48 protein-coding genes, 4 tRNA genes and 1 pseudogene (2 of these 53 only partly in view) are annotated in these 57,671 nt (G+C 63.8%); 14 read left to right on the top strand and 39 right to left on the bottom strand.

The window, feature by feature from the left end; all coding sequences use genetic code 11:
- Nucleotides 1-572, top strand: the final stretch of a protein-coding gene (ppk1, locus tag ACYVNQ_RS29050) for a polyphosphate kinase 1 (RefSeq protein WP_460907405.1). The gene continues 1,492 nt to the left of window position 1, outside the view; the window shows 572 of its 2,064 coding nt (coding positions 1,493-2,064); its start codon lies off the left edge, out of view; it ends in the stop codon at nt 570-572.
- Between the two features lie 83 nt (nt 573-655).
- Here the strand turns inward: ppk1 and phoR are convergent, their stop codons facing one another.
- The 11 genes from phoR to ACYVNQ_RS28995 all read right to left on the bottom strand — a co-directional run bounded on the left by phoR (nt 656) and on the right by ACYVNQ_RS28995 (nt 13,273).
- Entirely contained in the window at nt 656-1,969 is a 1,314-nt protein-coding gene (gene phoR / locus ACYVNQ_RS29045; protein ID WP_460907403.1) for a phosphate regulon sensor histidine kinase PhoR, read from the bottom strand.
- A gap of 178 nt (nt 1,970-2,147) precedes the next feature.
- The gene (gene phoB, locus ACYVNQ_RS29040) at nt 2,148-2,849 is read right to left on the bottom strand and encodes a phosphate regulon transcriptional regulator PhoB (RefSeq protein WP_460907401.1); all 702 of its coding nucleotides are present in this window, start codon (nt 2,847-2,849) and stop codon (nt 2,148-2,150) included.
- Nucleotides 2,850-2,903: 54 nt separating this feature from the next.
- On the bottom strand, nt 2,904-3,608 hold the full coding sequence (gene phoU / locus ACYVNQ_RS29035; protein ID WP_460907399.1) for a phosphate signaling complex protein PhoU: 705 nt from the start codon (nt 3,606-3,608) through the stop codon (nt 2,904-2,906).
- 49 nt (nt 3,609-3,657) lie between these two features.
- Nucleotides 3,658-4,506: a phosphate ABC transporter ATP-binding protein PstB gene (gene pstB, locus ACYVNQ_RS29030; RefSeq protein ID WP_460907397.1), complete on the bottom strand. Its 849-nt coding sequence runs from the start codon at nt 4,504-4,506 to the stop codon at nt 3,658-3,660.
- A 15-nt stretch (nt 4,507-4,521) separates the two neighbouring features.
- The gene (gene pstA, locus ACYVNQ_RS29025; protein WP_460907395.1) at nt 4,522-5,415 is read right to left on the bottom strand and encodes a phosphate ABC transporter permease PstA; all 894 of its coding nucleotides are present in this window, start codon (nt 5,413-5,415) and stop codon (nt 4,522-4,524) included.
- A complete protein-coding gene (pstC, locus tag ACYVNQ_RS29020; protein WP_460907393.1) occupies nt 5,412-6,401 on the bottom strand; it encodes a phosphate ABC transporter permease PstC in 990 nt (329 codons plus the stop codon). The genes pstA and pstC overlap by 4 nt, the downstream gene beginning before the upstream one ends.
- Nucleotides 6,402-6,627: 226 nt before the next feature.
- A complete protein-coding gene (gene pstS, locus ACYVNQ_RS29015; protein ID WP_460907391.1) occupies nt 6,628-7,665 on the bottom strand; it encodes a phosphate ABC transporter substrate-binding protein PstS in 1,038 nt (345 codons plus the stop codon).
- A gap of 432 nt (nt 7,666-8,097) precedes the next feature.
- A complete protein-coding gene (gene glmM, locus ACYVNQ_RS29010) occupies nt 8,098-9,456 on the bottom strand; it encodes a phosphoglucosamine mutase (RefSeq protein WP_460907389.1) in 1,359 nt (452 codons plus the stop codon).
- A gap of 30 nt (nt 9,457-9,486) precedes the next feature.
- Complete coding sequence (folP, locus tag ACYVNQ_RS29005) at nt 9,487-10,401, bottom strand: dihydropteroate synthase (RefSeq protein ID WP_460907387.1); 915 nt, start codon at nt 10,399-10,401, stop codon at nt 9,487-9,489.
- Nucleotides 10,402-10,536: 135 nt separating this feature from the next.
- A complete protein-coding gene (gene ftsH, locus ACYVNQ_RS29000; RefSeq protein WP_460907385.1) occupies nt 10,537-12,426 on the bottom strand; it encodes an ATP-dependent zinc metalloprotease FtsH in 1,890 nt (629 codons plus the stop codon).
- A gap of 169 nt (nt 12,427-12,595) precedes the next feature.
- The gene (locus ACYVNQ_RS28995; protein ID WP_460907383.1) at nt 12,596-13,273 is read right to left on the bottom strand and encodes an RlmE family RNA methyltransferase; all 678 of its coding nucleotides are present in this window, start codon (nt 13,271-13,273) and stop codon (nt 12,596-12,598) included.
- A 347-nt stretch (nt 13,274-13,620) separates the two neighbouring features.
- Between ACYVNQ_RS28995 and ACYVNQ_RS28990 the strand changes: the two genes are divergently transcribed.
- A complete protein-coding gene (locus ACYVNQ_RS28990) occupies nt 13,621-14,148 on the top strand; it encodes a YhbY family RNA-binding protein (RefSeq protein WP_460907381.1) in 528 nt (175 codons plus the stop codon).
- A 205-nt stretch (nt 14,149-14,353) separates the two neighbouring features.
- Here the strand turns inward: ACYVNQ_RS28990 and ACYVNQ_RS28985 are convergent, their stop codons facing one another.
- The 7 genes from ACYVNQ_RS28985 to gloB all read right to left on the bottom strand — a co-directional run bounded on the left by ACYVNQ_RS28985 (nt 14,354) and on the right by gloB (nt 24,693).
- Nucleotides 14,354-14,872, bottom strand: coding sequence for a DUF4149 domain-containing protein (locus ACYVNQ_RS28985; protein ID WP_460907379.1), 519 nt, complete (start codon nt 14,870-14,872; stop codon nt 14,354-14,356).
- Between the two features lie 19 nt (nt 14,873-14,891).
- A complete protein-coding gene (gene greA, locus ACYVNQ_RS28980) occupies nt 14,892-15,368 on the bottom strand; it encodes a transcription elongation factor GreA (RefSeq protein ID WP_460907377.1) in 477 nt (158 codons plus the stop codon).
- A gap of 164 nt (nt 15,369-15,532) precedes the next feature.
- Nucleotides 15,533-18,787: a carbamoyl-phosphate synthase large subunit gene (carB, locus tag ACYVNQ_RS28975; protein WP_460907375.1), complete on the bottom strand. Its 3,255-nt coding sequence runs from the start codon at nt 18,785-18,787 to the stop codon at nt 15,533-15,535.
- 129 nt (nt 18,788-18,916) lie between these two features.
- Nucleotides 18,917-20,083, bottom strand: a complete 1,167-nt coding sequence (carA, locus tag ACYVNQ_RS28970; protein ID WP_460907373.1) for a glutamine-hydrolyzing carbamoyl-phosphate synthase small subunit — start codon at nt 20,081-20,083, stop codon at nt 18,917-18,919.
- 408 nt (nt 20,084-20,491) lie between these two features.
- On the bottom strand, nt 20,492-21,733 hold the full coding sequence (locus ACYVNQ_RS28965; RefSeq protein ID WP_460907371.1) for an MFS transporter: 1,242 nt from the start codon (nt 21,731-21,733) through the stop codon (nt 20,492-20,494).
- A 219-nt stretch (nt 21,734-21,952) separates the two neighbouring features.
- On the bottom strand, nt 21,953-23,608 hold the full coding sequence (locus tag ACYVNQ_RS28960; protein ID WP_460907369.1) for a transglycosylase SLT domain-containing protein: 1,656 nt from the start codon (nt 23,606-23,608) through the stop codon (nt 21,953-21,955).
- Between the two features lie 272 nt (nt 23,609-23,880).
- Nucleotides 23,881-24,693 carry a hydroxyacylglutathione hydrolase gene (gloB, locus tag ACYVNQ_RS28955; RefSeq protein WP_460907367.1) on the bottom strand — a complete coding sequence of 271 codons (813 nt, stop codon included), beginning with the start codon at nt 24,691-24,693 and terminating at the stop codon, nt 23,881-23,883.
- A gap of 19 nt (nt 24,694-24,712) precedes the next feature.
- Between gloB and ACYVNQ_RS28950 the strand changes: the two genes are divergently transcribed.
- From ACYVNQ_RS28950 to ACYVNQ_RS28935, 4 genes are all read left to right on the top strand, one after another.
- A complete protein-coding gene (locus ACYVNQ_RS28950; protein WP_460907365.1) occupies nt 24,713-25,528 on the top strand; it encodes a class I SAM-dependent methyltransferase in 816 nt (271 codons plus the stop codon).
- Nucleotides 25,525-25,971: a ribonuclease HI gene (rnhA, locus tag ACYVNQ_RS28945; protein WP_460907363.1), complete on the top strand. Its 447-nt coding sequence runs from the start codon at nt 25,525-25,527 to the stop codon at nt 25,969-25,971. The genes ACYVNQ_RS28950 and rnhA overlap by 4 nt, the downstream gene beginning before the upstream one ends.
- A gap of 84 nt (nt 25,972-26,055) precedes the next feature.
- Nucleotides 26,056-26,814 carry a DNA polymerase III subunit epsilon gene (dnaQ, locus tag ACYVNQ_RS28940; protein ID WP_460907361.1) on the top strand — a complete coding sequence of 253 codons (759 nt, stop codon included), beginning with the start codon at nt 26,056-26,058 and terminating at the stop codon, nt 26,812-26,814.
- A 48-nt stretch (nt 26,815-26,862) separates the two neighbouring features.
- A tRNA-Val gene (locus tag ACYVNQ_RS28935) sits at nt 26,863-26,937 on the top strand.
- Between the two features lie 205 nt (nt 26,938-27,142).
- Here ACYVNQ_RS28935 and ACYVNQ_RS28930 read toward each other — a convergent pair.
- The 5 genes from ACYVNQ_RS28930 to ACYVNQ_RS28910 form a co-directional block, all read right to left on the bottom strand.
- The gene (locus tag ACYVNQ_RS28930) at nt 27,143-27,991 is read right to left on the bottom strand and encodes an oxidoreductase (RefSeq protein ID WP_460907359.1); all 849 of its coding nucleotides are present in this window, start codon (nt 27,989-27,991) and stop codon (nt 27,143-27,145) included.
- Nucleotides 27,992-28,258: 267 nt separating this feature from the next.
- Entirely contained in the window at nt 28,259-30,763 is a 2,505-nt protein-coding gene (locus ACYVNQ_RS28925; RefSeq protein WP_460907357.1) for a penicillin acylase family protein, read from the bottom strand.
- Nucleotides 30,764-31,149: 386 nt separating this feature from the next.
- Complete coding sequence (locus ACYVNQ_RS28920) at nt 31,150-31,614, bottom strand: DUF2214 family protein (RefSeq protein WP_460907355.1); 465 nt, start codon at nt 31,612-31,614, stop codon at nt 31,150-31,152.
- Nucleotides 31,615-31,703: 89 nt separating this feature from the next.
- On the bottom strand, nt 31,704-32,585 hold the full coding sequence (locus ACYVNQ_RS28915; protein ID WP_460907353.1) for a hypothetical protein: 882 nt from the start codon (nt 32,583-32,585) through the stop codon (nt 31,704-31,706).
- A gap of 274 nt (nt 32,586-32,859) precedes the next feature.
- The gene (locus ACYVNQ_RS28910; RefSeq protein ID WP_460907351.1) at nt 32,860-33,924 is read right to left on the bottom strand and encodes a glycosyltransferase family 4 protein; all 1,065 of its coding nucleotides are present in this window, start codon (nt 33,922-33,924) and stop codon (nt 32,860-32,862) included.
- Nucleotides 33,925-34,729: 805 nt separating this feature from the next.
- Here ACYVNQ_RS28910 and ACYVNQ_RS28905 point away from each other — a divergent pair.
- Entirely contained in the window at nt 34,730-36,568 is a 1,839-nt protein-coding gene (locus tag ACYVNQ_RS28905) for an ABC transporter ATP-binding protein (protein ID WP_460907349.1), read from the top strand.
- A 172-nt stretch (nt 36,569-36,740) separates the two neighbouring features.
- Here the strand turns inward: ACYVNQ_RS28905 and otsA are convergent, their stop codons facing one another.
- Both otsA and otsB read right to left on the bottom strand, forming a co-directional pair.
- Nucleotides 36,741-38,195, bottom strand: a complete 1,455-nt coding sequence (otsA, locus tag ACYVNQ_RS28900; protein WP_460907347.1) for an alpha,alpha-trehalose-phosphate synthase (UDP-forming) — start codon at nt 38,193-38,195, stop codon at nt 36,741-36,743.
- Nucleotides 38,196-38,427: 232 nt separating this feature from the next.
- Nucleotides 38,428-39,177 (bottom strand): trehalose-phosphatase, encoded by a 750-nt coding sequence (otsB, locus tag ACYVNQ_RS28895; protein WP_460907345.1) that lies wholly within the window; start codon nt 39,175-39,177, stop codon nt 38,428-38,430.
- A gap of 382 nt (nt 39,178-39,559) precedes the next feature.
- Between otsB and ACYVNQ_RS28890 the strand changes: the two genes are divergently transcribed.
- Both ACYVNQ_RS28890 and ACYVNQ_RS28885 read left to right on the top strand, forming a co-directional pair.
- Nucleotides 39,560-40,210 carry an SCO family protein gene (locus tag ACYVNQ_RS28890; RefSeq protein ID WP_460907747.1) on the top strand — a complete coding sequence of 217 codons (651 nt, stop codon included), beginning with the start codon at nt 39,560-39,562 and terminating at the stop codon, nt 40,208-40,210.
- Between the two features lie 18 nt (nt 40,211-40,228).
- Nucleotides 40,229-40,714, top strand: coding sequence for a copper chaperone PCu(A)C (locus tag ACYVNQ_RS28885; protein WP_460907343.1), 486 nt, complete (start codon nt 40,229-40,231; stop codon nt 40,712-40,714).
- A 188-nt stretch (nt 40,715-40,902) separates the two neighbouring features.
- On the opposite strand, the gene ACYVNQ_RS28880 is transcribed toward ACYVNQ_RS28885, so the two are convergent.
- The 6 genes from ACYVNQ_RS28880 to uvrC all read right to left on the bottom strand — a co-directional run bounded on the left by ACYVNQ_RS28880 (nt 40,903) and on the right by uvrC (nt 45,538).
- A complete protein-coding gene (locus ACYVNQ_RS28880; protein ID WP_460907341.1) occupies nt 40,903-41,397 on the bottom strand; it encodes a GNAT family N-acetyltransferase in 495 nt (164 codons plus the stop codon).
- 179 nt (nt 41,398-41,576) lie between these two features.
- Nucleotides 41,577-41,650: transfer RNA gene (locus ACYVNQ_RS28875), tRNA-Cys, on the bottom strand.
- Nucleotides 41,651-41,800: 150 nt separating this feature from the next.
- A tRNA-Gly gene (locus ACYVNQ_RS28870) sits at nt 41,801-41,876 on the bottom strand.
- Between the two features lie 78 nt (nt 41,877-41,954).
- Nucleotides 41,955-42,030, bottom strand: a tRNA-Gly gene (locus ACYVNQ_RS28865).
- 219 nt (nt 42,031-42,249) lie between these two features.
- The gene (pgsA, locus tag ACYVNQ_RS28860) at nt 42,250-42,843 is read right to left on the bottom strand and encodes a CDP-diacylglycerol--glycerol-3-phosphate 3-phosphatidyltransferase (RefSeq protein ID WP_460907339.1); all 594 of its coding nucleotides are present in this window, start codon (nt 42,841-42,843) and stop codon (nt 42,250-42,252) included.
- 295 nt (nt 42,844-43,138) lie between these two features.
- Nucleotides 43,139-45,538 (bottom strand): excinuclease ABC subunit UvrC, encoded by a 2,400-nt coding sequence (gene uvrC / locus ACYVNQ_RS28855; RefSeq protein ID WP_460907337.1) that lies wholly within the window; start codon nt 45,536-45,538, stop codon nt 43,139-43,141.
- A 111-nt stretch (nt 45,539-45,649) separates the two neighbouring features.
- Here uvrC and ACYVNQ_RS28850 point away from each other — a divergent pair, with 111 nt between their 5' ends.
- From ACYVNQ_RS28850 to ACYVNQ_RS28830, 5 genes are all read left to right on the top strand, one after another.
- On the top strand, nt 45,650-46,918 hold the full coding sequence (locus tag ACYVNQ_RS28850; protein WP_460907335.1) for an elongation factor P maturation arginine rhamnosyltransferase EarP: 1,269 nt from the start codon (nt 45,650-45,652) through the stop codon (nt 46,916-46,918).
- Between the two features lie 347 nt (nt 46,919-47,265).
- Nucleotides 47,266-47,823, top strand: a complete 558-nt coding sequence (efp, locus tag ACYVNQ_RS28845; protein WP_460907745.1) for an elongation factor P — start codon at nt 47,266-47,268, stop codon at nt 47,821-47,823.
- 425 nt (nt 47,824-48,248) lie between these two features.
- The gene (locus ACYVNQ_RS28840) at nt 48,249-48,455 is read left to right on the top strand and encodes a CsbD family protein (protein WP_460907333.1); all 207 of its coding nucleotides are present in this window, start codon (nt 48,249-48,251) and stop codon (nt 48,453-48,455) included.
- 156 nt (nt 48,456-48,611) lie between these two features.
- The gene (locus tag ACYVNQ_RS28835; protein WP_460907331.1) at nt 48,612-48,938 is read left to right on the top strand and encodes a hypothetical protein; all 327 of its coding nucleotides are present in this window, start codon (nt 48,612-48,614) and stop codon (nt 48,936-48,938) included.
- Nucleotides 48,923-50,308: a sigma-54-dependent transcriptional regulator gene (locus ACYVNQ_RS28830; protein WP_460907329.1), complete on the top strand. Its 1,386-nt coding sequence runs from the start codon at nt 48,923-48,925 to the stop codon at nt 50,306-50,308. The genes ACYVNQ_RS28835 and ACYVNQ_RS28830 overlap by 16 nt, the downstream gene beginning before the upstream one ends.
- Nucleotides 50,309-50,443: 135 nt before the next feature.
- Here the strand turns inward: ACYVNQ_RS28830 and nagZ are convergent, their stop codons facing one another.
- The 8 genes and pseudogenes from nagZ to lepA form a co-directional block, all read right to left on the bottom strand.
- A complete protein-coding gene (nagZ, locus tag ACYVNQ_RS28825) occupies nt 50,444-51,472 on the bottom strand; it encodes a beta-N-acetylhexosaminidase (RefSeq protein ID WP_460907327.1) in 1,029 nt (342 codons plus the stop codon).
- A 74-nt stretch (nt 51,473-51,546) separates the two neighbouring features.
- Complete coding sequence (gene acpS, locus ACYVNQ_RS28820) at nt 51,547-51,957, bottom strand: holo-ACP synthase (RefSeq protein ID WP_460907325.1); 411 nt, start codon at nt 51,955-51,957, stop codon at nt 51,547-51,549.
- Nucleotides 51,958-51,972: 15 nt separating this feature from the next.
- The gene (pdxJ, locus tag ACYVNQ_RS28815; protein WP_460907324.1) at nt 51,973-52,737 is read right to left on the bottom strand and encodes a pyridoxine 5'-phosphate synthase; all 765 of its coding nucleotides are present in this window, start codon (nt 52,735-52,737) and stop codon (nt 51,973-51,975) included.
- Complete coding sequence (gene recO / locus ACYVNQ_RS28810; protein WP_460907321.1) at nt 52,734-53,801, bottom strand: DNA repair protein RecO; 1,068 nt, start codon at nt 53,799-53,801, stop codon at nt 52,734-52,736. The genes pdxJ and recO overlap by 4 nt, the downstream gene beginning before the upstream one ends.
- Nucleotides 53,788-54,687, bottom strand: coding sequence for a GTPase Era (era, locus tag ACYVNQ_RS28805; protein ID WP_460907318.1), 900 nt, complete (start codon nt 54,685-54,687; stop codon nt 53,788-53,790). The genes recO and era overlap by 14 nt, the downstream gene beginning before the upstream one ends.
- 408 nt (nt 54,688-55,095) lie before the next feature.
- Nucleotides 55,096-56,406 (bottom strand): annotated as a pseudogene (gene rnc, locus ACYVNQ_RS28800) (ribonuclease III); the annotation flags it as partial.
- Nucleotides 56,407-56,589: 183 nt separating this feature from the next.
- Nucleotides 56,590-57,483, bottom strand: coding sequence for a signal peptidase I (gene lepB / locus ACYVNQ_RS28795; protein WP_460907315.1), 894 nt, complete (start codon nt 57,481-57,483; stop codon nt 56,590-56,592).
- Between the two features lie 21 nt (nt 57,484-57,504).
- Nucleotides 57,505-57,671, bottom strand: the end of a protein-coding gene (lepA, locus tag ACYVNQ_RS28790) for a translation elongation factor 4 (protein ID WP_460907310.1). The gene runs 1,627 nt beyond the window's last position; only the last 167 of its 1,794 coding nucleotides appear in the window; the start codon falls outside the window, past its right edge; its stop codon occupies nt 57,505-57,507.

Genomic DNA, 57,671 nt, shown 5'->3' with positions numbered 1-57,671 from the left:
TCGGCGGCGAACTGACGTTGCATGAATTGTGGCAATCGCCGTTCACGCTGCATCCGCGCCTCGTCGAGTCGATTCGCGCCGAAGCCGAGCATGCGCGCGCCGGCAAGCGCGCGCGCATTGTCGCGAAGATGAATGCGCTGCTCGAACCGACCGTGATTGCCGAGCTTTATGAAGCGTCGCAAGCGGGTGTGAAGATCGATCTGATCGTGCGCGGCGTGTGTGCGCTGCAGCCGGGTGTGCAGGGGCTATCGGAGAACATCACGGTGCGCTCGATCGTTGGGCGCTTCCTCGAGCATCACCGCATTTTCTATTTCTACGACAACGGCAACGAGCAGGTGTATCTGTCGAGCGCCGACTGGATGGATCGCAACTTCTTCCGGCGCGTCGAAGTGGCGTTTCCGATCAATAACCGCCGGCTGAAGCGGCGCGTGATCGCCGAGGGGCTGTCGGCCTTTCTCGGCGACAACCAGGCCGCGTGGCTGATGCAAAGCGATGGACACTATCGGCGCAGGCGGCCGGGGAAATCGTCGCGTAACGCGCAGATGAGCCTGTTGACGAAGTTCTGCTCGTAGTTCGCAGTTGAGGCCGATGGCGGGCGCGTGGCGCTGCAGCAGATGCGGCGCGCGCCACGCCAGCCATCACTGGCGCACTGCCATCAAGCCGGCGCCGGCTGCCGCCGCGCCGTGCGATACGCCGGGAAGCGCGCAGTGAAGGTACTGCCGCGCCCTTCTTCGCTCTTCACCTCGAGTTGCGCATCGTGCCGTTGCAGCACGTGCTTGACGATCGCGAGACCCAACCCCGTGCCGCCCGTATCGCGCGAACGGCTGCGGTCGACGCGATAGAAGCGTTCGGTGAGCCGCGGAATATCCGCTGCAGGAATGCCAAGACCGCTGTCGGTCACCGAGAAGGTGGCCTGCGCGCCATGCGTATGCCATCTCACGTGAATCGTGCCGCCATCCGGCGTGTAGCGCACCGCGTTCGTGACGAGGTTGCCGAGCGCGCTCAGAATCTCCGTCTCGACACCCGTCACCGTCAGGCCTTCGTCGAGATCATGCGTGATGCGGTGACGGCCGCCCGACAGCGTTTCCGCGTCATCGCACAGGTGACGCAACACCGCGCGCATATCGACCATCTGCTCGCTCGGCAACTTGCCGTCGCCTTCGAGCGTCGCCAGCACCAGCAGGTCGCGCACGATGTGCTGCATGCGCGCCGCCTGCTGCTCCATCAGTTCAAGATAACGCGCGCGCTCAGCATCGTTGAGCGGCAATTCGCGCATCGTCTCGAGAAAACCGGCCAGCACCGTCAGCGGCGTTTTCAGTTCATGCGACACGTTCGCGACGAAGTCGCGGCGCATCGAATCGGTTCGCTCGAGTTCGGTGATGTCCTGCGACAGCATCAGCTTGCGGTTCTCGCCGTACGGAAACACCTGCACCGACAGCACGTTCAGGCGCCGCTCGCCCATGCCGCGCATGATCAGCATTTCGTCGTACTGGTGTGAATTCAGATAGCGGATGAAATCCGGCTGCCGCACGAGGTGCGTGATGTGCTGGCGCAGATCGCGTTTCGCGTCGAGGCCGAAATGCAGCTCGGTGATCGCGTTGCACCACTCGATCTGATCGTGATCGTCGAGCATCGCGACGCCGTTCGGCGATGCCTGGATTGCCTGGATAAAGCGCGAATGCTGCTGCTCGACCTGGCGCACCTGCGCGTGCCAGCGCTTCGCGAGCTTGTGCAACCGGTAATAGATTTCGCCCCAGATGCCCGGTGCGCTGGGGACTTCGCCGTACACCGGCGCATCGAGCAAACGCCACAGATGCTGCTTGTGATACGTGCTGAAGATGCCCTGCACGAGCAGGACCAGAACCGCGAGGGCCAGTGCTACCTTGACGTTCACGATTGCGCCGACTACCACGCACAGAACAGCCAGCAGCACGACCGAGACGATGGAGCGCGCCCAGATGATGTTCATGTTTCAGTGAGCGAAGTGAGAGCCACGGGGCCGCGCTTGCCGGCTACTCGAGCCGTCCATGCGTGCCGCCTTTGCGCATTGCCGCGCGCATGACCGTGCGCGCGTTGCGATTGCTGTTGCCGTTGATGCCGGTTGTTACCCGTTATTGCCGTTGCTGTCGCCGACCAGCTGCGCGCAGTTATGCGCTTTTCGCGAGCCGGTAGCCGCTGCCCCGAACGGTTTCGATCATAGCATCGCAACCTGCCGGTTTCAGTGCTGCACGCAGACGTTTGATATGCACGTCCACGGTCCGCTCTTCGACGAACACGTGATCGCCCCACACCTGGTCGAGCAACTGGGTGCGGCTATGCACGCGCTCCGGATGCGTCATGAAGAAATGCAGCAGACGGAATTCGGTCGGGCCGAGATCGAGTTTGACCTCGCTGCCCTGCGCATGCGCGGCTACCCGGTGCGTCGACGGATCGAGCTTCAGACCGTTGATCGCGACCACGTCCTCGGTGAGCTGCGGCGCGCGGCGGCGCAACACCGCCTTGATACGCGCCATCAGCTCTTTCGGCGAGAACGGCTTGGTGACGTAGTCGTCGGCGCCGATCTCGAGGCCGAGCACCTTGTCCTGCTCATCGCCACGTGCGGTCAGCATGATGATCGGAATGTGCCTGGTGCGTTCGTTGTTACGCAGATCGCGCGCGAACGCAATGCCCGACTTGCCCGGCAGCATCCAGTCGAGCAGAACCAGATCAGGCAGTACATCGCTGATCAGGTTTTGCGCCTGTTCCGCGTTATACGCGCGGATCGGGCAATGTCCGGCATGCTGCAGGTTCACCGATATCAGTTCGGAGATAGCGGGTTCGTCTTCGATGATAAGAATACTGCTGGGCATCAGGGCCTCTTGAGCTCTTAACAGAAATCAGGTTCAGTGAGGCAAAACGGGCGTCTAGCCCAACGCCTCACGCTCGAGCGCGTCGCGCGACTTATGCCGCACGTCGGTGCCTTTGACGATGTAGATGATGAATTCCGCGATGTTCTTCGAGTGGTCGCCGATCCGTTCGATCGCCTTGGCGATGAACAGGAAGTCGAGGCCCACCGAGATCGTGCGCGGATCTTCGGTCATGTACGAAATCAGCTTGCGCACGAAGGCGCGGAATTCTTCGTCGATCGCCTTGTCGTCGCGCACGATCTGCGCGGCGGCAACCGTGTCCAGACGCGCGAACGCGTCGAGCGCGCGGCGCAGGATCGACACGGCCATTTCGCCGGACAGCTTGATCTCGGCGATGTTGATGGTGCGCGATGCGCCGTCTTCCATCAGGCGCTTGGTGCGCTTGGCGATCTTCTCGGCCTCGTCGCCGGCGCGCTCGAGATTGGTGATCGTCTTCGAGATCGCGAGCAGCAGGCGCAGATCGCGTGCGGCCGGCTGGCGGCGCGCGATGATGTTGCTGCATTCCTCGTCGATTTCGACTTCCATCGCGTTCAGGCGGTCTTCGGCCGTGATCACCTGTTCGGCGATATCGAGGTCGAAGTTGTTGAGCGCGTTCATTGCCGCAACGATCTGCGCTTCGACGAGGCCGCCCATTTCGAGCACTTTCGACGACAGCAGGTTCAGATCGGCGTCGAACTGGCTGGACAGGTGTTTATCGGTCATGTTTGACTCCCTTCCCTGGCGTTGCGTGCATGCGTGCGTGCACCTGGCATCAACCGAAGCGGCCGGTGATGTAGTCTTCGGTTTCTTTACGTACCGGCTTGATGAAGATCTTTTCGGTGTCGCCGAATTCGATCAGTTCGCCGAGGTACATGTACGCAGTGTAGTCCGAGCAGCGCGCCGCCTGCTGCATGTTGTGCGTGACGATCACCACCGTGTAGTCGCTCTTCAACTCGGCGATCAGTTCTTCGATGCGGCCGGTCGAAATCGGGTCGAGTGCCGAGCACGGTTCGTCGAGCAGCAGCACTTCCGGACGGATCGCAATGCCGCGCGCAATACACAGACGCTGCTGCTGGCCGCCCGACAGGCCGTAGCCGCTCTGGCCCAGCTTGTCCTTCACTTCGTTCCACAGCGCCGCCTTGGTCAGCGCCCATTCGACGCGGTCGTCCATTTCGGAGCGCGACAGCGATTCGAACATCTTCACGCCGAATGCGATGTTGTCGTAGATCGACATCGGGAACGGCGTCGGCTTCTGGAACACCATGCCGATGCGCGCGCGCAGCAGCGAGATGTCGCGCTTGGTGGTGAGCAGGTTTTCGCCGTCCATCAGGATTTCGCCTTCGGCGCGCTGCTCCGGATAAAGCGCGTACATCTTGTTGAAGGTGCGCAACAAGGTCGACTTGCCGCAGCCCGACGGACCGATAAACGCGGTCACCTTGCCTTCGGGGATCTGCAGGTTGATGTTCTTCAGCGCGTGATACTTGCCGTAGAAGAAGTTCAGGTTGTTGACTTCGATCTTCGAGCGCGACACAGCCTGCTCGCGACCATGCTGGGCCGGATCGAAACCGGCCGGCGCGGCCGGACGTTCGATGGGATTCAGGTGAGTTTCTGCCATATTCATCGGATCGCTCCGCCCTTACTTGTTCGAAAAGATCGTACGCGCGAGGATATTCAATCCCAGCACACCGAGCGTGATCAGGAATACGCCCGCCCAGGCAAGCGACTGCCATTGGGCAAACGGGCTCATCGCGAACTTGAAGATCGTCACCGGCAGGTTCGCTATCGGCTGATTCATATCCCACGTGAAGAACTGGTTCGACAGCGCGGTGAACAGCAGCGGCGCGGTTTCGCCGGCAATCCGCGCGATCGCGAGCAGCACGCCGGTGACGATGCCGGCCACCGAGGCCTTCAGCGTGATCGACGTGACCATCTTCCACTTCGGCGTGCCGAGTGCGAAGGCGGCTTCACGCAGCGCGCCGGGCACCAGCTTCAGCATGTTTTCGGTGGTGCGGATCACGATCGGAATCTGCAGCAGCGCGAGCGCGACGACCCCGGCCCAACCGCTGAAGTGGCCCATCTTCGCGACGAACAGCGCGTACACGAACAGACCGACGACGATCGACGGCGCCGACAACAGGATGTCGTTGATGAAACGCGTGACGCCCGCGAGCATGCCCTTCTGGCCGTACTCGGCGAGATACACGCCTGCCATGATGCCGATCGGCGTGCCCACCACGGTGGACAGCAACACCAGCATCAGGCTGCCGACGATCGCATTGGCGAGACCGCCGCCATCGGTGTTCGGCGGCGGCGTCGACTGCGTGAACAGTTCGATCGACAGACCGCCGACGCCCAGACGCAGCGTCGTATAGAGAATCCACACCAGCCACAGCAGACCGAACGCCATCGCTGCCAGCGACATCGTCAGCGCGACTGCGTTAGTAAACCGGCGGCGCTTTTGCAGCCGGGTGCGCATCTGTTCGAGCAACGCCAGATCGGTCGTGCCCGGCATATTCAGAGGTTGGCTCATCGCTTGGCACCCTCCCCTTTCTCGAGACGCAGCAGCATCAGTTTGGAAATCGCCAGCACGATGAACGTGATGACGAACAGGATCAGGCCGAGCTCCATCAGCGCGGCCGTGTGCAGGCCGGGCGAGGCTTCCGCGAATTCGTTCGCGAGTGCCGACGTAATGCTGTTGCCGGGCGAAAACAGCGACACGTTGTCGAGCAGGTTGGTGTTGCCGATCACGAAGGTCACCGCCATCGTTTCGCCGAGTGCGCGGCCGAGGCCGAGCATCACGCCGCCGATCACGCCGTGCTTGGTGAAGGGCAGCACGATCTTCCACATCACTTCCCACGTCGTGCAGCCGATGCCGTATGCCGATTCCTTCAGCAACACCGGCGTGACTTCGAACACGTCGCGCATCACCGAGGCGATGTACGGGATGATCATGATCGCGAGGATCACGCCGGCACACAGGATGCCGATGCCGATCGGCGCGCCCTTGAACAGCGCACCCACGACCGGAAGGCCGGACAGCAGCGTGCCGAGCGGCTTTTCGAACCACTCGGCGAAGATCGGCGCGAATACCAGCAGGCCCCACATGCCGTACACGATCGACGGAATCGCGGCGAGCAGCTCGATCGCGATGCCGAGCGGCCGGCGCAGCCACGCGGGGGACAATTCAGTCAGGAACAGCGCAATGCCGAAGCTGACCGGCACCGCAATGATGAGGGCGATGATCGACGTCGCAATCGTGCCGTAAATCGGTACCAGCGCGCCGAAGTGCTCGGACGGTGGATCCCACTCGGCGGTCCACAGGAAGCTCAGACCGAACTTCTCGATGGTGGGCAGCGACGCGACGATCAGCGACACGATAATGCCACCGAGCAACAATAAGGTGACGATGGCGGCCAGCCGCGCAAGGCCGCCGAAAATAACGTCGCCGGTGCGGCTGGGCGCCTTCTGCTGCGCTGCGCTACCGGACGGGTTCGACACGATTGGGATGTCGGACATGGGAGCCTGTCGAAACTGTTTCCAGATGCCGTGCGCAGGATGCGCAGCGGCCGGTACTACGGCCACGCGGCCTGATCGAGGCCGCTCAGTTTGCTACGTGTGTGCTGCGAGTTTGCTACGTGTTTGCTGCGCATGTGCCGCGGGCATGGCGCCGCGGTGAAGACTGCGCGGCGGGCACCGCGAGGCGCCCGCCGCTGCTTCAAAGCTTATGCTACTTGCCTACTGCTTACTGGGCTGCTGCAACTGCCTTGCCCGATGCATCCTTCACCTTGGTCGACCACTGAGCGCGGATCGTCTTCACCACTGCGTCCGGCAGCGAGATGTAGTCGAGGTCCGACGCAGCGCCGGCGCCGTTCTTGAACGCCCAGTCGAAGAACTTCAGCGTTTCTGCGCCTTCAGCCGGCTTGTCCTGCGTGGTGTGCACCAGCACGAAAGTCGCGCCGACCACCGGCCATGCGTCCTTGCCCGGCTCGTTCGTCAGGATCTGGTAGAACGACTTCGACCAGTCTGCGCCGCCTGCGGCTGCCTTGAAGGTGTCCGTCTTCGGCTCGACCACTTCACCGGCGGCGTTCTTCATGCCCGTGTACGTCATGTGGTTCTGCTTCGCGTACGCCCATTCCACGTAGCCGATCGCGCCCGGCAGACGTTGCACGAATGCTGCCACGCCGTCGTTACCCTTGCCGCCCGTACCCGTCGGCCAGTTGACCGTCGTGCCTTCGCCGATCTTCGTCTTCCACTCGTCGTTCACTTTCGACAGGTAGTTCGACCAGATGAACGTCGTGCCCGAACCGTCGGCGCGGCGCACCACGGCGATGTCCGTATCCGGCAGCTTGACCTTCGGGTTCAGCGCGGCGATGGCCGGGTCGTTCCACTTCTTGATCTTGCCCAGGTAGATGTCGCCGAGCACCGGGCCCGACAGCGTGATTTCGCCAGCCTTCACGCCCGGCAGGTTGACCACCGGCACCACGCCACCGACGACCGTCGGGAACTGGAACAGGCCTTCCTTCGTGAGGTCTTCGTCCTTCAGCGGAGCGTCCGAACCTGCGAAATCAACCGTCTTGGCGATGATCTGCTTGATGCCGCCCGACGAACCGATGCCCTGGTAGTTGACCTTGCCGCCGCCCGACTTCTGGTAGGCGTCAGCCCACTTCGTGTAGATCGGTGCTGCGAAGGTGCTGCCCGCGCCAGTAATGTCGGCGGCTTGCGCTGCGATCGCGAAGAGCGCGCCAGCCATGCCAGCGAACGCGGTTTGCATCAATTTCATGAGACCTCCAGTGGTGTGAGCGGATGACACGACACCGCGAAGAATAGGGTCTCTTTGTGACAGTCATGTGACTATTTGTGAAGCTGACGTGACAGCGAGGTTACTAAGGTGTAAGGCGGTGCGCAGGCGAACGTTTGCGCAATCCGGTTGTTTCTACACATGTTTGCACGGCAAATGCCGTTATATTTGCCGCAACGCGTTGATTTCATGCGGCTTGCGTAGCGGCTGACAGGTGCTTGCAATCACCAGGATGGGGAGCCGCCCGCGGTGGTTTGCGCCGGCCGCGGGTGGATATATTTCAGACGATAGCGCGCTCATTTGACGCGCGGCGCGGTGGAATCGCGCCGCGTGCCAGTTATTTCATGCTGTGGCGCATGCAGTGCCTCACGCGCTGGTTCGTTCAGTGGTTCGTGTGGCGCTTCACACCACGGTTCACGCCGTGGCGCGGCGGACCACTTCGGCGATCGCCTCCGCATGACCCACCGCTTCATGCTCGTGCGCCGCCTCGACCATCACGCGCAGCACCGGCTCCGTGCCCGACGCACGGATCAGCACCCGGCCGCTGCCGTTCAGCGCGCCTTCCGCTTCGCCGATCGCGCGGCGGATCGCGTCGCTGCCCTTCCAGTCCGAGCCAGGGCTCATGCGCACGTTGATCAGCTTTTGCGGGAACAGCGTCACGCCGTCCAGCAGTTCAGCCAGCGATTTACTGCTGCGTTGCATCGCCGCCAGCACCAGCAGTGCGGAGACGATGCCGTCGCCGGTCGAATGGCGGTCCAGCGACAGGATGTGACCCGAACCTTCCGCGCCCAGCTGCCAGCCGTGCTCGCGCAGCTGCTCGAGCACGTAACGGTCGCCGACCGCCGCGCGCACGAACTTCACGCCGGAACGCTGCAACGCGACTTCGACCGCCATGTTCGTCATCAGCGTGCCGACCGCGCCTTCCACCTTGCCTTCGGTCGCGATGCGGTCTTTCACCAGCACGTACAGCAGTTCGTCGCCGTTGAAGAGGCGCCCGGTCGAGTCGACTACCTGCAGACGGTCCGCGTCGCCGTCGAGCGCGATGCCGAGGTCGGCGTTGTTCGCGCCCACCGCACGGATCAGCGCATCCGGTGCGGTCGCACCGACGCCGTCGTTGATGTTGAAGCCGTTCGGCGCGACGCCGATCGTCACGACGTCCGCACCCAGTTCGTGGAACACGTGCGGTGCGATGTCATACGCGGCGCCGTGCGCACAGTCGATCACCAGCTTCATGCCGCGCAGGTCGTAGCTGGCCGGGAAGGTGCTCTTGCAGAACTCGATGTAGCGGCCTGCCGCGTCGTCGAGGCGCCGGGCCTTGCCCAGCAGTTCCGAATGCGCGCACGCCAGCGGCTGGTCTAGTTGCTGCTCGATCTGCAGCTCGACTTCGTCCGGCAGCTTGTTGCCGTCGGCCGAGAAGAACTTGATGCCGTTGTCGTCGTAAGGGTTGTGCGACGCGCTGATCACGACACCCGCCGCCAGACGCAGCGCGCGCGTCAGATAGGCAACGCCCGGGGTCGGCATCGGGCCGGCCAGCATCACGTCGACGCCCGCCGCCGAAAAACCCGACTCCAGCGCCGCTTCGAGCATGTAGCCCGAGACGCGGGTGTCCTTGCCGATCAACACGGTCGGACGTGCGCCGGTCTTTGCCCAGCGGTCGGCGCCCGCCAGCACCTTGCCGGCCGCATAGCCGAGCCGCAACACGAACTCAGGCGTGATCGGAGCCTCGCCGACCTTGCCGCGAATGCCATCGGTACCGAAATAGCGACGTGCCATTTTTATGTATCCCTCCGTCGTTGGTGGTGGTCAGCTGCGCCATGCTGCGGCGCGGGTGGCCGACCATATCTTTAGTGCGTCTACTGTGGCCGCGACATCGTGCACACGGAGGATGGCAGCACCATGCACGGCTGCGCATACCGCCGCCCCGATGCTTGCCGCAACCCGATCCGCGGGCTTCGTACGGCCCGTTATCGCGCCGAGCATCGATTTGCGCGACAGGCCGGCGAGGATCGGCAACGGCGCTTTGCCGCTGTTGCCATTGCCTGTGCCATCGCCGGCTTGCGGCGCGATCTGCGGCAAATGCGCCAGCAGCGTGTAGTTTTGTTCTACGGTCTTGCCAAAACCAAAACCCGGGTCGACGCTGATACGCGCTCTCGCGACTCCCGCTTGTAACAGCGCTGCCGTGCGCCCGGCAAGGAAATCGCGAATGTCCGCGACCACATCGCGATATACCGGCTCGCCAACCTGCATCGTCTGCGGCTCGCCGAGCATATGCATGATGCACAGGCCGCATTGGCTGTCGCGCACGGCTTCGATTGCGCCCGGCATCCGGAAGCCCCAGATGTCGTTGATCAGGTCCGCGCCGGCCGCCAATGCGGCACGCATCACCTCCGGCTTGTACGTATCGACCGACAACGGCACGTTCGCGTCGCGCAACTGCTCGACCAGCGGAATCACGCGTTCAAGTTCCTGATCGAGCGGGACCGGTGGCGCGCCAGGACGCGTCGATTCGCCACCGATGTCGATCAGGTCCGCCCCTTCGACAAGCATTTTTTCTGCCTGACGCAACGCGTCGCCCTGATTCACGAAGCTGCCGCCATCGGAAAAAGAATCCGGCGTGACGTTCAGGATGCCCATTACGAGCGGGCGCTCGAACGTTAACGTAAAACGGCCGCATTGCAGCGGATTGGAAATACTGCGCGAAGTTTCGGCGATCGACACGGCGTTTCTGGATCCGTGGAAAAGCGTGAAATGGCGTGGTTCGGACGCAGCGATACGCGCTCGCGCATGCCGCCGCAAAATACAAAACGGGCCGGTGTGAACGACACACCGGCCCGTATTCTAAATTGACCTCGCTCAGGCCGGTGCAGTTGCGCTGCCCGGCTTCACTTCGGTGCCCGGGCTGCTACCGCCCGTCGGCGCATCGCCCGGCGATGCCGAACTCTTCGGGGAACGCGGCGGACGGCCAGCCATGATGTCGTTGATCTGATCGGCGTCGATCGTTTCCCACTCCATCAGCGCAGCGGTCATTGCTTCGACCTTGTCGCGGTTCTCGTCGAGCAGACGCTTGGACAGGTTGTACTGCTGATCCAGCACGCGGCGGATTTCCGCGTCGACCTTCTGCTGCGTCGCTTCCGAAATGGTGCGCGTGAAGCCACGGCCAAACGGCGACTGCTCGTTTTCGTCGTCGACGTAAACCATCGGTCCGAGTGCATCGGTCATGCCGAAACGCGCCACCATTGCCCGGGCTGTCGCCGTCGCCTTGTTGAAGTCGTCCGATGCGCCGGTGCTGATCAGGTTCAGGAACAGCTCTTCGGCAACCCGGCCGCCAAACAGGATGGCCAGACGGTCGAGCAGGTAGTCCTTCGAGTACGTTTCGTTGTCGTGCTCCGGCAACTGCCACGTCACACCCAACGCACGGCCGCGCGGGATGATCGTGACCTTGTGCACCGGATCAGCCTTCGGCAGCAGCTTCGCGATCACCGCATGGCCCGACTCGTGGTATGCCGTCGCGCGCTTCGCATCTTCGCGAATCACCGCCGACTTGCGCTCCGGACCCATGTAAATCTTGTCCTTTGCGTCTTCGAAGTCCTGCATCTCGACAATGCGCTTGCCACGGCGGGCGGCAAACAGCGCCGCTTCGTTCACGAGGTTGGCCAGATCGGCGCCCGAGAAGCCCGGCGTGCCGCGTGCAATGACAGCTGCATCGACGTCGTTGGCAATCGGCACCTTGCGCAGGTGGACCTTCATGATGTGCTCGCGGCCGCGGATATCCGGCAGACCGACGTACACCTGGCGGTCGAAACGGCCCGGACGCAGCAGCGCCTTGTCCAGCACGTCCGAACGGTTCGTCGCAGCGATCACGATGACACCCGAATTCGCCTCGAAGCCGTCCATCTCGACCAGCATCTGGTTCAGCGTCTGTTCGCGCTCGTCGTTGCCGCCGCCCATCCCGGCACCGCGATGACGACCGACCGCATCGATTTCGTCGATGAACACGATACACGGCGCATGCTTCTTGGCCTGCTCGAACATGTCGCGCACGCGGGCGGCGCCCACGCCAACGAACATTTCGACGAAGTCCGAACCGGAGATGCTGAAGAACGGCACCTTCGCTTCGCCGGCAATTGCGCGCGCCAGCAGCGTCTTACCGGTCCCCGGAGGGCCGACCAGCAATACACCACGCGGAATGCGACCGCCCAGCTTCTGGAACTTCTGCGGATCGCGCAGGAAGTCGACCAGTTCGGAGACTTCTTCCTTGGCTTCGTCGCAACCGGCGACGTCGGAGAAATTAATGGCGTTGTTGTTCTCGTCGATCAGACGAGCGCGGGATTTGCCGAACGAGAAGGCCCCGCCTTTGCCGCCCCCCTGCATCTGCCTCATCATGTAGAACCAGAAACCGATGATCAGGATCGTCGGCCCAAGGTAGTACAGCGCGGATACGAGGGCGTTGGGTTCGTCGTCAGCCTTGCCGCTGACCTGAACGCCGTACTTCATCAGGTCGCCGACCATCCAGATGTCGCCCGGAGAGACGATCTGGTATTTCTGGCCGTCGGCCGGCGTCACCGTCAGGTTCCTGCCCTGAACGATCACACTCTTGACTTTGCCGGTTTTCGCATCGTCCATGAACTGCGAATACGAAACGCCTTCCTGGACGCGGGGCTTGTCGAACTGCTTGAACACCGTAAACAGCACCAGTGCGATGACCAGCCACACTGCTGCTTTCGAAAACATGTTGTTGTTCAAAGCACCACTCCTTGACTCATTGACAAGCGCCTACATTTGCCTTGCGGCATCACCTAGGCATTCTAATCCAGTCCGTAGACCCCTGCCATAAGCAATCGCGACCGTATATATCGCGTACCGCGCAACGCTGGCGCCGTTTTCCGGCACATTGAAAATATCGGGTTTCACATCACGCGCCGTCTATCCGACCCGGCCGCTTCAGATACTTCCCCAAAATAAACGTTTCCGACGATTTGTCTCGCGATGCTTTTGGCTTGCGAGCGGCCACCGTCTTAAACTGCTGCTTGAACTTTTCGACAATCTGGCTGTAGCCGCTGCCGTGAAAGCATTTCACTAAAAGGGCACCATCGGGCTTCAAGTGGTTTTGCGAAAACTCCAAGGCCAGATCGCATACATGCTCGATTCGCGCCGCGTCCGCTATGGCCACGCCCGAGAGGTTGGGTGCCATGTCCGAAATTACAAGATCGACCGGACGTTCGCCTACCAGCTGTTCCAGTTGCTCGAGCACGCTGTCTTCGCGGAAGTCGCCCTGGATGAAGTGGACATCGGCGATCGGCTCCATCGGCAGCAGGTCGAGCGCGATGATCGTGCCGTCGATGCCGCCATCGTGCGTCGCATCGCGGCGCGGGCTGGCCGCCAGCTTGTTGCGCACGTACTGGCTCCAGCTGCCGGGCGCGGCGCCCAGGTCGACAATCACCTGGCCCGCGCGGATCAGCTTGTCCTGCTCGTCGATTTCCTTCAGCTTGTAGGCTGCGCGGGCGCGATAGCCCTCCCGCTGCGCCATTTTCACGTACGGATCGTTGATGTGGTCGTGCAGCCACGACTGGTTAAAGCGATTTTTTGCCATTAATGGTTGAACTTTTACTGCGTGAAGCCGCGGTTTTAGCGGATAATACGCGTTTAATTTGCGCGGCTGCGGGTTGTCCGCAAGTGGGTCCGCATACTGTCCGGCGCAAGCCGCGCCTTCTGTTGTTTTTCTGTTTCCATTTTCCGCTGTGGTCGCATTGTGGTCGCCGCGGCAGTTGCCTGCTGCAGTCGCCCACCGTAGTCGCCCTTTGTGATCGCGCGCCGCCGCGCTCAGGCATGTGAAACATGTCGTGACGCGTGCGGTAAAGCGCCGAACGCGCGCGTCACGGCGAACGTGGCGCGTACGCCACCGCAGCGCCGCTATTTTAGTCGAGTCTCCCGTCTCCCATGCCAGCCCTTAAAATCACTTCAGAACAACGCGCCGAATTGCGCAGCCAGGCTCACGCGCTCAAACCGGTCGTACTGGTCGGCGCCGATGGCTTGACCGACGCCGTGCTGGCCGAGATCAAGGTCCACCTGGCCGCGCATCAGCTGATCAAGATCCGCGTGTTCGGCGACGAGCGCACTGAGCGGGTCGCCGCATACGAGGCAATCTGCGATCAGTTGGGCGCAGCGCCGATCCAGCATATCGGCAAGCTGCTGGTGATCTGGAAACCAGAAACAGTGCGCCCCGCAATCCGCGGCCGTCGCGGCGAACTGCCGAGCGTGCGCGAAGCAGCGGAAGACAAACCGCTCGGAAAAGGACGAGCACCGCGCGTCGTTCAGGTGCTCAAGGCGTCGGACAATCCGATGCGCCGGCCGAAGCCGACAAAAGTGGTGGTGCGCGGCAACGAGCGTCTGACTGCGGGCGGCACGGTCAAGCGTGCAAAGAAACGCCAGACCAGCGCGAAACGCTCGCATCAGTCTGCCAAGTAAATAAATCGGGATCGGGCGCTGCGTTGTTCGCGCTGATGCTAACGCGCGATCCCGCTGCGCACGATCCTCGACGAACTCCCGCGCACGACGCGACGATATGTCGCGCTCCGCACGGCGAGCTAGCCTGGAAATCCTGAATAAACGTTGTTGCCGCAATGGCGAGATAACACCGGACACGCTCGAGCGATATCGCTCGCCCGAGCGCTTAGCCAGCCGTCTTCGCCTGCCCTGCCGCGACGCTGCTGCCGGTGCCCGAGGCTGCCGGCGCGACAGCACTGCCTGGCAGCTTCCACACAAGCACGAGCCCGAGCAGGCTCTCGACCAGATAGAAAAGACTCGACACGCCGTGCAACACGCCAAAGCGCGTTGCATAAGCGGAATGTCCGACGTCGGTGCCGCCTTCCTGCGCGGCGATGCGCAATGCATTCATAAACGGCTGCAGCGCGAAATAACCGGCGAGCACGCACAGCAGCATGCCCGCAATCAGCCAGCGCAGCTTTCTGTATGCGACGAAACCGCGACGCACCATCACATTGCATAACGCGAGCAGCAACACGCCGCATACGACACCGACAATGCCCTCGATGCGAAACAGTTGCGCAGCCACCGCGCCGGCCGTCGTGCGATCGAGCGATGCAAACAGCACAGGCGCGACCGCATAGCCGATCGTCAGCAGACTGCCAATCCAGACTACCGTCAGCAAACGGAACATTCGATCAGGCATCAGAAACACCGCATATGCGTCAGATATAGCGAACCGAGATGATCTCGTACTGGCGCACGCCGCTGGGCGCCTGCACCGACGCCACATCGCCCTCGGACTTGCCGATCAGCGCGCGGGCAATCGGCGAGCTGACCGAGATCAGGCCGTGCTCGAGATCGGCTTCGTCGTCGCCGACGATCTGATAGGTAACCTCAGCGCCGGTGCCCAGATCTTCGAGTTCGACCGTGGCCGCAAACACCACGCGGCCTTCGGCATCGAGTGCAGACGGATCGATGACCTGCGCAGCAGCCAGTTTCGATTCGATTTCGGCGATGCGGCCTTCGACAAAACCCTGCTTCTCTTTTGCCGCATCGTATTCGGCGTTCTCAGACAGATCGCCCTGGGCACGCGCTTCCGCGATCGAATTGATAATCGAGGGCCGTTCAACTGATTTCAGGCGCTGCAATTCGTCGCGCAATTGGTCAGCACCGCGTTTCGTCAATGGAATAGTGCTCATAACAACTCGTTGGCAAAAAACAGCCTCAAAAAAAATCAACCGCGGTTAAGTGCATCCCCAAACAGGTACACAGCGCGCCAGCGCTGCCGGGAGAGCCCCGATCCGGTACCTTCAGGGACGCCGCTTAACCGCGGCACGTACGTCTTGGACGGTGATTCGAAGCCTTAGTTTAGGCGAGCGTGAAGCCCTTGTAAATCATAGACCTCGAGGTCCTTCAGGTAGCGCAGACCCTCGACCGCCGCGCGCGCGCCCGACATCGTCGTGTAATACGTGACTTTGTTCGCCTGCGCGCTCATCCGGATCGAGCGCGAATCGGCAATCGCGGCGCGCGTTTCGTCGACGGTCGTGAACACCAATGCGATTTCGCCGTTCTTGATCATATCGACGATGTGCGGACGGCCGTCTTTCACCTTGTTGACGACCCGCACCGGCACGCCAGCCGCTTCGATCGCCGCCGCCGTGCCCTTGGTCGCGACCAGCGGATAGCCGAGCTCATGCAGCATGCGTGCGACTTCGACGGCCTTCGGCTTGTCGGCGTCCATCACGGTGAGCAGCACCGTGCCCGACTCCGGCAGACGCGAGCCCGCCGCCAGTTGCGACTTGAACAGCGCTTCGCCGAAGGTCTGACCAACCCCCATCACTTCGCCGGTCGAGCGCATTTCCGGTCCGAGCACCGGGTCGACGGTCGGGAACTTGACGAACGGGAACACCGCTTCCTTCACGCTGAAATACGGCGGCACGATTTCCTTCGTCACGCCCTGCCCGGCGAGCTTCTGGCCGACCATCGCACGCGCCGCGATCTTCGCGAGCGGCAAACTGGTTGCCTTCGACACGTAGGGCACCGTGCGCGATGCGCGCGGGTTCACTTCGAGCACGTAGATGACGTCGCGCTTCGAACCGTCGTCCTGCGGCACCTGCTGGATCGCGAACTGCACGTTCATCAGGCCGACCACGTTCAGCGCCTTTGCCATCGCGCCGGTCTGACGCTTCAGTTCGGCGACGGTCTCAGCCGACAGCGAATACGGCGGCAGTGAGCATGCCGAATCGCCCGAGTGCACGCCCGCCTGCTCGATGTGCTCCATCACGCCGCCGATAAACACGGCCTCGCCGTCGGAGATACAGTCGACGTCGCATTCGATCGCATCGTTCAAAAAGCGGTCGAGCAGCACCGGCGAATCGTTGCTGACCTTCACCGCTTCACGCATATAGCGTTCGAGATCGCGCGGCTCATGCACGATTTCCATCGCGCGGCCGCCGAGCACGTATGAAGGACGCACGACCAGCGGATAGCCGATTTCGTCAGCCAGCTTCAGCGCTTCGTCTTCGGCGCGCGCGGTGCGGTTCGGCGGCTGACGCAGATTCAGTTGCTGCAGCAGCTTCTGGAAGCGCTCGCGATCTTCGGCTGCGTCGATCATGTCCGGCGACGTGCCGACGATCGGCACACCGTTCGCCTCGAGATCGAGCGCGAGCTTCAGCGGCGTCTGGCCGCCGTATTGCACGATCACGCCGAGCGGCTTTTCCTTGTCGACGATTTCAAGCACGTCTTCGAGCGTCAGCGGCTCGAAGTACAGACGGTCCGACGTGTCGTAGTCGGTCGAAACGGTCTCGGGGTTGCAGTTGACCATGATCGTTTCGTAGCCGTCTTCGCGCATCGCGAGGGCCGCGTGCACGCAGCAGTAGTCGAACTCGATGCCCTGGCCGATCCGGTTCGGACCGCCGCCCAGCACCATGATCTTCTTGTTGCTGGTCGGGTTCGCTTCGCACTCTTCCTCGTAGGTCGAGTACATGTAGGCGGTTTTGGTCGCGAACTCGGCTGCGCACGTGTCGACGCGCTTATACACCGGGCGCACATTCAACTCGATACGGCGTTGGCGAACGGCAGCCGGCGCAGCATTGAGCAGCTTGGCCAGACGCCGGTCCGAGAAGCCGCTTTGCTTCAGATAGCGCAGCTCTTCCACCGTAAGGCTCGCCAGCGTGCGGCCGGCCAGAGCCTTTTCCTTCAGCACGATCTGTTCGATCTGCGCGAGGAACCACGGGTCGATCGCGGTTTCTTCGAAAATTTCCTGCTGCGTAAGGCCGAGACGGAACGCATCGCCGACGTACCAGATACGGTCCGGGCCGGCTTCGCCGATTTCGCGGATCGCTTCGTCGCGGCTTGCGGTCTTTTCATCGAGACCGTCGACGCCGACTTCGAGACCGCGCAGCGCCTTCTGGAACGATTCCTGGAAAGTGCGGCCGATCGCCATCACTTCGCCGACCGACTTCATCTGCGTGGTCAAACGCGGATCGGCTTCGCGGAATTTCTCGAACGCAAAGCGCGGAATCTTGGTAACGACGTAATCGATGGTCGGCTCGAACGAAGCCGGCGTTTGCCCGCCGGTGATTTCGTTCTTCAACTCGTCGAGCGTGTAGCCGACGGCCAGCTTCGCCGCGACCTTCGCGATCGGGAAGCCGGTTGCCTTCGACGCCAGCGCCGACGAACGCGACACCCGCGGATTCATCTCGATGACGATCATGCGGCCGTCTTTCGGGTTGATCGAGAACTGTACGTTCGAGCCGCCCGTATCCACGCCGATCTCGCGCAGCACCGCGAGCGACGCATTGCGCATGACCTGATATTCCTTGTCGGTGAGCGTCTGCGCCGGCGCGACGGTGATCGAGTCGCCGGTGTGGATGCCCATCGGGTCCAGATTTTCGATCGAGCAGACGATGATGCAGTTGTCCTTTTTATCGCGGACCACTTCCATCTCGTACTCTTTCCAGCCAAGCAGCGACTCTTCGATCAGCAGTTCGCGCGTGGGCGAAAGATCGAGACCGCGCTTGCAGATCTCTTCGAATTCTTCGCGGTTATAGGCGATCCCGCCGCCCGATCCGCCCAGCGTGAACGACGGCCGGATCACGACCGGATAGCCGATGCCACCGGTCAGCGCGGTGATTTCGGCTTGCACCTTCAGCGCTTCTTCCATCGAATGCGCGACGCCGGACTTCGCCGAGCCAAGGCCGATCTTGGTCATCGCGTCCTTGAACTTCTGACGGTCTTCGGCCTTGTCGATCGCAGCCGGCGACGCGCCGATCAATTCCACCTTGTACTTGTCGAGCACGCCGTGATGATGCAGATCGAGCGCGCAGTTCAGCGCGGTCTGGCCGCCCATCGTCGGCAGGATCGCGTCCGGGCGCTCCTTCGCGATGATGCGTTCGACCACTTCCCACGTAATCGGCTCGATGTACGTGACATCGGCGGTGTTCGGGTCGGTCATGATCGTCGCCGGATTGCTGTTGACGAGAATGACCTTGTAGCCTTCCTCACGCAGCGCCTTGCACGCCTGCGCGCCCGAATAATCGAACTCGCACGCCTGGCCGATGATGATCGGACCCGCGCCGATGATGAGGATGCTCTTTAAGTCTGTCCGCTTGGGCATAACGCTCTCGCTTGTAAATTCCTGTGTTCTTTCCGTTGGCGCGCTGCCGCTTCTCTGCTTGCGGGGCCGCTCACCTGGAGGGCCGCAAGCCGCGGCGCGCGCTCTGCTCTGTTCGCGTACGCGAGATGCTTATGCCGCCGCGGTGCTGCTGTTCGCGTTGCTGTCTTTGCGGCCGTCCATCAGCGCCGTGAAGCGGTCGAACAGATAGCCGATGTCGTGCGGCCCCGGCGACGCTTCCGGGTGGCCCTGGAAGCAGAACGCCGGCTTGTCGGTCAGCGCGAAGCCTTGCAGCGTGCCGTCGAACAGCGAGATGTGCGTGACCTTCGCATTGGCCGGCAGCGTGGCCGCATCGACCGCGAAGCCGTGGTTCTGCGACGTGATCACGACGCGGCCGTCGTCCAGATCTTTCACCGGATGATTGGCGCCGTGGTGGCCGGTTTTCATCTTCATGGTTTTCGCGCCGACCGCGAGGCCCATGATCTGATGGCCAAGGCAAATGCCGAAAGTCGGGATACCGCGCTCGATGAACTGGCGCGTGGCCTCGATTGCGTAGTCGCACGGTTCCGGATCGCCCGGGCCGTTCGACAGGAACACGCCGTCCGGGTTGAGCGCGAACGCATCGGCTGCGGTGGCCTCGGCCGGCAGCACCGTCACCTGGCAGCCGCGCTCGGCGAGCATGCGCAGGATGTTGTGCTTGACGCCGTAATCGAACGCGACGACGCGGTACTTCGGCGTGTTTTGCAGGCCGTAGCCGCTGCCGAGGCGCCACTCGGTCTGCTTCCATTCGTACTGGCTCTTCGTCGACACGACCTTCGCGAGGTCCATGCCGGCGAGACCCGGGAACGAGCGGGCCAGTTCGATTGCCTTTTGTTCGTCATCGGAACCGGCGAGAATCGCACCGTTCTGCGCGCCTTTGTCGCGCAGAATGCGTGTCAGCTTGCGCGTATCGATGCCGGCAAGCGCGACGATACCTTCGTCGCGCAAATAGTCGGACAGCGTGCGCTGCATCCGGAAGTTGGACGCGAGTACCGGCAGATCACGGATGATCAGGCCGGCGGCATGGACTTTCGTGGCTTCGACGTCTTCGGCATTGACGCCGACGTTGCCGATATGCGGATACGTCAGCGTGACGATCTGCTGCGCGTAACTCGGGTCAGTCAGGATTTCCTGATAGCCGGTGATCGCCGTGTTGAACACGACTTCACCGATCGTATGACCGGCAGCGCCGATCGAGTAACCACGAAAGACCGTGCCGTCGGCAAGCGCGAGAAGGGCGGGAGAAAATGACGGCAACACGGGGAACTCCTTGGCGGAACACCCTGATGCCGACCTTGTTCATCCGATCGTGCCGGCCGCGTGGCGCGCGCGATGAACGCGGGCTGCTCGGACTGGCTCGCTCGCGCAGCACGGCTCGAGTCTCGGTCGGTCGTGCGTAGGCACACATGCAATCGGCCCCGGATGTGGAGGGCGATGCGGCCCGGGATGACGACCCGGAATAACCAGGCGGTGCGCGGCGGATGAACGGTTTGGAAGAGGTAGGCGCTAGGGTGCGGGTTGATAAGCTCAAACCTTCGAATTATAGCCTGAAACACCCCTTCCCTTCAAACCCGAGATGGCCGGCATGGGTTGGGGGCGCGCCAGCAAAACGTCAGTCAGATTGGCGACCCAGCGCCGCCCAGGCACTCGCGAGGTGCCCCGCGTCCCTTACGACTGCTGCCTCGCGAGCATCTGCGCGGCTTGCGGCAGCACGCGGCTCGGCAGCACATACCAGACCGCGCCCCCAAGCTGCAGCACGAGCAGGATGCCCCACGCGGCGAGGTGCGCCGCGGGCGGATAGTGGCCCGCGCTAGCCGGCCAATGCGACAGCACCGCGCCCACGCCGATCTGGAAACCGAAAATCAGCAGGAAGATCACGAGATTCATCGTGGTGTTGGCGCGGCCGATCAGATGCGCGGCGAAATAGCGCGGCAACAGCGCATAACTGAGAATGCCGGTGCCACCGAAGATGCCATATGCCGCCCACAGCAGCCCGGAAGGCAGCGGCGCGCCGAGCATGATCAGAATCTGCGTCAGCACGAACAGCGCGCCACCGATGCCGCAAAACGCATACAGCGACACGCCGCGCTGCTCGAGCCCGCGAGCCGCGGCGCCAAAGCCCACGCAGCCCGCCATCATCGCAAAGCCGAGCACCGACACCAGCGCCGCCGCCGGACCGGGCTGCAGGCCGCTGACGTCGCGCAGCCACGCGCCAACCCACAGCGACTGCATTGAATAGAACACGCCCTGCGTGATCACCGGAAACGACGCGATCTTCCAGAATGCCGCACTGCGCAGGATTTCGAGCGTGCCTTTGAACTGGCCCATCAGCGTGATGTGGCGCGATGCTTCCTGGGTGTCGGGTGCGCAAAACCAGATCACGAGCGCCACCACCACCGTCATCACGCCGAGCCACACGCACAGCACACGCCAGTCGGTGAAGGTCAGCACCCACGTCAACGGCGAGCCGACCATCACGCCGCCGAGCCCGCCCACGGCCATCGTCAGCCCGTTCACGAGCGGCAGGCGCGGCGCCGGGAAGTGTTGTGCGAGCGCCTTGAAGGCCGCGCCCAGACATACCGACACGCCGATCCCGATCAACAGCCGCCCCACCATCATCACGCCGATGCCGTGCGCCGCGCCGAAGGTCCAGATGCCCGCTGCGGCAAACAGCAGCATGCCGGCGGTGGTGCGGCGCGAGCCGAAATGGTCCAGCAACACGCCGACCGGAATCTGCGCGCCGGCGAAGCCGAGAAAATACAGACTCGTCAGCAGGCCGAGATCGGTGGCTGTGAGTCCGATTTCATGCGTGATCAGCGGCGCGAATCCCAGATTGACGCCGCGAAATACGTACGAAACGAAGTAGCCGGCGGAGAAAAGCAGGAAAACGCGAAGCGAAGTGGACGACATCGGAACGGGTAAGAAAACCTGTAAGAGACGGATAAAGCGAAAAAAGTGGCCAGTCCGGCCCGAGCCAGAACAATAAAGGATTTAAGCAAAGCCCGCAAAAACGAAAACGCCGTCACGAAACACGTGACGGCGCGTAGCGAACGGGGACGCTCGGAGCGCACGATATGCGCTGCCCCCGCAGCGCATATTCGACGCCCCCGGGGTGCCGCGAATTGTGACTTACTTGCTCTTCTTCGAGCTGGCCGCGGTTTTCGTGCGGCTGGGAGCCGCGGCTTTCGACGCTTTGCCGGTGGGGGCCGAAGCCGACACCTTGGTGAGCTTGCCCTTGTCGGCGACGGGCGCCGCTACCTTGACCACAGTCGTTTTGCCGCGGGCCTTGCCCTTTTTGTCGTAGCGCGGCTCGCTGACCTGCGTGCTGATTTTCTGCACGCTGCCGCCCTGCACGTCGGTGGCGAGCTTTTCCGGACCGGGCTCGGTCGGCACCCGCTTGCCCACCGGCACGTGCAGCACGATCGCCTGGCCCGCGCGCACGTCGTTGCGCCGGGTGCGGTTCCACGCCTTCAGCTGCCCGACCGACACGTCGTAACGGCTTGCCAGCGCCGCCATCGACTGCGAACGGCGCACGCGGATCAGCATCTTGCGGGTATCGGGAACGTCCGGTTCCATCGCGAGCACCGCGCTTTCGGCGACGTCGGCGCTAATGTCTTCATCGACATCGTCGCCGCGCGGCACGACGATCGTCGAACCCGGCTTCAGACGCATGCCGGCGGGAATCTTGTTCACTTCCATCAGCGTATCGGCGTCGACGCCGATCTTTTGCGCAATCGCCGCCGGCCCTGCGCGCTCGGTGACCGTGTAGGTGGTCCACGACGATAACGCGCCGCTATACGACTTCAGATTGCGCTCGAACGCGCTTGCATTGTCGAACGGCAGCAGGATCTGCGGCTGCGTCGCGCCGAGAATCACCGGCTTCTTGAACGACGGGTTCAGCGAGCGGAATTCTTCCGGCGACATGTTCGACAGCTTCGCGGCCATCTCGACGTCGATATCGTGCGACGTGGTGACCGTCACGAAATACGGGTGATTCGGAATCTCCGGCAGTGCGAGCCCGTACATCTGCGGGTTGATCACGATGTTCTTGACCGCCTGCAGCTTGGGCACGTAGTTGCGCGTTTCCATCGGCATGCGCAGATTCTGGTAGTCGGTCGGCAGCCCGGCCGCCTCGTTGCGCGCGATCGCGCGCTGCACGTTGCCCTCGCCCCAGTTGTACGCGGCGAGCGCCAGATACCAGTCGCCGAACATATCGTGCAGGCGCGACAGATAGTCGAGCGCGGCGCTGGTCGACGCCAGCACGTCGCGGCGCTCGTCCTGCCACATGTTCTGCTTCAGGTTGTAGGTGCGGCCGGTGCCCGGCACGAACTGCCACATGCCGGCGGCCTTCGCAACCGACAGCGCCTGCGGGTTATAAGCGGATTCGATGAACGGCAACAGCGCCAGCTCGGTCGGCATATGGCGCGCTTCGAGCTCTTCGACGATGTGGTACAGGTACTTTTGCGAGCGCTCGGTCATGCGCTGCACGTAGTCGGGACGCTGCGCGTACCAGTTGACCTGCATGTCCACCAGGTCGCTTTGCAGGTCCGGCATCTGGAAGCCGCGGCGAATGCGGCCCCACAGGTCGCTGTCGGCGGTCGTCAACTGGTCGACGGAAGCCTGGTCGACGTTGATCGTTTCTTTGGCGGTGGCGGTTTTACGGAGGGCGTCGGCGACAGCTTGCTGGCTGGCTGGATTGGAAGCGGAGGGGTTGACCGCCGTTGGCCCCTGGCTCGCACACGCGGCGAGCGTCAGGACCAGCAACGCGCTAAAGATAAATCTCATGAACGTCTCGGTTCCCAAAAAACCCAAAACAAACGACGGGCGGGCGACTGTAGCGCAACCACAGAGCAACCACGGGGTAAAGGCAGCGGGAAAACTGCTTCGGAAAACGGCTGCGGGAAAGCTTTACAGCTGGAATACGGCTGGATTTTGCAGCCGATAGTACGAAAGAGAGACGTTTCCGTCAATCAGAAAGATATGAAAAAGCCCGCCAAATCTAAGGCTTGGCGGGCTTTTCGACGATTCGGATGAAGATTCCCGCACCGTCGGTCAGGTCAGCGGAATCTGTTCTTCCACTCACGCATCAGCGTGAATGCGGTCAGGCGGTCCGGCACTGTTTCGTGCAGCTGCTCGGCGAGGGTTTGCTGGATCGCCGGCTGGTCGGCACGCAGAAACGGATTGACCGCACGCTCGTGAGCAATTGTGGTCGGCAAGGTGGGCACGTTGCGCGCCCGCCGTGCGACTGCTTCGTCGCGCCACGCCTGCAGCTGTTCGTTGCCCGGCTCGCAGGCAAGTGCGAAGCGGATGTTGGACAGCGTGTACTCGTGTGCGCAATGGACCTCGGTCGCGCCGGGCAGCGCGGCGAGCGCGTCCAGCGAAGCGAGCATCTGCACCGGCGTGCCTTCGAACACGCGCCCGCAGCCGCAGGCGAATAACGTGTCGCCGCAGAACACGTGCGGCGTACCGCGCGTATTGTGCGCATCTGCATCCTGGAAATAAGCGATGTGTCCGCTGGTGTGGCCGGGCACGTCGAGCACGGTCAGCTCGAGCGCCGGTTCGGCGATTTGCACGCGATCGCCCTGCTTGACGCGCTGCGTCAGATGATCGATCGCTTCGCCTGCCGGGCCGTATACGGGTATCGTCTCAGGCGCCACCTGGCCATTTAACAGATCGGCCACTCCGCCGACGTGGTCGCGATGATGGTGGGTGAGTAAAATAGCGCTCAACCGCCAGCCCCGTTTCGCGAGATAGGCCTGCACCGGGGCCGCTTCACCCGGGTCGACCGCCACCGCGTTGCGGCCGTCCGAAACGAGCCAGATGTAGTTGTCTTCGAAGGCCGGGACCGGTACGTATTCAAGCGCATTCATAGGCGACGTAATCTCCAACATGTCTGACCGAACGATTATAGACTGGCCCGCCTGGACGGACTCCCCGCCCGGCCGCTACGTGCTGCAGTGGGAGCAGGCGCAGCTCGACCGGGTCGTGTCGGACGTGTTCGGCTTTCACGCGCTGCAACTCGGGCTGCCGCAGCTCGACGCACTGCGCGAGAACCGCATGCCGTGCCGCGGCCTCGTGCTCGACGCGGCGAGCGGCAACAGCGCGCCGTACAGTTATCCGGACGGCCAGGCCGGCGGCTTGCCTGGCCGCCACGCGCCGCCGGGCCGCAGCGCGGTGTGGTGCGACCTGCTGGATCTGCCGTTCGAAGCGCAAAGCGTCGATCTGATCGTGATGCCGCACACGCTCGAATTCACCAGCGACCCACACCGGCTGCTGCGCGAAGCGGAGCGCGTGCTGATGCCCGAAGGGCGCCTCGTCATCTCGGGATTCAATTCGCTGTCGCTGTGGGGCGTGCGGCAGTCGGTCGGCAAAATGACCGGGCGGCCATTCGTGCCCGCCGCACATGACCTGATCGCGTTCACCCGGCTCAAGGACTGGATCAAGCTGCTCGGTTTCGACCTTGATCGCGGACGGTTCGGCTGCTATCGTCCGCCCCTCGTCAGCGAAATCTGGCTGTCGCGCTACGAATTCATGGAAGCCGCCGGCGACCGCTGGTGGCCGATTTTCGGCGCGTCGTACATGGTCACGGCGATCAAGCGCGTTCCCGGCATGCGTCTCATCGGGCCGATGAAAGTGAAGAAACCCGTGCTCGCGGCCGGCCTCGCGCCCGCCGCCACGCCCAATACCCGCAATAACGGAAAATGACCGACGACCTGATCGAAATCTTCACCGACGGCGCCTGCAAGGGCAACCCCGGTCCCGGCGGCTGGGGCGCACTGATGCGCTTCGGCACGCAAGAAAAAGAACTGTTCGGCGGCGAAGCGAACACCACCAACAACCGCATGGAACTGATGGGCGTGATCGCCGCGCTCGAGGCGTTGAAGCGCCCGTGCAAGGCGGTCATCCACACCGACTCGCAATACGTGCAGAAAGGCATCAGCGAGTGGATTCACGGCTGGAAGAAGAAGAACTGGATGACCGCCGCCAAAACACCGGTGAAGAATTCGGACCTGTGGAAGCGGCTCGATGCGCTGGTGCAGCAGCATGAGCTCGAATGGCGCTGGGTGAAGGGGCACGCGGGCCATCCGGAAAACGAGCGCGCCGATGCGCTGGCCAATCGCGGCGTCGCGTCGCTCACCGATCTGTGAAGCGCGCGGTGCGCTGCGTCACCGCGTACCGCCCTCCGCGCCGTCCTCCTTTTGCACGTTTTATCTAGAGCAGGCTATTCCGACATGCGTCAAATCATCCTCGATACCGAAACGACGGGCCTGAATGCACGCAGTGGCGACCGCATCATCGAAATCGGCTGCGTCGAGCTGGTGAACCGCCGGTTGACGGGCAACAACCTGCACTTCTACGTGAATCCCGAACGCGACAGCGATCCGGGCGCGCTGGCCGTGCACGGCCTCACCACCGATTTTCTGCGCGACAAGCCGAAGTTCGCGGAGATCGCCGCTTCGCTGATCGATTTTCTGAAGGGCGCCGAGCTGATCATTCACAACGCGCCGTTCGACATCGGTTTTCTGGACGCCGAATTTGCGCTGCTCGGCCTGCCGAAGTTCTGCGAGCATTGCGAAACCCAGGTGCTCGACACGCTGGTGCAGGCGAAGACCATGTTCCCCGGCAAGCGCAACTCGCTCGACGCACTGTGCGACCGCCTGGGCGTCAGCAATGCGCACCGCACGCTGCACGGCGCGCTGCTCGATTCGGAACTGCTCGCCGAAGTTTATCTGGCGATGACGCGCGGCCAGGAAAGCCTCGTGATCGACATGCTCGGCGAAGCGTCCGCGCCGGGCGCCGCCCGCACCTCGGGCATCGTGCTCGAAGCGCTGGACTTGCCGGTGCTCGCGGCCAGCGACGAAGAACTGGTCGCGCATCAGGCGCTGCTCGACGGTCTCGACAAGGCGATCAAGGGCACCAGCGTGTGGCGTCTCGAACCCGCGCCGCCCGCGCAAGAAACGAGTGCCGCGGCCGACGCGCAAACTGCTTAAAAAGTTCTTTACGAGGTCGAAGAGCTCTGACATAATGCACAGCTCTTCGGGTGGTTAGCTCAGCGGTAGAGCACTGCCTTCACACGGCAGGGGTCACTGGTTCGATCCCAGTACTACCCACCAGAATTTGTGGGTTGTAGAACCCGAAGAAAAAAGGCCCTCTGACGAAAGTCGGTGGGCCTTTTTGTTTTCTGACTGCTCGTTGTTTTCTGACTGCTCGGCCGCGGATCCCATTCGCGTTCCTCACGAAAATCGCGAAACCGCGGACGGCCGCGCTCGCAGTCGCGGTTCGACTTGCCCACCGCAAGCTTCGCATCGAGCCCGCGCCCTACCCGTCGAAATCCGTCGACACCGTCAACTTCTCCCACGCCTTGAACTGATACTCCATATCCGCCAGCTTCTCGCGCACGAAGCCTAGCGCATCCCTGCCCAGCAGCAGATGGCACGGCGGGTTCGGCGTATCCACCAGCGTGAGAATCGCGCGCGCCGCCTTCGCCGGATCGCCCGGCTGCTTGCCGTCACGCCGCTGACGCGATGCGCGCAGCGGCTCGATCATGTCGTCGTAATCGCGGATCGAACGCTCCGCGTGCACCATCGCCGCGCCCGCCCAGCGCGTGCGAAAACCGCCCGGCTCGACGGCCGTCACCGCGACGCCAAACGGCTTCATCTCCTTGCACAGCACTTCGGTGAATCCTTCCAGCGCAAACTTGCTCGCGTGATAGTAGGCAAGGCCCGGGAAAGTCACGATGCCGCCCATCGACGTGACGTTCACGATATGGCCCGCGCGCCGCTCGCGCATATACGGCAGCACCGCCTTGGTCACCGCGACCGCGCCGAACAGGTTCACGTCGAATTGTTTGCGCATTTCGTCGAGCGGCGATTCCTCGATCGCGCCTTCGTAACCGTAGCCGGCATTGTTCACCAGCACGTCGAGCGGGCCGAGCTGCGCTTCGACCTGGTCGATCAGCGGCCCGACCGCGGGGGTATCGGTGACGTCGAGCAAGCGCCCGAATGAGCGGCCCGGCATCAGTTCGTCGAACTGAATGCGCTGGTCGTCGCGGCGCAGCGTACCAACCACGCGATGCCCGTCGTTCAGCGCCGCTTGCGCGAGCGCTCGACCGAAACCGGAACTCACCCCTGTAATGAAAAACGTTCTGGAGCTGCTGGATCGGTTCATGGCGGCGAATTCCTTTGGCGGATTGCGTTGCTTGAAACGCTGCGGCTCGCGTGAGGAACAGCGGCCGATCGGCTCGACGTCCGTTACGCGAGCGGCTCAACGCAGCCATCGATGATGCGCGTGCAAGCGGATGCGGGCTTTTGCGCCACATGCGACGCTTTCAAATTCGACCGGATATGAACGATAAAAACAGGCGAACGCTGCGCGACGGCGCGCAGCGTGTACGGATACGCTCAGTGCGCAGCGCGTCGCGCGCCACAGGCAAGCTCAGTGCACGCCACCCGCAGTCAACGTCAGCGTATGCACCGCCGGCCCCGGCAGGAACGGAGCAACATCGCCATGCACCCATGTTTCATGGCCAGCGGTGAAATACGGCGACAGCGGATTGCCCGACTCCCCGCCCGGCATCTCGAAGATGCCGTCCTGCTCGTGCCCCGGCGACACCGAGAAGCGCTCCGACGCGCCAAACGCAGGCGCCTGCACGCGCGGCATGTTGATATCGCCGGCCAGCGGGTCGCGTGGCGTGCCGAGCCAGCCGCGCAGCCACGGAACCCAGGCCGGTATAAGGCGCGCGAACGGATGCACGATCGCCGCGCGATTGCGGTCGCCCCAGCGCGCGTCCTCGAGCGTCGTGCCCTTGGGCAACTGCGCGATCGCGCGATCGATCCGGTCCAGCATGAAGGCACGCCAGTCGGCAAAGCCGTCCGGCACCCACGTGCGGTGTTCGGCGAGCGTCTCCATCACGGCTTCATAGCGCGAGTTCGCCGCACGATAGCCGAGATCCGGCGCGACCTCGGCGAGATCCTTGTCGAGCGCGCCGAACCACGTGTCGTACAGCGAAAAATAGAACGCCCGCACCAGCCGGTAGCCGACCGCACCGGCATCGGCGCGGCCGTCCCACCCCTCGACCAGGCGCCGGAACTCCGCGCGCTGCGGATGGCCGGCAAGCGCCTGCTGATCGAGCGCAGCAAGCGCGGTGCTGCGCCAGTAGCCGATCCAGAACGCGCGGTCGTCGGTCTGGATTGCCAGCATGTCGCGCTCGGTCGCATGCGGCAGCACCAGCAGATCGTTGCGGATCTGCGTGGCGCGCGCGCCGAGGTCGGTGCCCGCATCGCCGATACGCGCCTGCTCCGCGAGCGGCAGCACGCGGTTGTTCGCGGTCCAGATGCGGCCGGACGCGGGGTCGGTGCGCGCCGGATAGGCGTCCGGCGGCAGGTAGCCTTGCCAGCCGACGTAGCTGCCGGACACCTGCGGCAGCCCTTCGACCGGATTGCTTGCGTCGCTCTGGCGGTTCTGGTTGCTCGCGATGTCGGCATCGGACAGACGCGGCAACGGACCCGCGAGGGTCCAGCCGATGTGCCCTTGCGCATCGGCGGCCGTGAAGTTTTGCGTCGGCACGCCGCTGGTCTGCGCGACATGCAGCGCATCGGCGACCGTGGCGCTGTCTTCGAGACGCGCAAGGTTCACATTGACCGCTTGCGGATCCTGCGCAACCCAGCGCAGCGCGTACGCGCGCTTGCCGACCTCCAGTTGCGGCCCCCAGCGCGTCTGGACCACCGGCAGATCGACGCTCGCCGCGCCGTTCACGTCGACCCGCTCGTGCACGACCTGGGCTTCGTCCCAGCCGCCGGGCACCTTGTAGCGCAGCGGGTTCGCAGGGTCGCGCTGCAGTTCGATCAGATCGATGAAACGGCCGTAGCTGTTGGTGAACCCCCACGCGACGCGCCCGTTGCTGCCGGCTACGACGAACGGCGTGCCCGGCAGGCTGACGCCGGTCACGCGCCGCGTGCTGCCGTCCGGTGCCGGATAAACCAGCGACAGCCGGTACCAGATGTTCGGCAGCGCCAGGCCCAGATGCATGTCGCTCGCGAGCAGCGCGCCGTGCATGCTGTGTGCACCGTCAACCGCCCAGCCGTTGCTACCGACCATCGCGTTGGTTGGCGCCAGGTCGGCGACGAGTTGCGGCATCACGTGCTGTGCAGCAGCGGATTCGAATGGCCCTTCGTCGGCGGCGGACTGCGTCGCGCGCAGCCATGACGGGCGAACCGCAGGGGGCGTTGCAAGCGGACTGGAAGCCGACGCGGGTGGGTCGAGCGGCGCGTCCCAATGGCTCGTCGCCGGCAGCAGGAACGAGAACAGCGCGGCCGGCGTGCGCTCACGCAGCGCCGCGCGCGACAACGCGCGGCGCACCTGGTCGTATTGCAGGTCGAAGTACATCGCGTAGACCACCAGCAGCGTATCCTCCGGCTGCCATGCGGCCGGCTGCGTGCGCAGCAACCAGTATTCGAACGGCCGCGCACCGAGCGCATGCAGGCCGTCGTTGACGCCGGCGGTATAGCGCTCGAGCAGTTGCCGGTCGGCGGCGGGCAGCGCGGCCAGCGCCGCGCGGGCGTGTTCGCGAAAGCGCAGCGGACGGTCGCGCCTGTCGAGCTCGAGCGCGGGCGGACCGATCAGCGCGGACATCTCGCCGGCCGCGACCCGGCGCAGCAGATCCATCTGGAAGAACCGGTCCTGCGCGTGAATGAAGCCGGTCGCGTAAGCCACGTCCGCGCGGTTCGCGCCCTGCACGGTCGGCACGCCGAGCGTGTCGCGGCCGATCGCGACCGGCGCCGATAGCGGCGCGGCACGTGTGCCGTCCAGTTGCGGCAGGCTGGCGCGCAAGCCGATCCAGATGACGAGCACGGCGGCTACAAGCACGACGACAAATGCGCCAGGCAAGAACAGTGGCCAGGCGCGGCGCCGCTTCGGGGCGGAGAGACTCGAACGGGTCATTGCGGATCAGGCGGGTCGTGGGTCAATGCGAGGCCGGAGTGGCCGGGTGGTCAGCTGACGAGCGACCTTAGCATGAGCGTGTGAAAGCGATGGGCGGCGCGGGCAGGCGCTGTGGTGCGTGTGTGGCGCGGGTTCGTGTGGCCGGTTGCGGCTTCGGTTCTGGTGGTCGTGGCGCCTCGGTCGTCGCGAGCGCGTGGCGTCCGTTGTCCGCTCTGCTGCGCTTACACAGTTGACGTCCTTCGCATGGTTGATGGCTTTTGCACGGCAGACACCTTTGCGCCGTTAGCGTCCTTCGCGTGGTTGGTGGCTTTTGCGCAGCGGGTATCCTTGCGCGATCGGCGAGCCTGGCGCCCTTCGTGCCCATCCGCTTTTCGCGCGCGCTGCCGCTATTGCGCCGCGCTCGCCATACCGATGCCACGCGCCATACCCGCCGCCGCAAACACCATCACCACGAGCAGCGCAGTCTGCACCGCGCCGACCGTCGCAAACCGCTGCGCACGCTCGAGCGGCGGCGTCGCGCCTTTCTTCAGCGCGATCCGCCAGCGGATCAGCGCGACCATCGGCGCCACCTCGAGCACCAGAATCAGCACCAGCGCGGTCATCTTCAGGTGGAAGAACGGCTCGTGGAGATAGAACGCGGTGCCCTTCTCGAAGCCGCCGAATGCCCGCAGCGCGCCGGTGACGATCAGCACCAGCGCCGACAGCCCCCACAGGTTATCGGCGAGAAAGACGCCCGGCAGACCCTGCACCGACTTGCAACGGCGCAACCCACGCGTACGCGCGACGATCGCGCCAAGCGCGAGCCCATACCCCAGCAGATGAATTGCGGCCAGCAACCAGCGGATCAGCATGGACACCTCCTGACAAACGTCGCGATGGGTCAGCCTTGTCGGTGTTGTTGCGAACGGCGTATTGCGGGTTGCGCGCGCCGATGCTGCGCTCAGATTTGCCGCAGATTTGCATCGAGCGCGCGCGCTGCGATGCGGTCGCCTTCGGTCGCCAGCTGCACGCGGAATACCGTCTGCCGGTTGTGGCCCGCCGCGGCCGGCGAATCCCACATCAGCTCGACGCGCGGCCGGCGCATCCAGCCGGCCCGGGCGCGCGGCAGCGCTGCCGGCCGCAGTGTCGCCGCGCCGGCAGCCGTTGCCGGCATGTCATGTAATTCGTGCACGCGTTCGCCGCCCGTCACGCCCGTCCCATCGCCAGCCGGTGTTCCGGCAAACTGCGGCGGCGCGCCGTGCGGCCAGCGCAGCGAAAGCTCGCGCGCGTCGTATTGGCCGAGCTTGCGGCTTTCCATCCAGACCACCGCGGTGCGCGTCACGTTATCGACCGAGATCGCATAGCGCCCGATCGCGAAACGCCGCGCATTGACATTGGTACGCCACAGCGCGCGCGGCCGGCAGATCCACAGCACGATCGCATACAGCGCCGGCGCCGCCAGCAGCCAGCCGTTGGTGGCGGCAAGCGCATTGAATGCGCCGCGCCAGCCGGCCGTCCAGACGAACGCGCCAACCGACCACGCAGCAAACAGAAACGCGAGAAATGCGAACAAACGTAACGCCTGGCGAAGCCATTGCGGCAGCGGATGAAATGGCCGCTCGGCACGGGCGCGCGCGCCCGGCAGGAAAATCAGCAGAAACAGGAGGACCAGATTGATGCAGGCCCAAGGCGACGACGCCATCCCCGACAGCGCGCCCAGCACGTTCATGTTGGACATCGAGGACAGCCAGCGGGCGAGAATCATCAGCCCGATGGCGCGCAGCGCGAAGATCGTGCCGGCGCCCGGCGCCGCGTTCGCGCGCGTCTGTCTGGTCCTCGCCAAAGCGTTCTCCTCGTGGCCTGTGTCGCCGCCCGAATGCGCGGCTCGGCCATTATAGGGATATTGCGGGGCCGGCTCATCGGTCCCACCCCGAAAGCGGCGCGTTCGATGCGTGGCGCATCCGGGATGCGCCTGCGCGCGTGCGCCGGATGCAACAGCGGCAACGATGCCACGCCCACCTCAAATACAACGACGCCCCGTGTGCGTCGATGCACGCGAGGCGTCGGGGATCATGCAGCAAGGCCGCCGTTACCGCAGCAGCCCCGCGTCGCCGGACTTAGTTTGCGTTGACTTCGCGCAGTACCGTGCGGCGTTTCTGGCGCAGCAGTTCCTCGTAGGTCGCGACGTAGTTGCGCGCCATCACCTGCGACGAGAAACGCGATTCGAACGCCTTGCGCACCGTGGCGCGCGGCAACTGGTGCAGGCGCTTGACCGCCGCAACCGCGCTGATTTCGTCTTCGACGACAAAGCCCGACACGCCGTTTTCGATCACTTCAGGCACCGAACCGCGCTTGAACGCGATCACCGGCGTGCCGCACGCCATCGCTTCGATCATCACGAGGCCGAAAGGCTCCGGCCAGTCGATCGGGAACAGCAGCGCGTGCGCGTTACCGAGGAACTCGGTCTTTTCCGATTCGCTGATTTCGCCGATGTACTCGACGTGCGGCAGCGCCATCAGCGGCTTGATCACTTCTTCGTAGTAGGCGCGGTCGGCCTTGTCGAGCTTCGCGGCCACCTTGATCTTCATGCCAGCCTGCTCGGCGATGCGGATTGCCGTATCCAGACGCTTCTCCGGCGAGATGCGGCCGAGGAACGCGAGATAGCCCGGCTTCACATCGGGAATCGGCTTCAGCAGGTTTTCCGGCAGACCGTGGTAGACGGTCTGCAGCCAGTTCGCCTGTTGCAGCGGCTGGCGCTGGTTGTCCGAAATCGACACCACCGGCACGTCGCTGAACGTGTTGAAGATCGGCTGCAGTTCGGGCAGGTCGAGACGGCCGTGCATCGTCGTAAGGAACGGCACCGGCTGGCGGGCGAACAGCGAGAACGGGTAATAGTCGATATGAAAGTGCAGCACGTCGAACTCGTCGGCGCGGCGGCGCACTTCTTCGAGCAACAGCATGTGCGGCGCCATCACGTCGCGGATCGTCGGGTCCAGACGCAGCGCTTGCGGCCAGAACGCTTCGAGCTTGGCCGACGTCTGCGAATCGCCGCTTGCGAAAAGGGTCACGTCATGACCCTGCTCAACTAGCGCTTCCGTCAGATAAGACACGACACGTTCCGTACCGCCGTATAGCTTCGGCGGAACCGCCTCGTGCAACGGAGCAATTTGAGCGATTCGCATAGAGAGAACTCCTCGTTAAAGATCAGGCAAAAAACTGCAGTTTGTAAAAGCGACTCGCGTTGCTCGCCAAGGTTGCATGGTCGGCTTCACTGGCCGCACACACCTGCTTCTTTCGAGAAATCCTGCGATGGATCGCTGGTTAGGACGCCAGGATCGGCTGTTGTCTCTAACTGCATGGGCCGGTAAACGCGCCGGATCCGCAGCCGTTGACAAACATCAGCTCACCTGGGTTGACCGAGGACGCATTATCAATGCCAGTGAGGTTCCAGCGCCCGTACATTTCAAAGTCTTTACGTTGTTACAAAGGCGAAACACTTTGCAAACCCTTGTTTTCAAAGACAGTTCTACATTGGGAGCCTTGCACCGGCGGCACGCCCCGTGCGTCTTCCGAACGACACTGTGGCGCGCAACATGGCTCCCGAAGCATTCCTCCCGGGCCCCGTTCGTGCTTTGACTGAGCGTCGCCGCAGGGTTGGAACTGCCAGGGATGCGATGCACCGCGCCGATGCACTACGCGTGCGCTTGCGCCGCCACCGGCATTGAATGCAATCCGTAATTATATCCGGAAAAAGCATGCCAACCGCGCGAACCACCGGCCCGGCAACGGGTCCAGCAGACAGACACCTCTGCGCCGTATCGTGAAAATGGCGTGAAAAGGGCGCGAAACGAATCGCGCCAAAGACTGCCGCCATGCGACTTTCCGCGGGCCTAAATGGCTTTTGCATGTTTACAATGCGGAACCTACGCTGTGTTACGAGGCATCCCGTGACCGATGAGCTAACCCGACTTCATACTGCACGCACAATTGGAACATCTGACCATTGCCCAGCGTAACGCCCACAACGCAAAGCTTGCGAGCTATGCGGACCGGCCACTTGCCTTCCTCCTGCGCTTTATCCGCCGCCATCCGTTCGCACATACCGTCGTGCTGTGCAGCGTGTTTGCCGCGGTCGGTTGCGCGCTCGCCTCGCAGTACGCGATCAAGCACCTGATCGACGTGCTCGGCACCGGTCGGCATCATCCTGGTCCATTGTGGGGCGCGTTTGCGATCCTCGTCGGGCTGATCGCCGCCGACAATCTGCTGTGGCGGGTCGGCGGCTGGTTCGCTGCGCACACGTTCGTCGCCGTGACCGGCGACCTGCGCCGCGACCTGTTTCAGTATCTGAGCGGCCATTCGCCGACCTACTACTCCGAAAAGCAGCCCGGCACGCTGGCGAGCCGCATTACCGCCACGTCGAACGCGGTCTATACCGCCGAGAACACCACCGCGTGGAACGTGCTGCCGCCATGCATCGCGGTAATCGGCGCGATCGTGATGATCGTTTCGGTCAACCCGCTGATGGCCGGTGCGCTGCTCAGCTGCTCGGCGATTCTGGCGTTCGTGCTGTACAAGCTCGCCGGACGCGGCTCGGCACGGCATCAGGCGTTCGCGTCGAAGGCCGCGGCGGTGGACGGCGAACTGGTCGACGTGATCGGCAACATGGCGCTGGTGCGCGCGTTCGGCATGACGTTTCGCGAACAAAAGCGCTTTGGTTCGACCGTCAAGGCGGAAATGGATGCGCGCCAGAACAGCCTGCTGTATCTGGAGCGGCTGCGCCTGCTGCATGCGGTGATCACCGCGTTGCTGTCGGCGGGGCTGCTCGGCTGGGCCTTGTGGCTATGGGATCAGGGGCGCGCCACCTCGGGCGACATCGTGCTGGTCAGCTCGCTCGGCTTCACGATCCTGCACGGCACGCGCGATCTGGCGGTAGCGCTGGTCGACGTCACGCAGCACGTGGCGCGGCTCGCCGAAGCGGTCAAGACGCTGCTCGAGCCGCACGGCATGCCGGATCGCAACGATGCCACCGAGCTGGTGCCGCAAGGCGGGCGCGTGGTGTTCGACGGCGTGACCTTCGCGTATCCGCGCCGCCGGCCGATTCTCGATCACTTCGACCTGAACATCGAACCGGGCCAGCGCGTCGGGCTGATCGGCAAATCGGGCGCCGGCAAATCGACCGTGCTCGCGCTGCTGCAGCGCTTCTACGAGGCGCAGGGCGGGCAGATCAAGATCGACGGGCAGGATATCGCGGGCGTATCGCAGGACAGCCTGCGCCACGCGATTGCGCTGGTGCCGCAGGACATTTCGCTGCTGCATCGCACGGTGTACGAAAACATCGCGTACGGGCGCCCCGAGGCGACGCGCGAGGAAGTGCTCACCGCCGCTCGCGAGGCGCGTTGCTCGGACTTCATCGAGGCAATGCCGGAAGGCTACGACACGATCGTCGGCGACCGCGGCGTGAAGCTGTCGGGCGGCCAGCGGCAACGCATCGCGATCGCACGCGCGATCCTGAAGAACTCGCCGATCCTGCTGCTCGACGAAGCGACTTCCGCACTCGACAGCGCTTCGGAAGAAGCGATCCAGAAAGCGCTCGACCGGCTGATGGTCGGCCGCACCGTGATCGCCATCGCGCACCGGTTGTCGACGCTGCACACCTTCGACCGCATCATCGTGATGAGCACCGGCAAGGTGATCGACGACGGCACGCCGGAAGAACTGCGCAATCGTCCGGGGCTGTATCGCGATCTGCTGACGAAGCAACACGGCAAGCATTCGACGCTGCATGTGGGCGGCAAGAAGCTCGACGAGCAGCAACACGTAGCTTGAGGGACCGCTGGCTTCGCTGGCACAGCTGGCGCGCCGCGTCGGCCGTTTGTCGGCATCACGCGCGGTACCACCCGGAACCGCCCCGGCCCCTACGGCCGATCTAGCCCACAAAAAAGCCGCTTCGTTGCATACGCAGCGGCTTTTTGTCTGTTTCCGGGCAACCAACGCCTCACTAGCCCGCCGTTCCCGCATGCGCGTCGCGCGCGCCGTCATCGTCGTTATGAAGTGTCGCCGCCTGCGCCCGCTGCAGATCGCGCATGAAATTGTCGCGCCACACCGAAACGTTGTTCTCGCGCAGCTGCACCAGCATGTCCCGATGCCGCGCCTGGCGCTCGGCGAGCGGCATCGTCAGCGCCGCGGCGAGCGCCTCGGCCATTCCGTCCACGTCGACCGGGTTCACGATCAGCGCGCCGGTGAGCTCCTGCGCCGCGCCCGCAAAACGCGACAGCACCAGCACGCCCGGGTCCGCCGGATCTTGAGCGGACACGTATTCCTTGGCGACCAGATTCATCCCGTCGCGCAGCGGTGTCACATAACCAACGTGCGCGGTACGGAACAACGCGGCCAGTACTGGCCGCTCGTATTGCCGGTGAATGTATAGAATCGGCGTCCAGTCGAGCTCCGCAAAGCGGCCATTGATACGGCCCGACTCCCCTTCGAGCTGCAGACGGATTTCCTGATACGCGTGCAGATCGGCGCGCGTGGGCGGCGCGATCTGCAGGAACGACACGTTGTTGCGCTGCGCGGGCACCTGTTCGAGCAGCCGCTCGAACGCGCGGAAACGCTCGACCAGCCCTTTCGAATAGTCGAGCCGGTCGACGCTCATGATCAGCTTGCGTTCGTGCAGCGTCGCCTTCATCGTGCGCACCGGCTTGCCGCGCTCGCCGTCCTTCGCCAGTTCGGCGATTTCGTCCGGATAGACGCCGATCGGATACGCACTCGCGCGTAGCGTGCGGCCGAAGCCGTGGATCACCGCGGGCTCGGCCGCCGCTGCCGGCCGCGCGTCGACGCTGCCGCCCGCTTCATGGACGATGTAATCGCAGAACGCGCGCAGATCGGGCTCAGTCTGAAAACCAAGCAGATCGAACGAGCACAGCGCTTCGACCAGTTCGCGGTGCGGCGGCACCGCCAGCAGCACCTGCGACGCGGGAAACGGAATATGCAGAAAGAAGCCGATGCGATTCTTCACGCCGGCCGCGCGCAGTGCCTGTGCGAACGGAATCAGGTGATAGTCGTGCACCCAGATCACGTCGTCGGGGCGTAGCAGCGGTACGAGTTGTTGCGCGAGCCACGTGTTGACGCGGCAGTAGCCTTCGAACTCGTGCCGGTCGTATTGCAGCAGGTCGGCGCGATAGTGAAACGCGGGCCACAGCGTCGCGTTCGAGAAGCCGCGGTAGTACTGGTCGTAATCGCGTCGTAGCAGACCGATGGTCGCGAAGGTCACCGGGCCGCGCTCTTCGACGCTGATCTGCGGCTGGCCGGATGTCAGCACGTCGCCGCTCCAGCCAAACCACATGCCGCCGGTTTCTTTCAGCGCGTCGTACACGCCGACCGCAAGACCGCCTGCTGCGGGGCCGCCTTCGGAAATCGGCGCAACGCGGTTCGAAACGATGATCAGGCGACTCATGGCGCGCAATTCCTGTGGTGAGGCTGCTGGTGCGCGTGCAGCGAGGTCTGCGGGGAGTTCTGGAGCGAGGTTTGCGGTAAACGCCGCAGCGAAGTCTTCCGGTAGTGCAATGAGTCCGGGCAGCGGCACGGCGAGTCTGTCCGGCAGGCCAACGACTTCATCCGGTGGCGCAGCGAGTGCATCCGACAGCGCAACGCGTTGATCCGGCGCGGCACCGCAAACACGCCGCTACTCATGCGCCGCGTGCCGCCGCAACCACCGCCGCCAGCCATGCGGTCAGCGCGCCCACCGATTCGACGCGCGTGCGCGCAATCGTCTCGCCGCCGCCGACCTTGATCGACACGCCGCCCACCTCGTCGACCACCGCGAAACCTTTCTCGTCGGTCAGATCGTCGCCGGCAAACACCGGCTTGCGGCCCGCGAACGGCGGCTCGTCGAGAAACGCGCGCAGCGCGCGGCCCTTGTCGACCCCTTTCGGCTTGATCTCGTAGACCATCTTGCCCGGCTGCACCACGTACGCGTCCGGATATTGCGCGACCAGCCGCTCGGTGGCCGCGCGTGCCGCCGCTTCGCGGTCCGGAGCATTGCGGTAATGCAGCGCAAGCGACGCGCCCTTGATCTCGAGCAGCATGCCGGGATTCGTATTCACCACTTCCGCGAGCACCTGCTCCATGTGCAGCAGCCGTTCGTCGTTGAAACCGACTCGCTGCGTGTCGCCATTCGCGTCGCGCCGCTCGGCGCCGTGCAGGCCCGCCACCGGCAGATCCGGCATGCCGAGAAAACCATCGATGCTGTCGATGCCGCGCCCCGACACGATCGCGACGGCGCCGTGCGTGAGCGTGCGCAGTTGCGCCAGCAGCGCGAGCATGTCGGGCTCGACCCGCACGCCATCGGGGGTCGGCGCCAGGTCGACGAGGGTGCCGTCGAAGTCGAAGAAGAAAGCGTATTCGGACGACGAGAGAACAGCCGGAGGTGCTTGCATCGGTTTATCTTGCCTTTCAGCCGCTTTCAGCCGGAAAAGAAGGCGCATCTTACCGCGCCTCGGTTGTTTTATCGAGAGAGTAGGACTCGTGGCAACGGCGCCGTCGTTGTCCCAGGTGTCAACACTGCATTTCGTTCAAATGCAGAACAATCGCAGTTCACCGAGCTTTCAGCCGCTGCGGCATTTTGCCTCCACATGCGGCGTGCACCGCATGGTTGGCGCACACGAGGCGGAATTGCGCTAGAGTCTGTGCCACCGCCGCGCTCCGCATTGTTGCCGATATTGCATTGAATATCCTGGTCGCGCTACACAGCGAAGCGCCTGTCACAGATCAATCGAGTCACCTGCTACGCCTTTGTTCCCTGTTACCTTTTTCACGCGCCTGTGGCGCTCCTGCGCACCGCACTTCGCCGTGCGCCATGCGCTGCGTCGTTTCGCGATCCTGGTCGGCTTGCTCGGCCTTGCCTGTGCAGTCGCCGGTGTGCTCGCCGGCTGCTCGCACAAGGAAGAGCCCTGGCACCTGACCGACGTGTCGGGTCACCTGCCCGATCTCGATTTCACGCTGACCGGCGACGACGGCAAGCCGGTAACGGGCGGCACCTTCAAGGGCCACACGTCGCTCGTCTACTTCGGCTACACGCACTGTCCGGATGTCTGCCCCGAAACCATGGCGCGCCTGATGCAGGTGCTCGGCAAGCTCGGGCCGGATGCGCAACACGTGCGCATTCTGTTCATCACGGTCGACCCGGCACGCGACACGCCGCAGGCGCTGCGCGACTATGTCGATGCCTTCGATGCGCAGCATGCGCAGGGGCTCACCGGTACCGACCGGCAGATCGAAGAGCTGGCGCGGCGCTACCGCGTTGCGTATCAGATGGAACAGCGCGATCCGAAGGGCAACTATGAGGTGACGCATAGTTCGGCGGTCTACATCTTCGACGCGCAAGGCCATGCGCGTCTGCTCGGCACCGACCGCGACACGCCCGACGCAATCGCCGCGGATCTGCGCCGTATTATTGAAGTCCGTTCCTGACGTCATTCGGGTATTGCCATGAAAAACAACATCAGACCGTTCGCGCAACTATCGAAACTGGCTTCTGCGTGCGCCTTCACGGGTGTGCTGGCAGTTGGCGCTGTCGCGCCCGCCTACGCAGCAGGCGCCGCGCAAGCGATTAGCGTGAAGAATCCGTGGGTGCGCTGGCTGCCGGGCAATCTGCCGGCAGCGGGCTATGCGACGCTCGTCAATGCCGGCGACAAACCGGTCGATCTGGTCGATATCTCGAGCGCCGATTATGGCAGCACGATGCTGCATCAAACCGTCGCGAACGGCTCGACACAGAAGATGGTGATGGTCGACAAGCTGACGGTGCCCGCGCATGGCCAAGCGCAGATCGCGCCGGGCGGCTATCACATGATGCTCGAAGAGGCGAAGCATAAGGTCGCGCCGGGCGATACCGTCCATCTGAAGCTGCATTTCTCGGACGGCGAAACGCTCGATACCGCGTTTCCGGTGAAGTCGCCTGCGCAGGTGAACTGAGCGGACGCGTGGGCGTTGCCACACGCCGTTGCCACATGCCGCTGCATCACGCCCGCTGCCTGATGCCGCTGCCAGCTAGACGCGATCGCTACGTCATGACCGCCGTTGCACGCGGCACGGGTGCGACGGTCATCTTCATGTCGCTAACGTCACGCGGCTGCGCCCAGGCGAGCCGCGCCTCGCTGAAATTACGCCGAGCGCATCCACACGTGCGGGATGCCGTCTTCTTCGTGAATCCCGGAGACCGGCTCGAAACCGAACGCGCCATAAAACGCCTGCAAATGCGCTTGCGCATGCAAGCGAATCGGCGTGCCGGGCCATTGAGCGTAGATATGGCCAAGCGTGCGCTCGAGCATCGCCTTGCCGAGTCCGGCACCGCGAAAATCGGCCGTGGTCAGCACGCGGCCAATGCGGATATCCGCATCTTGCTCATCGGGCAACAGCACGCGCAGATAACCGGCCAGCTGCGCGCCCTGCGCACCCGAACCGTAGGCAAGCAAATGCCATGCGCCCGGATCGAGCCCGTCGATATCGGTATAGAGGCAGGTCTGCTCGATCACGAATACTGCGCTGCGCGCAGCTAGCATGTCGTATAGCTCGAGGTTGGTCAGATCGTCGAACGCTTTCCAGCGCCAGTCGAAATGCGGGGTAGCCGTTGAAGTAGCGCGTTGCGGGTCGGTCATGATGGGATGTGTCGGGTGAGTGCCAAAGCGTCGCTATCGTGCATGTCGGCGACAGGGTGAATTCGCCACTCGCACCTCAATTCTTGCACGCCGAACTTGAACTGCCTGACGACAAAGCGACCGTGCTCAGGCGGACCTGAAAAAAGAAAAGCCCCGACGGATCGGGGCTTTTCTTTTACTGGAGGCGCGAGCCGGAGTCGAACCGGCCTACACGGCTTTGCAGGCCGCTGCATAACCGCTTTGCTATCGCGCCGTAAGCGGACTGCCGAACCGTACAAGGTTGCGCATGCAACGGTTCGCAGATGGTGTGCATTGGCCTACTGGCCTGCTGAACAAATCTGCCCAACATAACTACCAAACAAAAAGGGAAGCTTTGCTTCCCCGCTTTTGTTTCCAACTATCCTGGAGCGGGAGACGAGTCTCGAACTCGCGACCTCAACCTTGGCAAGGTTGCGCTCTACCAACTGAGCTACTCCCGCATGATACTGACTGCTTCACAGCGTATTGCCTGTTTGCTATTGCCACTGCATTTGCCACAACACGCTGCTTCGAAAATCTGGAGCGGGAGACGAGTCTCGAACTCGCGACCTCAACCTTGGCAAGGTTGCGCTCTACCAACTGAGCTACTCCCGCGTATTGCTGTTATTACTTGCCGCTACTGCTTACTACCGTTGCAAGCCTTGCTGCGCTTGCGTTCCGGGGCACTCACTTCAGAACCTCGCGCACCGGAGAGACGAGATTATGTATAAAGCACTGAAACGTGTCAAGCCCTCTTCGTCGCCTTTCTCTGCACGATGCGCGCGGCATCCAATGAACGCTCTGCGGTACATCCAACGATGCACCCGCGCACGCTCACACAATGCCGCCGCGCTCGCGAATCTGCGGCCACGCGAGCTTCATGTAATAGAGCATCGACCAGATCGTCAGCACCGCCGCCAGATAGATCAGCCACAGCCCCCACACGCGCGTATCGAGCACGATGCCGCCACCAAGCGGCACCGGCATGTACAGCAACAACATCGGGATCGCCACCATCTGGCATGCGGTCTTGATCTTGCCGAGCGAATTCACCGCCACGCTCTTCGATGCGCCGATCTGCGCCATCCATTCGCGCAACGCCGAAATCGCAATCTCGCGGCCGACGATCACCAGCGCAATCGCCGAATCGAGCCGCGCGACCTGCACCAGCACCAGCAACGCTGCCGTGACCATCAGCTTGTCGGCGACCGGATCGAGAAACGCGCCGAACGCGGACGTCTGATTCCATTTGCGCGCGAGATAACCGTCGAACCAGTCGGTCAGCGCCGCCAGAATGAAGATCACTGCCGCGGCCACATTGCGATGCTCGGCGCTCATCATCGTATTGGGCAGGTAGTACACGCCCACCACGAGCGGTATCAGCACGATCCGCAGCCACGTCAGAAAAATCGGGAAATTGAACGGCATGGGCAGCGACAGGGTTCTGAAAAGTGGATTTGCAATTGTGCCGGTTCGACGGGTCTGCTACAAGAAACGGCAACAATCGTTCGCTTTAACTTCAAATGTCGCACGGATCCGGTTGATGTGCCCAGACGCCGGCGCCACGAAACCACATCGAAATCACCCGCGACGCCGCATCGAAGCCGCCGACGCCGCATCGAAGCCACACTAAAGCCGCATCGCCTGCGCAGCGGCACCGTATCAACTGGTGCAGCATACCCGCCACCGCACGATGTGCAGCCCCCGCGGCCGATACCCTTCATCAATGCAACTGCCGGTAAATCTGCTCAGCGAGCGCACGCGAAATGCCTTCGACGCTCGCCAGATCCTCGACGCTCGCCGCCACCACGCCGCGCAAGCCGCCGAAGCGCGCGAGCAGCCGCTGACGCCGTTTCGCGCCGATACCTTCCAGTTCTTCGAGCCGTGAAGTCTGGCGCGTCTTGCCGCGTTTCGCGCGCATGCCGGTGATCGCGAAACGGTGCGCCTCGTCGCGAATCTGCGCAACCAGCATCAGCGCCGCGCTTTCCTTGCCGAGTTCGAGCGCCGCGCGGCCATCCGCGAACACCAGCGTCTCGAGACCGACCTTGCGCCCCTCTCCTTTCGCAACCCCAACCAGCATGCCGACGTCGAGTCCCAGTTCGTTGAACACCTGGCGCGCCATTTCGACCTGGCCCTTGCCACCGTCGATCAGCACGATGTTCGGCAGCGTGCCGCCCGCTGCGACCGGCTCGGCGGCGTCGGGCGTGACGAGCGGGTCGGCGGCGGCGGCGGGCTGCAGTTCGGCGGCTTCGTCGGCGGCATTGGCCGCGGCTTGCGCGACCATTTTTTCATAGCGGCGCATCAGCACCTGGCGCATCGCGGCGTAGTCGTCGCCGGGCGTGATGCCGGTGATGTTGTAACGCCGGTACTCGGACGACTGCATCTTGTGATGGTGATACACGACGCACGACGCCTGCGTCGCTTCGCCCATCGTATGGCTGATGTCGAAACATTCGATGCGCAACTTCGCGAGATCTTCGAATTCGAGGCTCAGCGTTTCGGCGAGCACACGCGTGCGCGCCTGCTGCGAACCTTGTTCGGACAACAGACGCGCGAGCGCGAGCCGGGCGTTCTGTTCGGCCATTTCGAGCCACGCGCGCTTCTGGCCTTGCGGCTGGCGCAGCACGGTGACCCGGTGGCCCGCCTGTTCGGTCAGCAGGTCGACCAGTTCGCGGCTCGACGGCGCGTGGCTTACGACCAGCACCGGCGGCACGCGGTTGCCTAAATAATGCTGCGCGATGAATGCCTCGAGCACCTCCGGCTCGATGCCCGGAATGTGCGAGCGGGAAGCCGGCCGGCGCGTGGGTCGCGCCGCGGCCGCGGCGGTGGCGCGTGGCGAACCGGCGGGCGGGGTCGAGGTGATGGCGTCGGTTGCGTCCACGAGCGGATCGTCTTCGGTCGAGTCGCCTGCCTGCGTCAGGTCGTCGTCTTCAGTCGATTCGGCCAGCTCGTCGTCTTCGGTCAGTTGGTCTGCGTCAAGCGGCTCAACGTCTTCGGTCGATTCATCGTCTTCGGCGAGTTCGTCCGCCTCGCGTCGCCCGTCAACGTCGGCGAGCGCATGCGCTGCGTGCGATTCATGATCCGCGCTTGCCTCATCGGCTTCTGCGTCACCCATCACGTCCGCCGCAGCGGTTTCATCCGCGTCGGCCGCCTGATCAGCCAGCAGCGCCGCGAGTTCACCCGCCTCATCGATCGCGTGCTCATCGAGCCCACCTTCGTCCACGCTCAGCACGCTCTCGACATGCGCCGGAAAATACGCCTTGTCACCGAGATGCCGGCCGCCGCGCACCATCGCCAGATTCACGCATACGCGTCCGCCAAGCGCGACCACGGCGAGAATATCGACGTCGTTATCGCCGCCCACTTCGATCGCCTGCTGATGCAGCACTGTCGACAGCGAGCTCATCTGGTTGCGTACCGCCGCCGCCTGCTCGAACTTCAGTTCGCCGGCAAACGCATGCATCTTCTGCTCGAGTTCTTTCATCACCTCCGACTGGCGGCCAAGCAGAAAGCGCGACGCATTCGACACGTCGCGCGCATAGTCTTCTTCGTTGATCGCGCTGACGCACGGCGCCGTACAGCGCCCGATCTGATGCAGCAGGCACGGCCGCGTGCGGTTGTTGAACACCGAGTCTTCGCAGGTGCGCAGCTGGAACACGCGCTGCAGGATCTGAATGCTCTCGCGCACCGCCCACGCGCTCGGAAACGGTCCGAAGTACTGGTTCTTCTTGTCGACCGCGCCGCGGTAATACGCCATGCGCGGGAACTGATGACCGGTCAGCTTCAGGTACGGATACGACTTGTCGTCGCGAAACAGGATGTTATAGCGCGGCGTCAATGCCTTGATCAGATTGTTCTCAAGCAGCAGCGCTTCGGCTTCAGAACGCGTCGCGGTCGTCTCAATCCGCACGATGCGCGACACCATCATCGCGATGCGCGGCGACAGCAGTGTCTTCGTGAAGTAGCTCGACACGCGCTTCTTCAGGTCGCGCGCCTTGCCGACGTACAGCACCGCACCGCTCGCATCGTAATAGCGATACACGCCGGGCAGATGCGGCAATTGCGCGAGCACCTTTTTCGGCTCGAAGACTTCAGGGGCGGTGGAAGCGTCAGAGTGGGTCATGCAGGATCGGGCTGGGCGCCGCGCGCGGCGCAATGGACGAATCGGAACGAAGGCTGCTTTAGAATCGCCAGTTTAGAACATTCCGCCCGCGCCCGACCCGCGCGCGCCGCCATGACCACCGCTTCCCGCCCCCCTGTGCATGCCGACGCGGCAGCTTCGCCGGCCATCGCCTGCGACATCTTTTGTGCCGTGGTCGACAACTTCGGCGACATCGGCGTGTGCTGGCGCCTCGCCCGGCAGCTCGCCGCCGAGCATGGCTGGCAGGTGCGCGTGTTCGTCGACGAGCTGCGCGCCTTCCATAAGCTGTGCCCCGACGTCGACGTGACGCGCGCGCAGCAGACCGTGCGCGGCATCGCGATCGAGCATTGGCACGAGCCCGCGCACGCCGGCGATACGCTGCAGGTGGCCGATGTCGTGATCGAAGCGTTCGCCTGCGAACTGCCGCCGGTCTACGTGGCCGCAATGGCGCGGCGCGCCCGCGCGCCGGTCTGGCTGAATCTCGAATACCTGAGCGCGGAAGACTGGATCGCGGATTTTCATCTGCGGCCGTCGCCGCATCCGCGTTACCCGCTCGTCAAGACGTTCTTCTTTCCAGGGCTCGGGCCCGGCACCGGCGGCGTCTTGAAAGAGCGCGATCTCGACAGCGAGCGTCACGCGTTCGAAGCGTCGGCGGCCGCGCGCGCCGCGTGGTGGCGCGACACGGTCGGCACGCCGCCGCCCGGCGCGGACGCTACCGTGATTTCGCTGTTCGCCTATGAGAACCCCGCCGTCGACGCGTTGCTCGAACAGTGGCGCGACGGCGCTGCGCCGGTCGTGCTGCTTGCGCCCGAGGGTCGCATTTCGGGTGCGCTCGCGCGCTTTTTCGGCATGGGTTCGTTTGGTGCGCCGTCTGGCGCTTCGTTCAGCGCTTCGCTGGGGGCCTCGCCTGGCGCCTTCGCGGGCACCTCGCCTGGTGCCGGTACTCACGCGCAGCGCGGCAACCTCACCGCACATGCGCTCGCCTTCACCGAGCAGCCGGGTTACGACCGTCTGCTGTGGGCCAGCGACATCAACTTCGTTCGCGGCGAAGATTCGTTTGTACGCGCTCAATGGGCGGCGCGACCGTTCGTCTGGCACATCTATCCGCAGGCCGACGATGCCCATCTGCCGAAGCTCGACGCGGCGCTCGCCCATTACGCCGGCGCGCTGCCCGCCGCGCCGCGCGCCGCGCTGGCGCGTTTCTGGCACGCGTGGAACGGTGTCGGCACGCCGAACTGGACCGATCTGCACGGCCATCTGCCGGCCCTTGCGACGCGCGCGCGCGACTGGGCTCACGAGCTCGCGCAGCCCGGCGACCTCGCGGGAAATCTGGCCCGATTCGCAAAAAGTCAGCTAAAATAAACGGTTAGCCAACGGCGGCCGGGGTCCAGCCCGAACCTAAGCGGCGGAGATCCGACGGTCGTATGTGGTCTACAGGGAGTCAGTTGCGGGCAGCCCGTCACAGGCGCCGCAAGTAGCGGACGCGATGCGCCGTCCGCACCCTCCGGTGCTGCAACAATACGCCGCGAGGTCCGGAACGTGTCTTCCCGGTATTCACCCGCGGTATTCACCCGCGGTACGCACCCGGATATGCACCCGCTTCGGGTAAAAAACACAGGCAACGGACACATCCGGCCACGCGCCGGCTTGTCGTACGCCGTTGAGCAAGTAACGTTGAAGCACCTTATTTCGTACAGGACAGTTTTATGATGAAGATCGCTCAAGAACTCCGCACCGGCAATGTCGTGATGATCGGCAACGACGCGATGGTCGTGCAGAAAGCCGAATACAACAAATCGGGTCGTAACTCCGCCGTCGTCAAGATGAAGTTCAAGAACCTGCTGACAGGCGCGGGCATGGAAACGGTTTACAAGGCCGACGACAAGTTCGACGTCGTGCTGCTCGACCGCAAGGAAGTCACCTACTCGTATTTCGCCGACCCGATGTACGTGTTCATGGACGCTGACTACAACCAGTTCGAAGTCGAAGCCGAAATGATGGGCGAGGCGCTGCATTACCTCGAAGACGGCATGGCATGCGAAGTCGTTTTCTACAACGAAAAAGCGATTTCGGTCGAACTGCCGACCACGCTGGTCCGCGAGATCATCTACACGGAACCGGCGGTGAAGGGCGACACGTCGTCGGGCAAGGTGCTCAAGACGGCTAAGCTGAACACGGGTTTCGAACTGCAAGTGCCGCTGTTCTGCAATATCGGCGACAAGATCGAAATCGATACGCGTACCAACGAGTACCGCAGCCGCGCCTAAAAAACTGAAGCAAGCGTCACACAACCCTCAGGCACCGGGAAGCATGCCCCAAGCAAACTTCCGGCAGGCCGTAGCCACTGCGCGAGGCCACCTTGCCTCGCGCCGCGCGAATCTCACGCAGAAAGCGTAAGGAAAGCGCAGGCTTCGCTCCCTGACCGCGCCCTACGGGGTCGACGTCCGCGAAAGCGCCCTATTTGGGCGCTTTTTCTTTTTTCCGCGACCGTGTATGGTGGTGGAAAACTTTACCGGAAATTTATGCAAATTTTCGCTATGCCGAGCGCGCCGAATAGGCACGTTCAGCACGCACGCAAACGTCAGCGCATTGATTCGACACGATTTTGAGTGCTTGGCACGTCCCCTGCTTTGAAAAACACGTAGTCGCTTAAAAAGACGCGCAACACGTTTCGTTCAATAGGGAGATGTCGATGAACAACGATATTGCTGAAGGCAAATGGAAGCAGATGATCGGCAAAGCCAAGACTGCATGGGGCGAGCTGACCGACGACGAACTGACCAAGGCCGAAGGCCGCGCAGAAAAGCTGACCGGGCTGATCCAGGAACGTTACGGCAAGACCCGTGACGAAGCGGAACGCGAGGTACGGCGCTTTTTCGATTCGAACCGGCCTTTCTGAACCGGCGGCGGTGTCACGAGCCATTCGCGACGCGTCGCGACGATTCGATGAAGCCGCCCCGCAGCAGGTGAACGCGCGTCCGACCGGGGCCTCTGGCTTCACTCCGGACGCCGCCACCGCCGCGCAGCAGGAACGCTGCGCATCGGCGCGCGTGGCATGCAACAGATGAACAGGAAGTTGCTCGAGGGTTGCGTGAACAGAATCACAACGCAGGACCACAACGATATGCGGCGACTTGCCATGCTGACGACTGTGCTGCTGCCTGACGCCGATGCGGCGTCGGCGATCGCCTGTGCGGCGTTCGCCCTGCGCGGCCGCACCGGTGCAGCTGATGCATCGCCGCCGGTCGCAGTTTCGCGCCGATCTTCGTGTGCACCTTCCCGCGCATCTTCCCGATTCCGCGCCTGCGGCGCCCGTCACATCAGCACCGCCGGTTTCCGTCCATTTGAAAAACAACTGCGCTCGTTATGCCACATGCCCTGATTGTCGAAGACGATCCCAATAGCCTGTCCGGCCTGTCGGCGATCCTCGCCGCGGACGGGTTTTCTGTCGATACCGCGATCACGCTCGCCGAAGCGCGCGCCGCGCTGACGCGCTTCATCCCGGACGTCGTGCTGGTCGACCTGAACCTGCCGGACGGCAGCGGCCTCGACCTGCTGCAGAACCTGCCCGCGCAGCCGCCCGGCGGCGCGCTGCCGGTGATCGTGATGACCGGCAACGCGACGGTCGAAAGCGCGATCGAAGGCTTGCGCCACGGCATCTGGGATTACCTGCTCAAGCCCGTCAACATTCCGCGGCTGCGCAGCCTGCTGGCACGCATCCCGCGGCCGTACGAGCTGACCGAGGAAGTCCAGACGCTGCGCTCGAGGCTGCGCCAGATGGGCCGCTTCGGCCCGCTGATCGGCAAGAGCGGCGCGATCCAGCACGTGTACGACGCGATCGAACACGTCGCGCCGACCGAAGCCTCCGTGCTGATTTCCGGCGAAGCCGGCACGGGCAAGGAAGTGGCGGCGCGCACGCTGCACGAGATGAGCCGGCGCCGCAAAGGGCCGTTCATCGTGTTCGATTGCCGCGCGGCGGCGGCCGTCGGTAGCGGCGGACGCTCGCTCGACAGCCTGCTGTTCGGTCACGAACGCGGCGCATTCAGCGGCGCGGAGCAGCGCGAGCCGGGCCTGTTCGAGCAGGCGAGCGGCGGCACGCTGTTCATCGACGAAATCGCGCTGTTGCCGCGCCCGCAACAGGAAGCGCTGCTGCGCGCGCTCGACTCGCAAACCTTTATGCGCGTGGGCGGCACCAACCAGGTGGTCACCGACTTCCGGCTGATCGCGTCGACCCGCAAGGTGCCGCGTGCGGCCGTATCCGACGGCTCGCTGCATGAGGATCTCGGCTTGCGGCTGGAGGCGGCGGCGTTGTCGTTACCGCCGCTGCGCGAGCGCGGCGACGATCCGGCGCTGTTTGCCGAGGCCCTCGTCGAGGAACTGAACCGCGAAGCGAATGCCCGCGGCGTCGCCGATGCGACCAAGCTCGTGTCGCCGAATTTCGTCCGCGAGTGCCTCGCGTATGAGTGGCCCGGCAATGTGCGCGAGTTGCAGGAGCGCGTGCGCCGCGCCTGGCAGGCGTCCGGCGATGTGATCGAGACGCTGCGCGCGGATGAAGCGAACGGCATCGGCGGCCGCGATCTGAACGGCGGCCGCGTGCAGGTTACCGTCGGCACGCCGCTCGCGGACGTCGAGGAAATGTTGATCCGCGCGACGCTCGATGCGGTCGGCGGCACGCGGCATCGCGCGGCGTCGCTGCTGGGGATCAGCCCGAAGACGCTGTACAACAAGCTGCAGCGGATGCGTTTGAACTAAGCTGGGTTTCCCGCGCAAGCGATAGCTGCTGCGTATGCGTTGGACAAAAGGCCTTTTCGGGCCTTTTGTTTTTCATGCGATAGCGATGGCAGCGCCGCAGGCCGCACGCGCAGATCACAATCAGCTCAGTTCACCTCAAGCGAACGTGCCGCGCAACAACGCCTGCGCCTGCTGATACTCCGGCTCTTCAAGCAGCTTGCGCCAGGTCGGCGCCTTGCCGCGCGGCCGCATCTGCCTGAGGCGGCGGCGCGATTCCTTCGACGGCTTGAAGCGCAGCGCGTCGAGTACCTTGCCTGCTTCCTCCGGCTGGTTGCAGATCAATACCATGTCGCAGCCCGCGTCGAGTGCGGCGGTTGCGGCTTCGGTCAGCGTGCCGCCCTGGCGCGCGGCTTCCATCGACAGGTCGTCGCTGAAAATCGCACCGTTGAAACCGAGCTTGCCGCGCAGAATGTCCTGCAACCACAGCCGCGAGAAGCCGGCCGGCTTGTCGTCGATCTTCGGGTAGATCACATGCGCCGGGATCACCGACGCAAGCGTCTGACCCAGCCAATCGTAGGGCGCGACGTCGTCGGCCAGGATCTGGTCGAGCGCGCGTTCGTCGACCGGCACCGCGACGTGCGAGTCCGCCTGCGCGAAGCCATGCCCCGGAAAATGCTTGCCGCAATTCGCCATGCCGGCGAGCGCGAGGCCGTGGTTCAGGCTCTTCGCGAGCATCGTGACGACGCGCGGATCGCGGTGGAACGAACGGTCGCCGATCACCTGCGACTGGCCGTAATTCAGATCCAGCACCGGCGTAAAGCTCATATCGATGCCGCACGCGCGCAGTTCGGCCGCGAGCACATAGCCGACCGCGGTGGTCACCTTGGTCGCCTGCAGTACGTCGTGATCCCACAACGCGCCGAGCTTGCCCATCGCCGGCAGCACCGTGAAGCCGTCGGTGCGGAAACGCTGCACGCGGCCGCCTTCGTGGTCCACGGCGATCAGCAGGTCTTCGCGGATGTCGCGGATCGCATCGGTTAGCGCGATCAGCTGCGTACGGCTCTCGAAGTGACGCGCGAACAGGATCACGCCCCCCGTCATCGGATGCGCGAGACGGCGCTTGTCGGCGGCCTCGAGGGTCTTGCCGACCACGTCGAGCATGACCGGCCCTGGAGTTTTTTTCATCGGCTTCAGAGGCTTCAGAGAAGAAAGGAATCAGCGCGCGCGGGATGTCTGCACGCGCAGGGGTTGATCGTCGATCAGGCCGCGGGCGTGTCAGCAGTTTCGGCGATCACGAACGACACCGCATAGTCGCGCTCGTCAGACAGCGTGACGCGCGCCGTGATGCCGCGCTGCTCGAGCCAGTCGGCCAGTTCGCCCGACGCGACCACGTACGGCCGGCCACCGGCTTCGTTCAGCGTCTGCAGCGCGCGCCACGTCATCGGCCAGTGCATGCCGAGGCCGATCGCCTTCGAGAACGCTTCCTTCACGGAAAAACGCGTGGCCAGAAACGCGAGGCCGCGCACCGCGGAACGCGCATGGCGCGCGTGGTAGACCTTTAGTTCGTCGGGGCCGAGCACCTTTTCGGCAAAGCGCCCGTTGGTGCGCTCCATCACCGCGGCGACGCGGCTCACCTGAACCACGTCGGTGCCGATGCCGTAGATCGCCATTGCGCGAGCTCCCGGTTACGCGTGTGCGGCAAGACGCGCGGCGACCATGATCGCCTTCATCTCGCGCACTGCGTTGTCCCAGCCGGCGAAGAGGGCGTGCGCAACGATCGCATGGCCGATGTTCAGTTCGACGATGCCTTCGATCGCCGCGATCTGCTGCACGTTCGTGTAGTGCAGACCGTGGCCGGCATTCACCTTCAGGCCGAGCGAGTTGCCCAGTACGACGCCCTGCACCACCCGCTCGTATTCGCGCTGCTGTTCGGCTTCGTCATGCGCTTCGGCATAGCGGCCCGTGTGCAGTTCGATCACCGGCGCGCCTGCGTCGTGCGCGGCGCGGATCTGTGCTTCGTCCGCATCGATGAACAGCGACACGCGCGAGCCGACGGCGGCCAGTTGCCGGCACGCGGCGCGCACCGCTTCGAAGTGGCCGACCACGTCGAGGCCGCCTTCGGTGGTTAGCTCTGCGCGCTTTTCCGGCACGAGACACACGTCGTGCGGCTTGACCTCGCACGCGATATCGAGCATTTCCTGGGTGACCGCGCATTCGAGGTTCATGCGCGTCTTCAGTTGCGTTCGCAGTGTGCGCACGTCGGCGTCGACGATGTGGCGGCGGTCCTCGCGCAGATGCAGCGTGATCGCATCGGCGCCCGCTTCTTCGGCGGAGAGGGCCGCGCGGATCGGGTCCGGATAGGACGTGCCGCGCACATTGCGCAGCGTAGCAACGTGATCGATATTGACGCCCAGGTCGATCACGTTCGGCGACGTAAGAAAGAAGCTCATAGGTTCTGCAAGTCGATCAGGATCTGGCGCGTCGCGAGCGGCGTGCCGCCGAGGTACACATTGAGCAGGAAGCGCATTAGCGTCTTGCTCTGCGAAACAGTCTGCGCACGATGGTAATCGTCCTGCTCCATGTCGAGCAAGGTCTGGCCGGACACGACCGGCCATTGCGCCGGCCACTCGTCCGATGCTTCGCGTACGCCGCGCTCCGGGTCGAACACGTAGCGGCCTTCGGCCAGCACCGGCTTGCGCGCCACTGTGCGGTCGAGCGCCATCGCATAGCCGGTTTCGCGCAACAGCACGCGTTCGAACGATCGCAGCACCTGCACGGCCGGCACGTCGTGCGCGAGACGCGTCATCGTCACGACGTAGTGCTGGAACAGCTGCGGATGCGGGTCTTCGCGCGCGCAGAATTTGACCAGCAACTCGTTCACGTAGAAGCCGCACAGCAACGCGTCGCCGGCCAGCGGCAGCATGCCGCCAACCCATTCGGCGCCGGTCAGCGTGCGCATCTCGGACTTGCCGGTCCACGCGAGCGACAGCGGCTGGAAGGTCTGCAGCACGCCGCGCAGCGCCGAGTGCGGGCGCTTGGCGCCTTTCGCGATCAGCGCGACGCGGCCGTGGTCGCGGCTCAATACGTCGATGATCAGGCTGGTTTCGCGATATGGGTAGCTGTGCAGCACGAAGCCGGGCTGCTCGGCGATGCGGAAATCGGAGGATGGCGCGCGCGGCGCGCGGCGCGTGGGTTTGGCGCGGCCTTCGCTGCTGGTGTTGGCGGATGCGCGGCTCGAGGTGCGGCCTGGAGTGCGGCCGGGTGCGCCGGCTGGGGCTTCTGCGCCCTCGCTCATTTCGCCGAGCGTATCGCGCGCGTCATCGGCGTCGCCGTCGTCGCTACGGCTTGCCGCGCCCTGGCTGGACAACCGTTTGGCGGACTTCGTGGAACGTGAGGTCGATGTCCTCGCGCCCGCCCGCGTGACGCGGCCGAGCGCGGGCCCGGCCGGTGCGGACTCATCGTCGTCCGGATCGGCTTCGGGTGGCAGCGTCATCCATGCGTCATTCGTACCCATACGCGCGGAGTCCCGCATCGTTATCCGCCCAGCCGCTGCGCACCTTGATGAAAGTCTCCAGATACACCGGGCCATCGAACAACCGTTCCATATCGAGGCGCGCTTCGGTGCTGATCTGCTTCAGCTTCGCGCCCTTCTGGCCGATGATCATCGCCTTGTGCGAATCGCGTTCGACCAGGATCGTCGCGAAAATACGCCGCAGGCGGCCTTCGGTTTCGAACTTCTCGATCAGCACGGTGCTGGTGTACGGCAGCTCGTCGCCGGTCCAGCGGAACACCTTTTCGCGCAGGATCTCGGCTGCGAGGAAACGCTCGCTGCGATCGGTCAGGTCGTCTTCGCCGTAGATCGGCTCGCCTTCGGGCAGATACGGCTGCACGGTCGCGAGCAGGCGCTTGATGTCGTCCACGTTCTTGGCCGACAGCGGCACGATTTCCTTGAACTCGCGCAGTGCCGACATCTGCTGCATGAAGGGGAACAGCGCGTCCTTGTCGTCGACCCGGTCGAGCTTGTTCGCAATCAGCAGCGTCGGCGCCGACGGCGGGATCAGGTTGAGCACCTGTTGGTCGTCCGATGCAAAGCGGCCCGCTTCGATCACGAACAGAACCGCGTCGACGGAACTCAGCGTCGAGGTGACCGCGCGGTTCAGCGAGCGGTTCAGCGCGCCGCTGTGTTTGGTCTGGAAACCCGGCGTATCGACGAAGATGAACTGCGCTTCGCCTTCAGTGCGGATGCCGGTGATGCGGTGGCGCGTCGTCTGCGCCTTGCGCGACGTGATGCTGACCTTCTGGCCGACCAGCGCGTTCATCAACGTCGATTTGCCGACGTTGGGACGGCCGACGATGGCGACCATGCCGCAGCGAAAACCGGGGGAAACAGGTGTGTTCATAGTTGGGTTACAGCGAATTCTGGGCGACGCGCGCGGGTGAGCGACCGCGCGTCGCGGCAATCGGTTGGGTCAATGGCCTGCGTCGGCGGCGCGGATGTGCAGCGCGCCCGCGACGCCGGGTTCGAGATCGGCGCCCGCAGTCGCGGCGTCGGCCGCCACATCGGGAGCCGGCTCGCGGCTGCGCGAGGCCGACTTGTCGGCGCTGCGCGCGAGGTTTTCTGGTTTGTCCCGCTCAGGCTGGCCCGACGCGCGGGGCGTCGGTTCGCCCTTGTCGGAGGCCTTGTCGGCGGGGCGTTCGGTGGATCTTTCTGCTGATCGGTCGGCTGGCTTGTCGGCGAAGGACGATTCGGTTGTCCGGTCGCTGCCCGCGTGGTCGGCCGATTGTTCGGGGGCGCGTTCGCCTGGCTGGTCCGCAAATCGTGCGGGGGTGTCGGCTGCTTCGAGCGTATCCGCTGCTTCCTCGGACGGGGCCGCAGGTTGGCCGGCAGCCGGCTTGTCGATCGCCGATTCTGCAGTTGCAGTCCGTTCCGCTGGCTTGTCGGCCGCCTTGTCGCTGTGACGCGCAGCGGCTTCAGTCTTCTCCGCTGTTTTGTCGCTTTCGCCGGCTGCCGCTTCAGTGCGGTGACGCTCGGACGGGGCGTCGGGAGGACGCGTTGTCGCATCGGTCCGCTCGAGCGGCCGGTCGCTGCGCGATTCGAACTTTTCCGTACGGGCAGGCTTGCTTTCGGCCCGCTCTGCCGGCTTGTCGGCCGGTTTGTCCTGCTTATCGGCCTTGTCCTTGTCGGCGCCCGAATTCTGCGCGCTGTACTCGACATGCGCGGCCCGGATAACCGCGAGCGGAACCACCGCTGGAACCGGCGCGGCGCCTGCATGCGTATCCGCCGTCGCTTTCGCGTCGCCGCGCGCCGCGCGTTCAGCCTTGCGATGATCGGGGGCCCGCAGGTCGAGCGCCGCCTGAACGCCAGTCACGCCGGGCACGATGTCCAGTTCGCCGGTTTTCGCAGCCCGCCCGTTCTTCGAGCGCTTCGGCTTCGCCACCACCGCCGGCGCCGCCGCCATCACTTCATCCAGCGCCTTCTTCGCCGCCGCCTGCTCGGCTGCACGACGGCTCGCGCCCGAACCGGAAACCTTGACATCCAGCTTCGGCACCGTGCATTCGACTTCAAACTGCTGATTGTGCGCCGCACCATGCGTCGCGATGACGGTGTAGGTCGGCAGCGCGATCTTGTGCCCCTGCAGATATTCTTGCAGCAGCGTCTTCGCATCCTTGCCGAGCGTGCGCGGGTCGATGTGATCGAGAATCGGCACGTACAGCCGCTTGATCACCGTCTGCGCGGCATCAAAACCACCATCCAGGAAGATCGCGCCGAGAATCGCCTCGAGCGTGTCGGCCAGAATCGACGGCCGGCGGAAGCCGCCGCTGCGCAGTTCGCCCTCGCCAAGCCGCAGGCCGTCGGAAATATTCAGGGCCTGAGCAATTTCATAGAGCGACTGCTGTTTGACGAGGTTGGCGCGCACGCGCGACAGGTCGCCCTCGTCCAGTTTCGCGAAACGTTGGAACAAAAGCGCAGCCACCGCGCAATTCAGAACGGAATCGCCGAGAAACTCGAGCCGTTCGTTATGCGTGGCGCTATGACTACGGTGAGTTAAAGCCTGACGCAGCAATTCCGCATTGCGAAATTCATAGCGCAGCCGGCTTTCCAACGGAGATGAAGGCATGGGCAGAGTATAACGCGGGCGCCCGCCCCGGCGAAAACGCGGAGCGGCGCGCGAAGAAGCGTGGTGTTGCGACGTTACCGCAGGTTCTTAAAGTAGCGTGCTAACACGTCGCGTGAGTTTCGCGACGCATTAGCGAGCGTGTCGATGCGGTAAGCGGAGAGCTCTGCCGTCACACAAGGGCGCTTAGTGGAACGAGCCGATGCGTTTGAGATTGCTGAAATTCATCCAGATGAAGAACGCGCGGCCGACGATGTTCGCATCCGGCGCGAAGCCCCAGTAGCGGCTATCCGCGCTGTTGTCGCGGTTGTCGCCCATCATGAAATAGTTGCCCGGCGGCACCTTGCAGATCACGCCGCGGTCGTTGTAATCGCAGTTGTTGCGATACGGGTAATCTTCCGCGCCGACGATGAACGGCGGCACCGCCGGATTGTTCAGGATCGCGTTCTTGCGGCCGTCGAGATCTTCTTCGAACTGCTTGTCGAAACCGGCACGCTCGTCGTCGTAGAAATCGGGCAGCGGTGTTTCAGGCACCGGCTTGCCGTTGATCGTCAGGTGCTTGTCCTGATACGCGACCACGTCGCCCGGCAGGCCGATCACGCGCTTGATGTAGTCGACCGATTCGTCTTTCGGGTAGCGGAACACCACCACGTCGCCACGCTGCAACGGCCGGCCCGCGGTGATCTTGGTGTTGGTGATCGGCAGACGCAGGCCGTAGTCGAACTTGTTGACGAGGATGAAGTCGCCCACCAGCAGCGTCGGCACCATCGAGCCGGACGGAATCTTGAACGGCTCGACGACGAACGAGCGCACCACGAACACGATCAGGATGACCGGGAAGAAGCTGGCCGTGTATTCGAGCCACCACGGCTGACGCAGCTTGTCGTCGTGCAGACGGGCGCGGGTTTGCGCGGCGTTTTCATCGGCGAAGCGTTCGCCCACGCGCGCCTGCTGTTCGTCGAATGCGGTGACTGCTGCATCCGCCGCGCGCCGCCGGTTCGGCAGGAAAACCAGTTTGTCTGCGACCCATGCGATACCCGTCAGGATGACGAGCACGAAAAGAATCAATGCAAAATTCATTAGGGGTTCCGTTTGTTCGTCTTATTTGTCTTCGACGCGCAAGATCGCGAGGAACGCTTCCTGTGGGATCTCGACCGAGCCGACCTGCTTCATCCGCTTCTTGCCTGCTTTCTGTTTCTCGAGCAGCTTCTTCTTGCGCGAGATGTCGCCGCCGTAGCACTTCGCGAGCACGTTCTTGCGCAGCGCCT

Source organism: Paraburkholderia jirisanensis (assembly GCF_054782355.1).
This window is presented reverse-complemented; position numbering and strand designations above follow the sequence as displayed.

Coding starts and splice junctions, on each gene's coding strand:
- nagZ (WP_460907327.1), bottom strand. CDS start 51,472: ATGAAAAAAACTCCAGGGCCGGTCATGCTCGACGTGGTCGGCAAGACC.
- ACYVNQ_RS28930 (WP_460907359.1), bottom strand. CDS start 27,991: ATGAACCGATCCAGCAGCTCCAGAACGTTTTTCATTACAGGGGTGAGT.
- ACYVNQ_RS28950 (WP_460907365.1), top strand. CDS start 24,713: ATGTCTGACCGAACGATTATAGACTGGCCCGCCTGGACGGACTCCCCG.
- rnhA (WP_460907363.1), top strand. CDS start 25,525: ATGACCGACGACCTGATCGAAATCTTCACCGACGGCGCCTGCAAGGGC.
- gloB (WP_460907367.1), bottom strand. CDS start 24,693: ATGAATGCGCTTGAATACGTACCGGTCCCGGCCTTCGAAGACAACTAC.
- lepB (WP_460907315.1), bottom strand. CDS start 57,483: ATGAATTTTGCATTGATTCTTTTCGTGCTCGTCATCCTGACGGGTATC.
- ACYVNQ_RS28910 (WP_460907351.1), bottom strand. CDS start 33,924: ATGCGAATCGCTCAAATTGCTCCGTTGCACGAGGCGGTTCCGCCGAAG.
- glmM (WP_460907389.1), bottom strand. CDS start 9,456: ATGGCACGTCGCTATTTCGGTACCGATGGCATTCGCGGCAAGGTCGGC.
- carB (WP_460907375.1), bottom strand. CDS start 18,787: ATGCCCAAGCGGACAGACTTAAAGAGCATCCTCATCATCGGCGCGGGT.
- uvrC (WP_460907337.1), bottom strand. CDS start 45,538: ATGACCCACTCTGACGCTTCCACCGCCCCTGAAGTCTTCGAGCCGAAA.
- otsB (WP_460907345.1), bottom strand. CDS start 39,177: ATGCAAGCACCTCCGGCTGTTCTCTCGTCGTCCGAATACGCTTTCTTC.
- greA (WP_460907377.1), bottom strand. CDS start 15,368: ATGAGCACTATTCCATTGACGAAACGCGGTGCTGACCAATTGCGCGAC.
- ACYVNQ_RS28960 (WP_460907369.1), bottom strand. CDS start 23,608: ATGAGATTTATCTTTAGCGCGTTGCTGGTCCTGACGCTCGCCGCGTGT.
- pstA (WP_460907395.1), bottom strand. CDS start 5,415: ATGAGCCAACCTCTGAATATGCCGGGCACGACCGATCTGGCGTTGCTC.
- ACYVNQ_RS28925 (WP_460907357.1), bottom strand. CDS start 30,763: ATGACCCGTTCGAGTCTCTCCGCCCCGAAGCGGCGCCGCGCCTGGCCA.
- efp (WP_460907745.1), top strand. CDS start 47,266: ATGAAGATCGCTCAAGAACTCCGCACCGGCAATGTCGTGATGATCGGC.
- pgsA (WP_460907339.1), bottom strand. CDS start 42,843: ATGCCGTTCAATTTCCCGATTTTTCTGACGTGGCTGCGGATCGTGCTG.
- ACYVNQ_RS28990 (WP_460907381.1), top strand. CDS start 13,621: ATGCCAGCCCTTAAAATCACTTCAGAACAACGCGCCGAATTGCGCAGC.
- phoB (WP_460907401.1), bottom strand. CDS start 2,849: ATGCCCAGCAGTATTCTTATCATCGAAGACGAACCCGCTATCTCCGAA.
- ACYVNQ_RS28850 (WP_460907335.1), top strand. CDS start 45,650: ATGACCACCGCTTCCCGCCCCCCTGTGCATGCCGACGCGGCAGCTTCG.
- ACYVNQ_RS28885 (WP_460907343.1), top strand. CDS start 40,229: ATGAAAAACAACATCAGACCGTTCGCGCAACTATCGAAACTGGCTTCT.
- acpS (WP_460907325.1), bottom strand. CDS start 51,957: ATGGCGATCTACGGCATCGGCACCGACGTGGTTCAGGTGAGCCGCGTC.
- pstS (WP_460907391.1), bottom strand. CDS start 7,665: ATGAAATTGATGCAAACCGCGTTCGCTGGCATGGCTGGCGCGCTCTTC.
- ACYVNQ_RS28880 (WP_460907341.1), bottom strand. CDS start 41,397: ATGACCGACCCGCAACGCGCTACTTCAACGGCTACCCCGCATTTCGAC.
- ACYVNQ_RS28965 (WP_460907371.1), bottom strand. CDS start 21,733: ATGTCGTCCACTTCGCTTCGCGTTTTCCTGCTTTTCTCCGCCGGCTAC.
- ACYVNQ_RS28835 (WP_460907331.1), top strand. CDS start 48,612: ATGCAACAGATGAACAGGAAGTTGCTCGAGGGTTGCGTGAACAGAATC.
- ACYVNQ_RS28920 (WP_460907355.1), bottom strand. CDS start 31,614: ATGCTGATCCGCTGGTTGCTGGCCGCAATTCATCTGCTGGGGTATGGG.
- ACYVNQ_RS28995 (WP_460907383.1), bottom strand. CDS start 13,273: ATGGCAAAAAATCGCTTTAACCAGTCGTGGCTGCACGACCACATCAAC.
- ACYVNQ_RS28830 (WP_460907329.1), top strand. CDS start 48,923: ATGCCACATGCCCTGATTGTCGAAGACGATCCCAATAGCCTGTCCGGC.
- recO (WP_460907321.1), bottom strand. CDS start 53,801: ATGGGTACGAATGACGCATGGATGACGCTGCCACCCGAAGCCGATCCG.
- era (WP_460907318.1), bottom strand. CDS start 54,687: ATGAACACACCTGTTTCCCCCGGTTTTCGCTGCGGCATGGTCGCCATC.
- ACYVNQ_RS28840 (WP_460907333.1), top strand. CDS start 48,249: ATGAACAACGATATTGCTGAAGGCAAATGGAAGCAGATGATCGGCAAA.
- dnaQ (WP_460907361.1), top strand. CDS start 26,056: ATGCGTCAAATCATCCTCGATACCGAAACGACGGGCCTGAATGCACGC.
- phoR (WP_460907403.1), bottom strand. CDS start 1,969: ATGAACATCATCTGGGCGCGCTCCATCGTCTCGGTCGTGCTGCTGGCT.
- pstB (WP_460907397.1), bottom strand. CDS start 4,506: ATGAATATGGCAGAAACTCACCTGAATCCCATCGAACGTCCGGCCGCG.
- pdxJ (WP_460907324.1), bottom strand. CDS start 52,737: ATGAGCTTCTTTCTTACGTCGCCGAACGTGATCGACCTGGGCGTCAAT.
- pstC (WP_460907393.1), bottom strand. CDS start 6,401: ATGTCCGACATCCCAATCGTGTCGAACCCGTCCGGTAGCGCAGCGCAG.
- otsA (WP_460907347.1), bottom strand. CDS start 38,195: ATGAGTCGCCTGATCATCGTTTCGAACCGCGTTGCGCCGATTTCCGAA.
- phoU (WP_460907399.1), bottom strand. CDS start 3,608: ATGACCGATAAACACCTGTCCAGCCAGTTCGACGCCGATCTGAACCTG.
- ACYVNQ_RS28985 (WP_460907379.1), bottom strand. CDS start 14,872: ATGCCTGATCGAATGTTCCGTTTGCTGACGGTAGTCTGGATTGGCAGT.